Source organism: Halopseudomonas laoshanensis, from assembly GCF_008365385.1.
Taxonomy (GTDB): domain Bacteria; phylum Pseudomonadota; class Gammaproteobacteria; order Pseudomonadales; family Pseudomonadaceae; genus Halopseudomonas; species Halopseudomonas laoshanensis.
This window is the reverse complement of record NZ_QOVF01000008.1, coordinates 1-57,671: the sequence shown is the minus strand read 5'-3', so window position 1 is coordinate 57,671 and position 57,671 is coordinate 1. Positions and strand designations below refer to the sequence as shown.

46 protein-coding genes and 1 rRNA gene (1 of these 47 running past the window's edge) are annotated in these 57,671 nt (G+C 58.0%); 28 read left to right on the top strand and 19 right to left on the bottom strand.

All coding sequences use genetic code 11. The features are described 5' to 3' along the window. From DT594_RS17145 to DT594_RS17070, 16 genes are all read left to right on the top strand, one after another. Positions 1–565: the final stretch of an outer membrane beta-barrel protein gene (locus DT594_RS17145; protein WP_149334184.1), read on the top strand. 590 nt of this gene lie to the left of the window's left edge; only the last 565 of its 1,155 coding nucleotides appear in the window; the start codon falls outside the window, past its left edge; it ends in the stop codon at positions 563–565. Between the two features lie 93 nt (positions 566–658). After that, on the top strand, positions 659–1,189 hold the full coding sequence (locus DT594_RS17140; RefSeq protein ID WP_149334182.1) for a polysaccharide biosynthesis/export family protein: 531 nt from the start codon (positions 659–661) through the stop codon (positions 1,187–1,189). Positions 1,190–1,191: 2 nt separating this feature from the next. Then, positions 1,192–3,417 carry a GumC family protein gene (locus DT594_RS17135; RefSeq protein WP_149334180.1) on the top strand — a complete coding sequence of 742 codons (2,226 nt, stop codon included), beginning with the start codon at positions 1,192–1,194 and terminating at the stop codon, positions 3,415–3,417. A 43-nt stretch (positions 3,418–3,460) separates the two neighbouring features. Continuing rightward, a complete protein-coding gene (locus DT594_RS17130) occupies positions 3,461–4,186 on the top strand; it encodes a tyrosine-protein phosphatase (RefSeq protein ID WP_149334178.1) in 726 nt (241 codons plus the stop codon). A gap of 172 nt (positions 4,187–4,358) precedes the next feature. Continuing rightward, the gene (locus tag DT594_RS17125; RefSeq protein ID WP_149334177.1) at positions 4,359–5,753 is read left to right on the top strand and encodes an undecaprenyl-phosphate glucose phosphotransferase; all 1,395 of its coding nucleotides are present in this window, start codon (positions 4,359–4,361) and stop codon (positions 5,751–5,753) included. Positions 5,754–5,829: 76 nt separating this feature from the next. After that, entirely contained in the window at positions 5,830–7,176 is a 1,347-nt protein-coding gene (locus DT594_RS17120) for a UDP-glucose dehydrogenase family protein (RefSeq protein WP_149334175.1), read from the top strand. Beyond that, complete coding sequence (locus DT594_RS17115) at positions 7,145–8,554, top strand: lipopolysaccharide biosynthesis protein (RefSeq protein WP_246164676.1); 1,410 nt, start codon at positions 7,145–7,147, stop codon at positions 8,552–8,554. The genes DT594_RS17120 and DT594_RS17115 overlap by 32 nt, the downstream gene beginning before the upstream one ends. Before the next feature lie 57 nt (positions 8,555–8,611). After that, positions 8,612–9,769 carry a glycosyltransferase family protein gene (locus DT594_RS17110; RefSeq protein WP_149334171.1) on the top strand — a complete coding sequence of 386 codons (1,158 nt, stop codon included), beginning with the start codon at positions 8,612–8,614 and terminating at the stop codon, positions 9,767–9,769. A 59-nt stretch (positions 9,770–9,828) separates the two neighbouring features. Continuing rightward, the gene (gene gmd / locus DT594_RS17105; RefSeq protein WP_149334169.1) at positions 9,829–10,953 is read left to right on the top strand and encodes a GDP-mannose 4,6-dehydratase; all 1,125 of its coding nucleotides are present in this window, start codon (positions 9,829–9,831) and stop codon (positions 10,951–10,953) included. Positions 10,954–10,955: 2 nt separating this feature from the next. Continuing rightward, entirely contained in the window at positions 10,956–11,933 is a 978-nt protein-coding gene (gene fcl, locus DT594_RS17100) for a GDP-L-fucose synthase (protein WP_149334167.1), read from the top strand. Between the two features lie 2 nt (positions 11,934–11,935). Then, positions 11,936–12,412: a GDP-mannose mannosyl hydrolase gene (locus tag DT594_RS17095; protein ID WP_149334165.1), complete on the top strand. Its 477-nt coding sequence runs from the start codon at positions 11,936–11,938 to the stop codon at positions 12,410–12,412. A gap of 27 nt (positions 12,413–12,439) precedes the next feature. Next, a complete protein-coding gene (locus DT594_RS17090) occupies positions 12,440–13,726 on the top strand; it encodes a hypothetical protein (protein WP_149334163.1) in 1,287 nt (428 codons plus the stop codon). Next, entirely contained in the window at positions 13,698–14,471 is a 774-nt protein-coding gene (locus DT594_RS17085; RefSeq protein ID WP_149334161.1) for a glycosyltransferase, read from the top strand. Before DT594_RS17090 ends, DT594_RS17085 begins: the two co-directional genes overlap by 29 nt. A 50-nt stretch (positions 14,472–14,521) precedes the next feature. After that, complete coding sequence (locus DT594_RS17080) at positions 14,522–15,241, top strand: WecB/TagA/CpsF family glycosyltransferase (protein ID WP_149334159.1); 720 nt, start codon at positions 14,522–14,524, stop codon at positions 15,239–15,241. A gap of 34 nt (positions 15,242–15,275) precedes the next feature. After that, entirely contained in the window at positions 15,276–16,715 is a 1,440-nt protein-coding gene (locus DT594_RS17075) for a mannose-1-phosphate guanylyltransferase/mannose-6-phosphate isomerase (RefSeq protein ID WP_149334157.1), read from the top strand. A gap of 60 nt (positions 16,716–16,775) precedes the next feature. Then, positions 16,776–17,738: a phosphoribosyltransferase family protein gene (locus DT594_RS17070; RefSeq protein WP_149334155.1), complete on the top strand. Its 963-nt coding sequence runs from the start codon at positions 16,776–16,778 to the stop codon at positions 17,736–17,738. A gap of 22 nt (positions 17,739–17,760) precedes the next feature. On the opposite strand, the gene DT594_RS17065 is transcribed toward DT594_RS17070, so the two are convergent. Then, entirely contained in the window at positions 17,761–18,798 is a 1,038-nt protein-coding gene (locus DT594_RS17065; protein WP_149334153.1) for a glycoside hydrolase family 5 protein, read from the bottom strand. A 98-nt stretch (positions 18,799–18,896) separates the two neighbouring features. On the opposite strand from DT594_RS17065, the gene DT594_RS17060 reads away from it, so the two are divergent. The 4 genes from DT594_RS17060 to DT594_RS17045 all read left to right on the top strand — a co-directional run bounded on the left by DT594_RS17060 (position 18,897) and on the right by DT594_RS17045 (position 23,623). Next, entirely contained in the window at positions 18,897–19,853 is a 957-nt protein-coding gene (locus tag DT594_RS17060) for an arsenic resistance protein (protein ID WP_149334152.1), read from the top strand. Positions 19,854–19,934: 81 nt separating this feature from the next. Continuing rightward, positions 19,935–20,939, top strand: a complete 1,005-nt coding sequence (locus DT594_RS17055; RefSeq protein ID WP_149334150.1) for an MBL fold metallo-hydrolase — start codon at positions 19,935–19,937, stop codon at positions 20,937–20,939. Between the two features lie 48 nt (positions 20,940–20,987). After that, positions 20,988–22,904, top strand: coding sequence for a DUF294 nucleotidyltransferase-like domain-containing protein (locus DT594_RS17050; protein WP_149334148.1), 1,917 nt, complete (start codon positions 20,988–20,990; stop codon positions 22,902–22,904). Further along, positions 22,901–23,623 (top strand): 3'-5' exonuclease, encoded by a 723-nt coding sequence (locus tag DT594_RS17045; RefSeq protein WP_149334147.1) that lies wholly within the window; start codon positions 22,901–22,903, stop codon positions 23,621–23,623. Before DT594_RS17050 ends, DT594_RS17045 begins: the two co-directional genes overlap by 4 nt. Positions 23,624–23,690: 67 nt before the next feature. Here DT594_RS17045 and DT594_RS17040 read toward each other — a convergent pair whose 3' ends face one another. Next, on the bottom strand, positions 23,691–25,358 hold the full coding sequence (locus DT594_RS17040) for a BCCT family transporter (protein ID WP_149334145.1): 1,668 nt from the start codon (positions 25,356–25,358) through the stop codon (positions 23,691–23,693). Between the two features lie 223 nt (positions 25,359–25,581). Next, the gene (locus DT594_RS17035; RefSeq protein ID WP_149334143.1) at positions 25,582–25,770 is read right to left on the bottom strand and encodes a hypothetical protein; all 189 of its coding nucleotides are present in this window, start codon (positions 25,768–25,770) and stop codon (positions 25,582–25,584) included. Positions 25,771–25,868: 98 nt separating this feature from the next. Here DT594_RS17035 and ggt point away from each other — a divergent pair, with 98 nt between their 5' ends. The 3 genes from ggt (at position 25,869) to DT594_RS17020 (ending at position 29,394) form a co-directional block, all read left to right on the top strand. Continuing rightward, complete coding sequence (gene ggt, locus DT594_RS17030; RefSeq protein WP_149334141.1) at positions 25,869–27,620, top strand: gamma-glutamyltransferase; 1,752 nt, start codon at positions 25,869–25,871, stop codon at positions 27,618–27,620. A 101-nt stretch (positions 27,621–27,721) separates the two neighbouring features. Further along, entirely contained in the window at positions 27,722–28,720 is a 999-nt protein-coding gene (locus DT594_RS17025) for an amidoligase family protein (protein ID WP_149334139.1), read from the top strand. Positions 28,721–28,842: 122 nt separating this feature from the next. Then, complete coding sequence (locus DT594_RS17020; RefSeq protein ID WP_218574549.1) at positions 28,843–29,394, top strand: gamma-glutamyl-gamma-aminobutyrate hydrolase family protein; 552 nt, start codon at positions 28,843–28,845, stop codon at positions 29,392–29,394. Here the strand turns inward: DT594_RS17020 and recD are convergent, their stop codons facing one another. From recD to DT594_RS17000, 4 genes are all read right to left on the bottom strand, one after another. Beyond that, on the bottom strand, positions 29,395–31,440 hold the full coding sequence (gene recD, locus DT594_RS17015; RefSeq protein WP_149334135.1) for an exodeoxyribonuclease V subunit alpha: 2,046 nt from the start codon (positions 31,438–31,440) through the stop codon (positions 29,395–29,397). Continuing rightward, positions 31,430–35,110: an exodeoxyribonuclease V subunit beta gene (recB, locus tag DT594_RS17010; RefSeq protein ID WP_149334133.1), complete on the bottom strand. Its 3,681-nt coding sequence runs from the start codon at positions 35,108–35,110 to the stop codon at positions 31,430–31,432. The genes recD and recB overlap by 11 nt, the downstream gene beginning before the upstream one ends. Next, positions 35,107–38,583, bottom strand: coding sequence for an exodeoxyribonuclease V subunit gamma (recC, locus tag DT594_RS17005; RefSeq protein ID WP_149334131.1), 3,477 nt, complete (start codon positions 38,581–38,583; stop codon positions 35,107–35,109). Before recC ends, recB begins: the two co-directional genes overlap by 4 nt. Positions 38,584–38,711: 128 nt before the next feature. Further along, the gene (locus DT594_RS17000) at positions 38,712–40,061 is read right to left on the bottom strand and encodes a glutamine synthetase family protein (RefSeq protein ID WP_149334129.1); all 1,350 of its coding nucleotides are present in this window, start codon (positions 40,059–40,061) and stop codon (positions 38,712–38,714) included. A gap of 209 nt (positions 40,062–40,270) precedes the next feature. Between DT594_RS17000 and DT594_RS16995 the strand changes: the two genes are divergently transcribed. Beyond that, positions 40,271–41,197 (top strand): VOC family protein, encoded by a 927-nt coding sequence (locus DT594_RS16995; RefSeq protein WP_149334127.1) that lies wholly within the window; start codon positions 40,271–40,273, stop codon positions 41,195–41,197. Further along, a complete protein-coding gene (locus tag DT594_RS16990; RefSeq protein WP_149334126.1) occupies positions 41,198–41,968 on the top strand; it encodes a VOC family protein in 771 nt (256 codons plus the stop codon). It abuts the gene before it with no gap. A gap of 68 nt (positions 41,969–42,036) precedes the next feature. On the opposite strand, the gene DT594_RS16985 is transcribed toward DT594_RS16990, so the two are convergent. Further along, positions 42,037–43,275, bottom strand: coding sequence for a saccharopine dehydrogenase family protein (locus DT594_RS16985; RefSeq protein ID WP_149334124.1), 1,239 nt, complete (start codon positions 43,273–43,275; stop codon positions 42,037–42,039). 46 nt (positions 43,276–43,321) lie between these two features. Further along, positions 43,322–44,419: a carboxynorspermidine decarboxylase gene (gene nspC, locus DT594_RS16980; RefSeq protein WP_149334122.1), complete on the bottom strand. Its 1,098-nt coding sequence runs from the start codon at positions 44,417–44,419 to the stop codon at positions 43,322–43,324. Between the two features lie 315 nt (positions 44,420–44,734). Here nspC and DT594_RS16975 point away from each other — a divergent pair, with 315 nt between their 5' ends. Further along, positions 44,735–46,699: an alkyl/aryl-sulfatase gene (locus DT594_RS16975; RefSeq protein ID WP_149334120.1), complete on the top strand. Its 1,965-nt coding sequence runs from the start codon at positions 44,735–44,737 to the stop codon at positions 46,697–46,699. A 60-nt stretch (positions 46,700–46,759) separates the two neighbouring features. On the opposite strand, the gene DT594_RS16970 is transcribed toward DT594_RS16975, so the two are convergent. The 3 genes from DT594_RS16970 to glnT all read right to left on the bottom strand — a co-directional run bounded on the left by DT594_RS16970 (position 46,760) and on the right by glnT (position 49,975). Then, positions 46,760–47,371 (bottom strand): TetR family transcriptional regulator, encoded by a 612-nt coding sequence (locus DT594_RS16970; protein WP_149334118.1) that lies wholly within the window; start codon positions 47,369–47,371, stop codon positions 46,760–46,762. Positions 47,372–47,431: 60 nt separating this feature from the next. Next, complete coding sequence (locus DT594_RS16965) at positions 47,432–48,526, bottom strand: putative urea ABC transporter substrate-binding protein (protein WP_425460581.1); 1,095 nt, start codon at positions 48,524–48,526, stop codon at positions 47,432–47,434. Between the two features lie 87 nt (positions 48,527–48,613). Beyond that, on the bottom strand, positions 48,614–49,975 hold the full coding sequence (glnT, locus tag DT594_RS16960; RefSeq protein WP_149334116.1) for a type III glutamate--ammonia ligase: 1,362 nt from the start codon (positions 49,973–49,975) through the stop codon (positions 48,614–48,616). A gap of 153 nt (positions 49,976–50,128) precedes the next feature. Here glnT and DT594_RS16955 point away from each other — a divergent pair, with 153 nt between their 5' ends. After that, on the top strand, positions 50,129–51,151 hold the full coding sequence (locus DT594_RS16955; protein WP_149334115.1) for an alpha/beta fold hydrolase: 1,023 nt from the start codon (positions 50,129–50,131) through the stop codon (positions 51,149–51,151). Here the strand turns inward: DT594_RS16955 and DT594_RS16950 are convergent, their stop codons facing one another. Continuing rightward, complete coding sequence (locus tag DT594_RS16950; protein WP_149334113.1) at positions 51,152–51,427, bottom strand: DUF1127 domain-containing protein; 276 nt, start codon at positions 51,425–51,427, stop codon at positions 51,152–51,154. 107 nt (positions 51,428–51,534) lie between these two features. Here DT594_RS16950 and DT594_RS16945 point away from each other — a divergent pair, with 107 nt between their 5' ends. After that, positions 51,535–52,389 (top strand): LysR substrate-binding domain-containing protein, encoded by an 855-nt coding sequence (locus tag DT594_RS16945; RefSeq protein WP_149334111.1) that lies wholly within the window; start codon positions 51,535–51,537, stop codon positions 52,387–52,389. On the opposite strand, the gene DT594_RS16940 is transcribed toward DT594_RS16945, so the two are convergent. From DT594_RS16940 to rrf, 6 genes are all read right to left on the bottom strand, one after another. Beyond that, on the bottom strand, positions 52,386–53,012 hold the full coding sequence (locus DT594_RS16940) for a class I SAM-dependent methyltransferase (protein WP_149334109.1): 627 nt from the start codon (positions 53,010–53,012) through the stop codon (positions 52,386–52,388). The two genes, DT594_RS16945 and DT594_RS16940, sit on opposite strands and share 4 nt — an antisense overlap. 30 nt (positions 53,013–53,042) lie before the next feature. Continuing rightward, a complete protein-coding gene (locus DT594_RS16935) occupies positions 53,043–54,140 on the bottom strand; it encodes a sulfate/molybdate ABC transporter ATP-binding protein (RefSeq protein ID WP_149334107.1) in 1,098 nt (365 codons plus the stop codon). Beyond that, on the bottom strand, positions 54,140–55,006 hold the full coding sequence (gene cysW, locus DT594_RS16930) for a sulfate/thiosulfate ABC transporter permease CysW (RefSeq protein ID WP_149334105.1): 867 nt from the start codon (positions 55,004–55,006) through the stop codon (positions 54,140–54,142). The genes DT594_RS16935 and cysW overlap by 1 nt, the downstream gene beginning before the upstream one ends. A 5-nt stretch (positions 55,007–55,011) precedes the next feature. After that, complete coding sequence (cysT, locus tag DT594_RS16925) at positions 55,012–55,878, bottom strand: sulfate/thiosulfate ABC transporter permease CysT (protein WP_149334103.1); 867 nt, start codon at positions 55,876–55,878, stop codon at positions 55,012–55,014. Between the two features lie 12 nt (positions 55,879–55,890). Further along, positions 55,891–56,850: a thiosulfate ABC transporter substrate-binding protein CysP gene (gene cysP, locus DT594_RS16920; protein ID WP_149334261.1), complete on the bottom strand. Its 960-nt coding sequence runs from the start codon at positions 56,848–56,850 to the stop codon at positions 55,891–55,893. A gap of 516 nt (positions 56,851–57,366) precedes the next feature. Continuing rightward, positions 57,367–57,482 (bottom strand): 5S ribosomal RNA (rrf, locus tag DT594_RS16915). Positions 57,483–57,671: the final 189 nt, after the last annotated feature.

The window sequence follows — 57,671 nt, the reverse complement described above, 5'->3', positions numbered from 1 at the left end:
CCCAAAAACCCGCACACTTGGGGAACTGCGCTACACCGATCATGACTACACCACTGACCTGAATAACCGTAGCAGCGTCAATACGGCGGCCCTGGTCGGCGGCACCTGGGAGGCCACTGCGAAGACAACCGGTACATTGAGGGTTGGTGCCGAGAAAAAGAATTTCGACGATTCCAGTCGCACGGATTACACCAGCCCCATGTGGGACGTTGGCTTGACCTGGAACCCGCGCACCTATTCCACCTTCGGTATTACCACCCGCCGCGCCTTCGATGAAGGCGATGATGGCGCCAGCACCGTGCAGGACATAAACACGCTGCTCAGCTGGGATCACACCTGGAGCCCCTGGATTTCTACCGAGCTGGAATATCAGATTCTTGATCGCGAGTACAAGGCGATCGACAGAGAAGATGACCGGACCGCGTTCGGCGCTGCTGTGGTGTATTCATACGATCGTTGGGCTGATTTCAAACTCGGCTATCGCAGGGTCGACAACGACTCGACCAGCGCTGACAACGACTACAAACGCAACCTGTACCTGCTGATAGTCGAACTCAGTCTGTAAACCACTACCCCAAGGCCGATGATCATCGGCCCACTCTAATAAACCAGGACGATATCGCTGCAGAGCTGTTGCGCAGTCGTGGAGAGAACTTTTATGCCTATGCACATTTTGAAGTTAGCCGTCGTACTACTGCTTGGTTTCGCCTTTCAGGCGCAGGCGGAAACCCAATATCGCCTCAGCTCTGGCGATGTGGTCCGTATCAACGTTTATGGCGAGCCCGATCTGAGCTTCGAGGAAATCCGCTTGAACGATGCAGGCACCTTTTCATACCCCTTTATTGGCGAGGTTAATGCGCTGGACAAAACGCCTCGGGAAATCGAGGACATGATCGTCAAAGGGCTGCAGGACGGCTATATCGTCGACCCGCGTGTCTCCGTCAGTGTCATCAACTATCGCGAGTTCTACATCAGTGGCGAAGTGAATGACCCCGGCGGGTACCCATTTCAGCCAGGCCTGACTCTCGATCGTGCCATTGCGCTGGCGGGTGGCCTGACTGAACGAGCATCTAAGCGACGAATCACGGTGATCCGTGGTGGTGACGAAAGCCGAACTATTGAAAAAGCCGCTCTGGATACCATCGTCAAGCCAGGCGACACCATTACTATCGACCAGGGATTCTTCTAAGCATGAACAGCCCCCTTCGCCCGGAAAAACAATGGTATCCGCTGGCCCCATCAGATGATGATGCGGACTTTATCGACTTGAAAAAGAAATGGCATGCCATCTGGTCGGCAAAGTGGAGCATCTTTGCGCTGGTGGCTTTGGTGACCTTGCTAGCGGCGCTGGCTTTGTCGCAGGTGCAGCCGGTCTACCGCGCCAGCACTACAGTGATGATCGAGGCGAAGGGCAATCAGTTGGTAGCCTTCCAGCAGGTTTACGACTCTACCGGGCTACTCGGTGAGTACATGCAGACACAGCTGGGTTTGATTACCAGCCGTGACGTTGCGGAAAGGGTAGTAGAGAAGCTCAACCTGACCCAGCACCCGACCTTTGATCCGCGCCAACAGCCGCAACCGTTGATTAATATCAAGCCACTGATCAATCGCGCCAAAATTGCTGTTTTCGGGGAAGATCCCGACTCGATTGAACAAATCCTTACCGAAGAAGAGATCCTGGATTTCGCCACTAGCCGATTCATGGAGCGCACCTCCGTGAGTGTCGAGGGCAAGAGCCAACTGGTAAGGATCGCCTTTGACATGACCGATCGGTTCACTGCCGCGCTGGCAGCCAATGCCATTGCAGACAGTTACATCGAGAGTCAGCTCGAGGCGCAGATGGACATGTCGGTCAAAGCGACCACCTGGATGAACAGCCGTCTTGACGAGTTACGCGGCAGCCTCAAAGAGGCAGAGAATCGCCTGCAGGCGTATCGCGAACAGGAAGGTCTGGTAGACATCGACGGCGTCGCTACCATCAGCACCAATGAGTTGGGCATGATCGGCGACCGAATGATCGATGCTCGCAGTCAACGCGCCGAAGCGGAGAGTCAGTATCGCCAGGTGCAATCCATGAGTTCCCAGGGCTGGGAGCGTATGGCCAGTGTGCCCGCAGTGCTGGGGCATCCACTGATTCAGCAATTCAAAGCCGAGCAGGCTCGCGCCCAAGCCAAGGTTGATGAACTGTCAGGCCGCTACGGTGAACGCTTCCCGGCCATGCAGTCAGCGCGCTCGGATCTGAACGCCGCCACGGCCAGCCTGCGCAGTCAGGTTGAGCAGGTGGTTGCGGGCATTGAACGCAATTATCAATTGGCGCTGGCCAACGAGAACTCCTTGCGTGCCTCGTTCAATCAGAACAAGGAACAGATTCAGGACATTTCCGGCAAGGAGTTCAAGGTTCGGGAGTTGACCCGTGATGTAGAGAGCAACCGCGCCCTCTATGAAACCTTCATGACTCGCCTGCAGGAAACCACTGCCACCCAGGATCTGGCCAGCACCAATGCGCGCATTGTCGATCGGGCCATCCCGCCGGCGGAGCCCGCCGCTCCGAACAAGAAACTGCTGCTGATTATCGCAGTAGTGCTGTCGCTGATTGCCGGAGTCGTGATTGCCCTGATTTCCGAGGTCCTCAACAACACCTTCAAGGGCACCGAAGATGTCGAGGGTCAATTGAACCTCCCCGTGCTGGGCATCATGCCGCTGATGGCTAAAAAGCATCAGAAGCATATGCATCATCTGTTCGAGAGAAACGAAGAGCACCAGTTCTGCGAAGCGGTAAGAACCATTCGTACCGGGGTCATGCTCGCCGATATGACGCGCTCACAGAAAGTCATGGTGATCACCTCTTCGGTACCTGGCGAGGGCAAGAGCGCGCTGGCGTCGAACCTGGCGTTCTCTCTTAGTCAGTTGAAAACAGTACTGCTGATTGATGCTGACTTGCGCCGCCCGACTCTGGCGCGCAACTTCGACTTTCCCGTTGGTACTCCGGGGTTGGCGAACCTGATTTCCGGTACCGCCAAGGCTCAGGACTGCATCCAGAAGGTGTCTGAAAATCTGGACATGATGACCGCCGGTGCGGTGCCACCCAACCCACTGGAATTGCTGGCCTCCCCGCGCTTTGCAGAGCTGCTGGAGAAAGCCAAGGAACATTACGATCACATCATCATTGACTCACCGCCAACGCAGGCTGTCAGCGACCCGATTCTGACCTCCACACTGGCCACATCGGTGGTCTACGTGATCAAGTCCGAGAGCACCTCCATCCCCATGGCTCAGCGTGGCGTGGGTCAATTGCTGCAAAGCGGTGCCTCCATCGTCGGCGTAGTGCTGAATCAGGTAGACGTGAAGAAAGCCGCGAAGAAAGGTGATTACAGCGGCTACGTCGACCACTACGGCTACAGCGCTGGGAAGGCTTGATTAGCTACCCTGCGATTGCCGGATTGCTATCTGAGCAAACACCATGATTGATCTGCACTGTCACTTGTTACCGGGCATCGATGATGGCCCAGAGGACATGCAGACGGCACTGGAAATGGCCAGAACTGCCGAGTCTAGCGGCATTACTCACATGGTCTGTACGCCGCATATCCATCCCGGACGTTACGACAACAGCGCAGCCAATATCCGCAATGTCTGCCGCCAATTTGCCGCGGCGATTGCAGAGGCCGGCATCAAAGTTCGGGTCAGTTACGCCGCTGAAGTGCGTTTCGGCAGCGAACTGATGAGCATGATCAGCGAAGGCAGCATTCCCTTCGTGGGGCGCTGGAAGGGCCGCAGAGTCATGCTTCTGGAGTTTCCGCACGGCAGTATTCCGTTCGGTGCCGAGCAGATGACGCGTTGGCTGTTGAGCCGAGGGGTCATGCCCATGATCGTGCACCCGGAACGCAATAAAGGCTTTATGCAGCAGCCCGCGCGATTGCGACCTTTCATCCAGCAGGGCTGCTTGTTGCAGCTGACCGCCGGGTCGGTGGCCGGTTCATTTGGTGAACCTGCACAAGATCTGGCTTTGGACCTGATCAAGCAAGGCGTGGTGACCATTTTAGCCAGCGATGCGCACAACCTGGTGCACCGACCACCGGATATGCAACCTGGCCTTGAAGTGGCCATAGAGATTCTTGGTGAGAGAACTGCGCGGCGGCTGGTTGTTGATACGCCATGGCTGATTGCAGAACACCATTTCGTTTGACCTAGTGCGCCAGACCGGCGCCACTTTTAGGCGACGGCTGAGGACTTCCCAGCCCGGCCGTCAGCCGTAATTCCACATTTTGTAGTGATTGACTATTTGCGCCGCCGTATAAGCACGAAAGGCAGAGCACGGACCTCAGGCGACAGCAATTTACGTTTGAAGGAGCTTTATAATGATCGCGAAACGAAACAACCCGGCTGTCAACCGACACGGTCTGACTTTCTGGGTGCAGTGGTTTTGTGCTGTTTCACTGGTCAGCATTTTACTTTGCTATCTGGCCATCGATCAGTTCGGCATGGTTTCCACCCAGTACCGCATGTTGATCGTCGTTACGGTATTTGCTTCAGTCCCGGCCTATATGCTGGCGCATGTCTATCACAAGCGGCATGGCTATTTTGCCGGGCTCGGCCACCTGCTGATTGGCTGGGCGACCTTGCTGATCGGGCTGTTTGTGATCGCCCACCTCAGTAACAGCAGCAATTTATTCTCGCCGAGTATCCTGCTTAAGTGGGCGACGCTGGGCTTTGTCGTGCAAGCGGTGGCCTACCTGCCTATGCGCTACTTCGCCAATCTGCATTCCAGCAAACTGCGCGTGGGCCGCACGTCGGCAATCCTCGGCACGGGTGCTACCGCCTATGATCTGGCCAAGCGACTCGCCGCTTCTGGCCGGGTACCGCTACTGGGCATGTTGTCTTCCCAACCTGATACCGAAAGCGCAGACCCGCGATTCCCTGTGTTGGGCGACTTGAGCACACTGCGCGAGCAGGTCGAAAAACATAACATCAAGCGCGTTTACATCGCACTAAGCCTGAACGAAGTCCCGTCGATCGAAGCCCTTTACCTGACCCTGCTTGATCTGAGCGTGGACGTTGTATGGATCCCCGATTTTGGCGGCATGCCGCTCCTCAATCAGTCGATTTCAGAGATCGAGCAACTTCCGGCGATTTATCTGAATGAAACGCCTTTCAGCTCGCACCCTGCAGCGGTGTTCACCAAGGACGTGATGGACCGGGCGATAGCCATGCTCGCCATTCTGGCGCTAAGCCCGGTTTTTCTCGCCGCAGCCATTGCCGTGAAACGTTCATCGCCGGGGCCTGTTCTGTTCCTGCAGCCGCGCCACGGCTGGAATGGCGAGGTTATCCACGTAATGAAATTCCGCTCCATGCGTATGCATGAGGATGACACCGTGGTTAAGCAGGCCACCCGCGAAGATCCCCGCGTGACGCCAGCAGGACGGATTTTGCGTAAAACCTCGATCGACGAACTGCCGCAGCTGTTCAACGTGCTACGCGGTGAAATGTCGCTGGTCGGCCCCCGCCCCCACGCGGTCACGCATAACGATTACTACAGCGACAAGATCCTTGCCTATATGGCGCGCCACCGTATCAAGCCCGGCATTACCGGCTTGGCTCAGGTGAATGGCCACCGCGGCGAAACGGAAACCATCGAAAAGATGCAACAGCGGGTAGAGCAGGACCTGGCCTATATCAATAGCTGGTCGCTCTGGCTGGACATCAAGATCCTGTTTCGCACGCCCTTCGCGTTGTTTTCACGAGACGTGTACTAACTATTGAGATGCACGGGTAGCGCTGCGCCGACCCCGTGATCTGCAAATGCTTTTCCCTTCAGACAAGGATTAATTCATGGACATTACTGTCATTGGAACCGGCTATGTAGGGCTGGTTACCGGGGCCTGTATCGCCGAAATGGGTAACACTGTTTACTGCGTCGATACCGACCCGACAAAGATCGAGAACCTCAAGAAAGGCATCCTGCCGATCTATGAGCCGGAGCTCGATACCCTGGTGACAGAGAACCATGCAGCCGACAGGTTGCATTTCACCACGGCGCTGAAAGACAGCATTGAGCATTCCAACGTGTTCTTCATCGCAGTCGGCACCCCGCCCGGCGAAGACGGCTCGGCGGATCTGCAGTATGTGGTGGAAGTGGCCAGACAGATCGGCAGCCTGATCACCCGGCCATCGGTTGTGATCAACAAGTCCACGGTGCCGGTAGGTACCGCGGACCTGGTACAGGCCACTATCAGTGAGCAGCTCAAGCAGCGCGGTCTTGACCTGAGTTTTGACGTGGTATCCAACCCCGAATTTCTCAAGGAAGGCTCTGCGGTCAATGATTTCATGCATCCGGATCGCATCATTGTCGGTACTGAAAGCGAGAACGCTCGCCAGGTGATGACCGAGCTCTATGCGCCCTTCATTCGCAACCGGCCACGGATGATGTTCATGGGCGTGCGCGATGCGGAAATGACCAAGTACGCAGCCAACGCCATGCTCGCCACCAAGATTTCCTTCATGAATGAAATCGCTGGCCTGTGTGAGCGCCTGGACGTAGACATTGAACACGTCCGCCTGGGTATTGGTTCGGACCAGCGCATCGGCTACCACTTCATCTACGCCGGCTGTGGCTATGGTGGCTCGTGCTTTCCCAAGGATGTGAAAGCGCTGATCAGTATCGCCCACCAAAATGATTACGAACCCAAGCTGCTGCAAGCGGTTGAAGACCGCAATGCCGTGCAAAAGCAGTCACTCTACAACAAGCTGATGACGCATTTTGACGGCGAGTTGAGCGGCAAGACCTTCGCCGTCTGGGGCCTGGCCTTCAAACCGGGTACAGACGATATGCGTGAGGCGCCCAGCGTGGTGCTGATCAACAGCCTGATCAATGCCGGTGCACACGTAAAAGCCTACGACCCGATCGCCGCTGAATCCGCGCGCCGAGAGTTTCCCGAGCAATGGTTCAATGAACAGAAACTCACTATTGTCGAAGGCCAGTATGAAGCGGCCATCGACGCCGATGCGCTTGTGCTGGTTACAGAATGGAAGCCTTTCCGCCGGCCTGATTTCAAAGCCTTGAAGAAGCTGCTCAACCATCCCTTGATCGTCGATGGGCGCAATCAGTACGATCCGGTCCAGATCAAGCGTGAAGGCTTTACCTATTATGGAATTGGCCGTATGCCGATCCATGCCTGATCCAACCACCTCCGCTAGCGCTGTAGCCTCGCAATCTGGTGAAGATGATCATCTGCGCAGCAGCAGGGTGAGCATGGGTATTCGCGAGCTCACAAAAAGCAAGTTGCTGCGCAATATACTCACGGTGGTGTCCGGCACCGCCGGGGCACAGATGGTCGCGATGGCCTTTATGCCCATCATCACGCGTCTGTATGGGCCGGAAAACTATGGTGTTTTGGGCGTGTTTCTCGGGTTGGTGGCGATGACCGTGCCGGTCGCGGCTCTCACCTATCCGGTGTCTATCGTGCTACCCAGCCGCGATGATGAAGGGCGCAACCTGGTCAAGCTGTCGATTATCCTGGCGATCGGCGTAGCCGCGTTGAGCGCGGTACAACTGCATTTCTTCGGTGGGCAACTGGTTGCACTGATGGGCGTAGAAGCCATTACGCCCTTCCTGATGTTGCTACCGCTGGCGATGTTCTGTGGCGCGGCTCTGGAAACTGCCCAGCAATGGTTGATCCGCAAACAGCGGTTCAAGGTCACTGCCCGGGTCGCCGTCGCCCACTCCATCATTCACAACATAGGCCGCAGCACAGCCGGCCTGATACACGCTTCCGCCGCCATGCTGGTGATCACTACGGCGCTTGGCCCCTTGTTGCATGCAGGCATGTTGTTTTTCGGCATTCGCCGCGACAAGGCAATCGGTCGCAAGCATCCCGAGGATCAGCCTATTGAAGTATCCACGATTCTTAGCGTAGCTAGCCGCTACAGCGACTTCCCGGTTTACCGGGCACCGCAGATGTTGATCAATGCCGTCTCGCAGAATCTGCCGACTCTGGTTCTGGCCGCCTATTTTGGTGCTTCAGCTGCTGGGTTTTTCGCTATTTGCAAGCAAACCCTGAGCATGCCCACCCATCTGATCGGCAAATCGGTGGCCGATGTTTACTACCCCAAGCTGGCGAAAGCCATCCAGGCAGAACAGCCGATTACCGGCATGCTGCTCAAAGCCTTTGTCGGCCTGGCTGCGGTAGGTCTGGTGCCTTTCGCCACCGTGTTCTTCTTCGGCCCATGGCTGTTCTCTTTCGTCTTCGGCAGCGAGTGGGCGATGGCCGGCGAGTTGGCGCGGTGGCTGGCGCTGTCTGAATATGCGGTGTTCATCAGCCGGCCCTGCACTGTTGCAGCACCGGCTCTGCGCCTGCAACGGCGTTACCTGGTGATCGAGGTTATCAGTACTGTCCTGCGCGTCAGCTCGCTGTTTATCGGTGCGCTCTGGATACAGGACGCATTAGGTACCGTTATCGCGTTCGCGATGGCCAGCATCTTCATTTACACCAGCCTGATTTTTATCGTGCTCTACGAAGCTCGCAAATGGCACAAGCGCCTGACGCCTCGGAGCTGATATGACGTCCACTTTCGCGCCACCCGTTTTCTTGCCCTCTTTCGGTTTATTTATTTCATGACGCCATCCTTACCCACGATCATTGTGATCGGCTATAACCGCCCAGCCAGTCTTTCGCGACTGCTGGGCTCCCTGCGCAATGCGCACTTTCCGGCAGGCAATGTACGTTTGATCATCAGCCTGGATAATTCCGGCATGCTCGAGCCTCTGGAGGTGGCAAAAGCCTTTGAATGGCCGCACGGCGACAAACGTATCATCGCGCATGAAACCCGGTTGGGGCTGCGCAATCATGTATTGAGCTGTGGCGACCTGACTGAAGAATACGGCGATGTACTGGTGCTGGAAGATGATCTGTTCGTATCACCGTTCTTCTATGAATACACCAGCGCGGCACTGGATTTTTATGCTGAAGACCCGGCCATTGCCGGTATCAGCCTGTACAGCCAGCAATTCAATCAAACCGCCAACCTGCCGTTTATGCCGGTGGACAACGGCGACGCCGATGTCTATTTCATGCAGCTGGCTGCTTCCTGGGGCCAGGCCTGGTCACGCCGGCAGTGGCTCGGCTTCCGGCAGTGGATGCAGGAGCATGGAACGGACATTACTAACATTGCGAATATTCCAGCAGACATTCTCAGTTGGCCGGACTCCTCCTGGTTGAAGCTTTACAACGCCTACATCATCTCGCGGAACAAGTTTTTCGTGTATCCGTACCGGTCATTGACGACCAATTTCGGCGATCCTGGCCAGCACTTCAATATCGCCTCATCACGCTTCCAGGTGCCGGTCCAACAGCGCAGCATGACCCACCAGTTTGTGCCGCTGGGCGCCAGCCTGGCCATCTATGACGCCTTCTGCGAAATCTCACCGGAAAGCATCAAGATGCAGAATCCCCTGTTGGCCAAGTATGACTTCACCGTCAATCTGTATGGCTGCAAGCACCACAATGACGGGCTGCAGTTAGCTCGCAGCAACAGGCAAGGCTTGCACAACTTCAGCTTGTCCATGAAACCCATGGAGCTAAGCGTGATGCACAACGTCGAGGGCGAGGGTATCAGCCTGATTGAGCCATCAAGCGCTACCAGTTACGCCTCGTCTGCTGAAGCCGAATACGGCATGTACCGATTTTTCTACAAATTCCCCTCCCCGCGGATCATTTTGTCCGGCCTGTTGGAACGGGTTCAATTAATCGTCAGCCGCTCGGGATCCCGCTGATTATCTGCGGCTGTCAGGTATCAACTCTTTCAAATCGATATTCGGAGTACAGAAATTCAATGGAACGCAAAAAAGCACTTATCACAGGCATCACCGGGCAAGACGGTTCCTATCTGGCGGAACTGCTGCTGGAAAAGGGCTATGAGGTGCATGGCATCAAGCGTCGTGCGTCCTTGTTCAATACGCAACGCGTGGATCACATTTACCAGGACCCGCATGTCGAGAATCAGAATTTTGTGCTGCATTACGGCGACCTGAGCGACTCCTCCAACCTGACGCGCATCATTCAGCAGGTACAGCCTGATGAGGTGTACAACCTGGGAGCCCAGTCCCACGTTGCAGTCAGCTTCGAATCGCCGGAATACACCGCCGACGTGGACGCCATGGGTACGCTGCGTATCCTTGAGGCCATCCGCCTGCTCGGCCTGGAAAAGAAAACCCGCTTCTATCAGGCCTCCACTTCCGAGTTGTATGGCCTGGTCCAGGAAAGCCCGCAGAAGGAAACCACGCCTTTCTACCCGCGCTCGCCCTACGCCGTCGCCAAGCTCTACGCCTACTGGATTACGGTGAACTACCGCGAGGCCTACGGCATGTATGCCTGCAACGGCATTCTGTTCAACCATGAGTCGCCGCGCCGCGGTGAGACCTTCGTCACGCGCAAGATAACCCGTGGTCTGGCCAATATTGCCCAAGGGCTGGAGACATGTTTGTACATGGGTAATATCGACTCCCTGCGTGACTGGGGCCATGCGAAAGACTATGTGCGCATGCAGTGGATGATGATGCAGCAGGAGCAGCCTGAAGACTTCGTCATCGCTACCGGCGTGCAGTACTCGGTTCGCGAGTTCATTAGCTGGTCCGCCGCCGAGCTGGGCATCACGCTGCGTTTTGAAGGCAGCGGCGTGGAAGAAAAAGGCATCGTCGACAAGGTCGATGGCGACCTGGCTCCCGCGGTCAAGGTGGGTGACGTGTTGATTCAGGTCGACCCGCGTTACTTCCGCCCTGCCGAGGTAGAAACCCTGCTCGGTGACCCCTCCAAGGCCAAGTCGAAATTGGGCTGGGTGCCCGAAGTCACCGTGCAGGAGATGTGCGCTGAAATGGTCCGTGAAGATCTCAAGGTTGCCAAGCGCCACGCTCTGCTGAAAGAGCATGGTCACGACGTTCCCTTGACCGTGGAGAGCTGAGCATGACCGAGGAGGCACGCCATCAGCGCGTTTTCGTCGCTGGCCATCGGGGCATGGTCGGCTCAGCCATTGTCAGACGTCTGACTTCGTTGGGCTATGACAACATCATTGTCCGCGACCGCCAGGCTCTGAACCTGCTGGATCAGGCCGAAGTGAACGCGTTCTTCGCCGAGCAGGCGATCGACCAGGTATATCTGGCTGCCGCCAAAGTCGGCGGCATTCATGCCAATAACGTTTACCCGGCAGAGTTCATCTATCAGAACCTGATGATCCAGGCCAATATCATCCAGGCCGCGCATGCCAACGATGTGCAGAAGCTGCTGTTTCTCGGCTCCTCGTGCATTTACCCCAAGCTGGCGGAGCAGCCGATGCGAGAAGAGGCCCTACTGACCGGTACTCTGGAGCCCACCAATGAGCCTTATGCGCTGGCGAAAATTGCCGGCATCAAGCTGTGTGAGAGTTATAACCGCCAGTACCAGCGCGACTATCGAAGCGTGATGCCAACCAATTTGTATGGTCCTGGCGATAACTACCATCCGGAAAACAGCCACGTGATTCCCGCATTGCTGCGGCGCTTCCATGAGGCCACGTTGCGCGGTGATCAAGAAGTCATCATCTGGGGTAGCGGCAAACCCATGCGCGAATTTCTGCATGTCGACGACATGGCCGCAGCCAGCGTGCATGTGATGAACCTGGATACGCCTACCTATCAGGAGCATACCCAGCCCATGCTGTCGCATATCAACGTCGGTACCGGCGAGGATTGCACCATTGCCGAGCTGGCCCAGACCATCGCCAAAGTGACCGGCTTCGAAGGCTGGCTAGGCTTTGATCCGAGCAAACCCGATGGCGCGCCACGCAAGCTGATGGATGTATCGCGTCTGGCGTCATTGGGCTGGAGCGCCAGTATCGGGTTGGAAGACGGGCTCCGCGATGCCTACAGCTGGTTTGTAGAGCACATGAACGAAGCCCGGAGCTAGCCGTGTTCCTTGACGCCGACAGCTTCAAAACCGTGGTGGCCAGCACTCCGCTGGTATCGATCGACTTGCTGGTGAGCAACCGCGATGGCGACATCCTGCTCGGACAACGCCTCAATCGTCCGGCACAAGGCACCTGGTTTGTGCCGGGCGGGCGTATCTACAAGAACGAAAGCCTGGACCAGGCCTTCCAACGCATTACCGAAGGCGAGCTGGGCCGTGTATTTGTTCGGCAGCAAGCCAGCATGCTGGGCGTTTATGAGCATTTTTATCATGACAGCGTATTCGGTCAGGGTGGCGATGCGCCCAGCACGCACTACGTTGTGATCGCCTATCAGCTCACGCTGAGTGCCGAAGATACACTCAGCCCGCCGCCTGATCAGCACAGGCTGTACAGCTGGTGGCAGAGAAACGACATGGCAATCTCCGATCAGGTTCATTTGAATTCAAAGGTCTATCTCGACGCTTGCACGTCGATCTGAACAATCCGCTAGAGGGGAACGATTGCCTTGTTCAAACAACTGCTCGCTTACAGGAACCTGCTTTTTATCCTGATTCTGCTGAACTCGGGTATTTTCTTCCTGACAGATGACAAGAAGGCCGGACTCCCGTTCATGCGGGAGTTGTACCTGTTCGGCATGGTAATAGCGGCGGGGATGCTGCTGTTCATGTGGAAACGCGTTTACCAGTCCAAGTCCAGTTTGTGGATACTGTTTTTAGGCGGGGTATTGCCGTTGGCATCAGCCATTCTGGCCAATCTCAATTATGGCCAGCCGATCATCTACGGCTTGCTGGAAGAACGCCGCAGCCTGCTTTATCTGTCGTTCTTCCCCACGCTGTATCTGCTGATCAAGACCGCTCCGACTCAGAAGCACCTGGAAAACTTCTTTTTGTATTCTGCCGTACTCTGTGGCGTGGTGGGCTTTCTGTATTACTTTGGCATCATTCCGGAAAACACCAATATTTCTTTTCACGTAGATGAGAAGGACTTCGTCGAAACGCTGAGACCCAACCGTTTCATGATTGGCTCAAGCTATGTATCGATTGCCGTGTTCATGCTCCTATACAGCATGCGGGACCGAGTCTCTGTCGCGCGGGTGGGCCTGTTATTATTCTTCGCTGCCTACCTCTGGCTCGTTATCCAGACCCGTCAGACCATGGTCATCTGGTCGCTGGCAGCGTTGTGGATTTTCCGCAACCGCATTGGTTCACTGCTCAAACTAGGCTCTCTGGCATCGGCGGTGCTGGTTTTTTCCTTTTTCCTCGTGCCCGAGTTCTATGTGGAGCAGTACGAGCGGTTCAATGCGCTGCTGTTTGAAGCTACCAGTGGCCCGGGTGTACGTGAGAATACCGTGGCGGTCATCTTGCAAGCCGTGCGGGACAATTACTACGTCGGCCTGGGTGCACTGTCGTTGCAATGGAACGGTGGATTTTCCGGCATGTACGGGCCGCATTTCTACCTGTCTGACGTGGGCATCGTCGGCGTGTATCACCGCTTCGGATTCCTGACGCCGCTAATCGCGTTGATTTTCTATGGCGGCTACCTGTGGATCATGCGCCAGTGCAAACACAAGGGGCCCCTGCTACTCGCCTTTCAGCTGACCTTCTGGTTCGGCATGCTCAATATGCTGCTCTCCAATGCTCTCATGTACGGCGGCGCCACCCTGGGTATTGCCGCCGCCTGTTTTGTCTATTTCGCCAAGGTAAGAAACCCTGCTCGCGAGCAAGGTCGTACCCCTATATCGCCACCAATCAACTGGGCTCACCATGACCAACTTCAGCGTCGTAACTATTAACTGGAACAATCTGGCGGGTTTGCAGAAAACCTACGAGAGCATCGTTCGTCAAAAGTACCGGAATTTTCGCTGGATCGTGATGGACGGTGCCTCCACTGACGGCAGTGCGCAATGGCTTGCCGAGCTGAACGAGCCGTTGGCCGAGATCACTTCGGAAGCCGATAAAGGCATTTACGACGCCATGAACAAAGGTTTGATCAAGGCGACAGAAACCCCCGGCTATACGCTGTTCATGAACAGCGGCGACCAGTTTTACGATGAGAACTCGCTGGAGAAGGTGGCGCTGGCCGCGGAGCGGGCGAGCGTTGCGCCGAAGTATATTTACGGCGATTACTACCTGGAGAACGCCGAAGGCAAGCTGACTGCGGCCTATGGCAAGCCTATCAACAAGATCTTTCTCGGCATGCCGTCCTGCCACCAGGCCATGTACTTCGAAAATACGCATTTGAGCAAGATCCGCTTCCGCCAGAATTACAAGCTGTCGGCCGACTATTGCATGATCATCGAGTTCGTGAAGGGGCTGGATAAAAACACCGAAATACTGCACTTGCGCACACCGCTGTGCATCTTTGATACCACGGGCGTCTCCCAGCGTCGGCGCTTTGCAGCGCTGAAAGAAGATGTGGATATCCGCATGCAATACCTGAAGCTCAATGCCCCAAAAGCATACGGACTTTATGGCCTACACTTTCTTCATACGCACAGCAAAATTCTCCGGGCCGCTCTGGAGAAACGCTTTGCCTAAATTCAACACAAAGCCCAAATCAGGCATACCAGCTGTTCACGGGGATTGTTATGAAGGCTTTTGATATCGATTTCTACACCGGTTCCAAGGAGGAGCTGCTACGTCAGATATTTCCGGCCTGCCAACAGCCGTTCAGCTATATCGTCACGCCAAACGTCAACCACATAGTCCAGTTGGAACACGACCAGAAGCTGACCGAAGCCTATGCCATGGCCAGCCACCGCATCTGCGACAGCCGCGTGTTGTTGCCCATACTCGGACTTTTTGGGGTCAAGCCGGTGGAAGCCATACCCGGCAGCACGCTGACGGCTGATCTGATGGAAGTAGCCGCTGAACAACAGTGGACTGTGACCGTAGTAGGTTGCGAAGCAGACAACATGGCCTTGCTGCGGGAAAAATACCCCGGCATCACCTTCCACCATACCTACCCGCCCATGGGCTTTATCAAGGATGAAGCCGCGATAGGACGCTGCCTGGACTTCGTTGTCGCCCACCCGGGCCAGCTTGTCGTTCTTGCCCTGGGCTGCCCGACCCAGGAAATCATCGCCGCCCGGATATTTGAAACGGGCGAGGCAAGAGGCGTTGGTCTCTGTGTGGGTGGCTCGCTCAATTTCTTGGCAGGCAGCGTCAAACGCGCGCCGGAATGGGTGCAGAACCTGAGCCTGGAGTGGCTGCATCGCATCTGTGCCGAACCCCAGCGCCTACTCGGCCGCTACGCGCACGATGCGCGACGTTTTATTCCCATACTCATAAGACATCTCAGAACCTAGCCTGCAACCGATTCGCTTTTCACGGAGTACACACATGATCCCCATTATTATGTCGGGTGGCACTGGGTCCAGGCTCTGGCCGCTGTCACGCCAACTCAACCCCAAGCAGTTTCTGCCCCTGGCCGACCCCAGTATGTCCATGCTGCAATCGACCATCGCTCGACTGAGCGGCCTGGACACGGATCTGCCACGGCTGATCTGTAACGAAGAGCACCGCTTCCTTGCCGCAGAACAACTGCGCAAATTGGGCATGGAAGGAGCCCAGATTCTGCTCGAACCGGCTGGGCGCAATACCGCACCGGCTGTTGCTCTGGCGGCACTGCAGGCCTGCGAAGGCGGTAATGATCCAGTTCTGTTGATTCTCGCTGCCGACCATCTGGTCGAAGATCAGGCGGCTTTTCATCACAGCATCAACAGTGCCTTGCCCTATGCCGAAGCGGGCAAGCTGGTTAATTTTGGCGTAGTGCCCACGCACCCTGAAACCGGTTACGGGTATATCCAGAAGGGCGCACCCGACGGTGAGAGCGGTGGGTACCAGGTCAAGCGCTTTGTAGAAAAGCCGGACCTGGAAACCGCCAAGGACTACATAAACTCGGGGGATTTCTTCTGGAACAGTGGCATGTTCATGTTTCGCGCCAGCCGCTACCTGGAAGAGCTGGGCAAATTTCGCCCGGACATTCTTGAAGCCTGTCGCACCGCCGTCGCCCATTGTGAACAGGATATGCATTTTATCCGGGTAGATGAGGCTGCCTTTATGGCGTGCCCCTCCGACTCGATCGACTACGCGGTAATGGAACGCACGACCGATGCCATTATGGTGCCGCTGGATGCCGGCTGGAGCGACATCGGTTCCTGGTCGGCGCTGTGGGACGTGAGCGAGAAGGACGGCAGCGGTAACGTGCTCAAGGGTGATGTCATCAGCCACGACTCACGAAATAACTATGTCCACGCCGATCATCGACTGGTAGCCACTGTTGGGCTGGAAGATCTGGTGATTGTGGAAACCAAGGACGCAGTGCTCGTCGCCCATCGCAGCCAGGCCCAGGAGGTCAAACGCATCGTCGACAAGTTGAAACTCGACGGCCGTGGCGAGCACCTCAATCACCGGGAAGTCTACCGTCCATGGGGTGTGTATGACTCCATCGACAATGGTCAGCGGTATCAGGTCAAACGTATTACCGTGAAGCCTGGAGCCAAACTCTCTGTGCAGATGCACCACCACCGCGCCGAGCATTGGATTGTGGTCAGCGGCACGGCGCGCGTCACCAATGGCGAAGAAACTTATATGGTCACCGAGAACCAATCTACCTACATTCCCATTGGTCAGGTTCATTCGCTTGAGAACCCCGGCATCATTCCGTTGGAGTTGATCGAAGTTCAATCCGGCTCCTATCTCGGCGAGGACGACATCGTCCGTTTCGCTGACAACTATGGTCGAGTGTCCACCAGCGAGCAAAAGGCCTCCGTAGCCTAACTCCCACCATCAGGGGCGCCAGAGCCCCTGCACCGCCTGAGCAGCAAGGAGTGTGCTCCCATGAACTATCGAAGCGTTGGCGATCTATCGGCGTTGATCAGCAAACACGCCAGCAAGCTTCCCCAGGATGTGGATCTGATCGTGGGTATCCCGCGCAGCGGTATGCTGGTGGCCAGTCTTATTTCATTAAAACTGAACCTGCCACTGACCGACCTGTACGCGTTCCTGCGCAACGACGACCTGAAACACGGCAGCACCCGCACCTACAAACATGACGCGCTGGAAAAACCGCAGAACGCCAAGCAGATACTCCTGGTAGATGACAGTATCGCCACCGGCAACTCCATGCGCGAAGCGGTGACCAAAGTGAAAGAGGTGTATCCCGGCGCTGTAGTGACCATGGTCGCCTTCGCTCAGCAGCACAATACCGGGGAGGTAGACGTCTATCTGGATACCGTCGAGCAGCCGCGCGTATTCGAATGGAATATCATGCACCACCACTACATCACTCGTGCTTGTCTGGATATCGATGGGGTACTGTGCGTAGATCCGACGCCGGATGAGAACGATGACGGGGTGCGCTACCGGGAGTTTCTGACCTCCGCCAGACCCCTTTACCTGCCTTCAGTGCAAGTGGCGCATCTGGTTACCAGCCGGTTGGAGAAATACCGTCCGGAAACCGAAGCCTGGCTGAAAAGACATGGTGTTTCCTACGGCACGCTGCATATGTTGGACCTGCCATCTGCTGCGGAGCGCCGCCGATTGAACATGCATCACACCTTCAAGGCGCGAATTTATCAGGAGCAGCTGCAGGCGATACTCTTTATCGAAAGCGAGGAGCATCAGGCACGGGAGATCATGCGCCTGTCGAACAAACCGGTGTACTGCACCGCCACCAACGAAATGTATGTCCCTGGCTTCAGTGTGTCGGCTTTGAAATACGTCACCCTGCGCAAGGGTCAGTCGCTGAAACGAAAAATAAGAGAACAGCTGCGCCGGGTTTTCGCCAGGCTGCCTGCCTAGCAAGACCACCCGGCGCTAGACCTTAGCCTGGACCGTATTCCGAGCAGTTACCCTGCCCCAGGTATTTTTCCAACACGGCCCACTGCGGTTGGTCCACGCCCTTGCGCGGTTCAACCGAGAGCCGATACTTGCCCCAGGAGGGGCCGGCTGCCCAATAGGTGATGGGTATGCAATTGTCCTGCAGATGGGCGAGAAGCTTATCCATAGCGTCCAGCCAGCGCGGGTCATCTCCTGGCACGCCAAACTCCCCGATATGCCCCCGCTTTCCATGCTCTTTTAACCAGCCAATAAACGGCTCGGCTCGCTTGACCCCCACCATCGGATCAAAATTATCCCCCGGAGCTGCTTTATAACTACCGCTGGCATCACTGTCGATATACAGGTGCGCGGAAAAAATGATGTTGTCCGCCGGATCTTCCAGCTCTAACAGTGCGTCGGCGTAGCGCGGCCAGCGAGCAGCACTGGACCATGAGGTACCCTCGATCAGCAGTGGCCGCTGCATGTCATGCTTGCGGATGCCATCAATACCCGCCTGCGCTGTCGGCGGCCATTTGTCGTCCGCGCCATAGGGTTCGTTCATGATGTCGTAGGCGTAGAGCGCTGGATGCTTGTGCCAGCGTTCGGCGATACGGGACATCAGATCATGGTACGCACTGATCGGCGTTTCCTCGGTACCAATCACCTTGCCGCGATATCGCGCGTAGTTATGCACATCGAGAATGATGCGGATGTCGTTCTCGGCGGCCTGGTCGAGCATCTTGTCCACCAGCCCACTGTACACCGGGTCCAGTTCGGCATTCAGGCTGGCCTGCAGACGCTCCCATTTCAACGGGAAACGCACCATTGTTATGCCTTTTTTACGCCACTCGGCAAAGTAACCCTTGGGCGGAAAGAAGTAGTGCGTGCCATGCTTGCCCGGCAGCTGATTGCCGGTGAATTCCGCCCCCGCCACATTCAAGCCCACCAGTTCGATACTGTCTTCCTGCGCTTGAGCACTGGACCAACAAACCACCATCAGGCAACCCAGTCCGGCAAGTAAGCGTTTTGCGCCTTTGTGCATAATCATCTCCTCAGGACAATAAACCAAAGCGGGCAAGCAACTGCTCCCTACCTACTACTGATACAGTAGCATCCCCTGCCGCTACCTACTGCAATCCGATGCTAGACCGTTCGAGCCTGGAAAAGAACCAGTTACGCCTGTACCTAGGCGCAGTCGCTATGGGTCTGCTGCTAGGCAGCCTGCTACCTGGCATAAAGCCCTGGCTGGAGATCCTGCTGTGGCCGATGCTGGGCTTACTTCTATACGCGACCTTTGTTCAGGTGCCATTGCTGCACCTGCGCCAGGCCCTGGTTGATCGCCGCTTTATAGCAGCGGTGCTGGTGGGCAACTTTTTGTTTTTACCGCTGGCAGCATGGGTCTTGATCCAGTGGCTGCCGGACGATCCCGCCCTACGCCTGGGCGTATTAGTGGTGCTACTTGTCCCCTGCACCGACTGGTTCATTACCTTTACCCATCTAGGGGGTGGCAGTACCAGCCGCGCCATCTCCATTACGCCGGTTAACCTGCTTGTGCAGCTACTGCTGCTACCCATGTATTTATGGCTGATGCTCCCCGACAGCAGTCTGCAAGTGACCATCGACGCGCCGCTGTTAAACGCTGCGCTGGGACTGCTGGCTGTGCCCATGTTGATGTCGGCGATAACCCAGCGGTGGATGCAGGCCGTTCCCGCACGCGCCCGCGTGGGCGACGGCCTGGCCTGGTTACCGGTGCCGCTTCTGGCGCTGGTATTAATGATGACCTGTGCCGCCAACGGTCAGGTACTGGAAGAGTCCGGCGTCCTTTTACTGACCGCATTGCCTGTGTTTATCCTGTTTCTACTGATTGCCGGGCTTCTGGCTCATGGCCTGTCACGCGCTCTCAAGCTCGATACCCGGGCCGGACGCACATTGGCTTTCAGTTTCGGCACGCGCAATTCCTTCGTAATGCTACCCTTGGTTCTGGCTCTGCCTGCCGGCTGGGAAATTGCTGTCGCGGTAGTGGTCTTCCAGTCTCTGGTGGAATTGACCGGAATGCTGGCCTATTTATGGTGGGTACCCCGCCAGCTATTTCGCTGACCCCATGGGTAGCAACACGCTTGTACCTAGACGAAGCACAATGGACTCTTTCAGATTTGAACCTGCACTCGGAGAATAATAATGACGTACGCATCACCGTTTTCCTGCCATAAGCTGATCTGCGCACTGGCCACCCTTTGCATTGGCATCGCTGCCAGCCTACCCATCAGCCAGGCCGTTGCGGCTCCGGTGGGGAAACAGAACACTCAGGTGCCCGGCTACTACCGTATGGCCGTCGGCGACTTCGAAGTCACCGCACTGTACGACGGCTTTATTGACCTGGATCCGGCGCTGCTGAAAAGCATCGACGCCGAGGACATGCAAAGCCTCTTGGCAAAAATGTTCGTCGAGTCTGAGCGTGGCATCCAGACCGCTGTTAACGCTTACCTGGTCAATACCGGCAGCAATCTGATTCTGGTTGATGTGGGCGCCGCCCAGTGCTTCGGGCCGACGCTGGGGGTAATAAAAACCAACCTGGAAGCCTCGGGCTATAGCGTTGAGCAGGTGGACACCGTATTGCTCACCCATTTGCACGCCGATCATGCCTGCGGCTTGCGTAACGCTGACGGCACGGCCACTTACCCCAACGCTACCGTGCACGTCCCTCGTGCCGAGGCGCAGTTCTGGCTTAGCAAAGAAGTAGCAGCCAGCATGCCCGAAGCCATGCAGCCGTTTTTTCAAATGGCGCAAGCGTCGGTCGAACCTTATGTGGCGAAAAAGCGCCTTCAACAATATGGCCGCGATGCCGAGCTGATGCTGGGCCTCAGCACCATACCTACAGGCGGTCACACGCCTGGCCATAGTGCCTACATGTTCCGCTCGGAAGGCCAGAGCCTGATGATCTGGGGCGATCTGGTACACAGTCATGCCGTACAGTTCGCCCGGCCCGAGGTCACTATCGAGTTCGACGTGGATAGCGCCAAGGCGCTGCAAACCCGCAAACGCGTGTTCAACGACGCGGCGGACGACAGCTTCTGGGTTGCGGGTGCACACTTGCCCTTCCCCGGCCTAGGCCACGTGCGCCGTGAAGGCGAGGCCTTTGCCTGGGTACCGGTCGAGTTCGGCCCATTGCGCAGCGACCGTTGAGCCGCGCTCCCCGGTCGCTCATGCACTTGTTGATCAGGATGCGCACTTATGGATATTGAGATCATCGAAATACGTGATCACCTGAGCCGCTTTCCGCCATTCGATGGCTTGCCGGAAGAGGTCCTCAGCGAGGTGGCGCGCCAGGTTGAGATCAGCTATTTCAAGGCGGGTACCGACATTCTGCTGTTCGATCAGGATATTCAGTTCCTGCATTACGTGCGTAGCGGTGCGGTGGATGTGTTCCGGCGCAATGGCGAGCTCTATAACCGTCTGACCGAAGGCGATATTTTTGGTCACTTTGGTTTGCTGCGCAATCACAAGGTGCGCTTTCCAGCACGGGCGATCGAAGACAGTCTGATCTACTTCATTCCGTCCAGTCTGTTTGACCGTCTCTGCGAGGAACACGAAACCTTTGCCGACTTTGTCGAGGCCGAGGGCCAGTCGCGCCTGAAGTCGGCTGTGGACAGCCAAAGCAAAGCCGGCGAGCTGATGCAGATCAAAGTGCGCAAACTGATCAGCCGGCTGCCGATCATGGTGCCGGCGCATACCTCGGTCAAAGACGCTGCGAGCGTCATGACCGCGGAGAATGTCTCGTCGCTGGTGATTGTCGACAGCATGGCTGCCGTGGATGGCACCGGCACTCTCCCCGCTGCGGGCCCTGGCTCGGGCATCATGGTCGGCATCGTCACCGACCGTGATTTCCGTACCCGGGTGGTGGCCGAGGGTCTGGCGCCAGATACACCAATCAGTCAGGTCATGTCGCCCAATCCGATCACCGTGCAGGCCGAGGACTCGGTGTTCGACACCATGCTGTGCATGCTGCGCAACAATATTCACCACCTGCCGGTGATTCAGCGCAAAAGGCCAATCGGCCTGATCAACCTGACCGATATCATCCGCTTTGAATCGCAGAGCAGCCTGTATCTGGTCAGCAATATTTTTAACAAGCAGGACGTAGCCGGCTTGCAGAGCTTGCTACCGGATATTCGCGCGACCTTTGTGCGCATGGCCAATGATGAAGCCACCGCGCATATGATCGGCAGCACCATGGCAGGTATCGGCAGAGGCTTCAGCCAGCGTTTGCTGGAGTTGGCCGAGGCCGAGCTGGGCCCGCCGCCAGTGCCATATTGCTACCTGGCGCTCGGATCCATGGCCCGCGACGAGCAACTGGTAGTGACCGACCAGGACAATGCGCTGATTCTGGATGACAGCTTTGATCCCGAACTGCACGACGCGTATTTTCTCAAGTTGGCGACCTTCGTCAGCGATGGGCTGGCGGCTTGCGGTTATACCTACTGCAAGGGTGGCATCATGGCGACCAACCCGAAATGGCGCCAGCCGCTGAAAGTATGGAAACAGTACTTCACCCAATGGATAGACCGACCCAACCCTGAGACCTTGCTCAACAGCTCGATTTTCTTTGATCTGGACAGCGTCTATGGCGAAGCCGACCTGGCCGAAACACTGAAGGATCTGCTCGCCTCCAAAGCCAGCACCAGTGAGCCGTTCCTGGCGGCCCTGGCACGCAACGCGCTCAATCGTACGCCGCCACTGGGCTTTTTCCGTACCTTTGTGATGGAACAGGATGGCGAGCACAAGAACATCATCAACCTCAAGGGCCGCGGCACAGCGCCCCTAACCGACCTGATCCGCGTACACAGCCTGGCCTGCGGCTCCAAGGCGCAAAACTCCTTCGAGCGGCTGGACGCTGTGGCCACCACGCGGCTGATGCCGCCTGAAGCAATTACTCGGCTACGCTATGCCCTGGAATTCCTGTCGATGGTGCGTATCCGTCATCAGGCGCGGGAGATCGAACAGGGCCGCGAACCCAATAATTATATTCAGCCTGAAACCATCCCCGCAGCGGATCGACATAACCTCAAGGAAGCCTTTCAAGTTCTCAGCAATGCGCAGAAGTTCTTGCGCTACCGTTATCCTTCGCTGCAGTCCATGCGCACCCTATGAGCAAAGCAGCCGCCCTCGCAAACAGCCCTGACTGGCAGAGCATTTTCAATAACCTGGCCAATACCGCGAAGGATGAGCGCTTGGTGCGCTTTTATCGGGCCGGCGCCGTTGCCGCTGACACGCCCCTGAGCGAGGTCGAGCTGATCGCCATGGATATCGAGACCACCGGCCTGGACCCACACCGCGACGCTATCGTCAGTATCGGCCTGGCGCCTTTCAGCCTTGATCGCATTCGCTGCGCGCAGACCAGCTACCACGTGGTCAAACCGATTGCCGAACTGACCAGCAAATCGGTCACCCTGCACCGCATCACCCACAGCGAAATCAGCGAAGCTCCGGGGCTGGACGAGCTGTTAGGTACCTTGTTGGAAAGCCTGGCAGGCAAAGTCGTGGTGGTGCATTACCGCAATATCGAGCGCGGCTTTCTCAGTGAAGCGGTGCGCTACTTTATTGGCGAGCAGCTGCATTTTCCGGTGATTGATACCATGGAACTGGAAGCGCGGCTGTACCGCGGCGCGAACCAGCCTGGCTGGTTTGCCCGGCTGCGCGGTATTAAGCCGACTTCCATCCGCCTGGCTGACAGCCGCCTGCGCTACGGTCTACCGCATTATCAGGCGCATCATGCCTTGGTCGATGCGCTGGCCACCGCCGAGCTGCTGCAAGCGCAAGTTGCCACTCACTACCATCCCGCCATCGCCGTTCGCGATCTGTGGAACTGAGTCAGTAGAATACAAAAAGGCGCGACCCTCACAGGTCGCGCCTTTTGTTGCAGCTCTAAAACAAAGGCTAACGGGGTTCGGACATCAACCCTTTAACAATCGAGATACAGCCGACCAGCAGCACCAGAGTAAACGGCAAGCCGGTCGATACCGCCATGGCCTGCAATGCCACCAGACCACCACCGAGCAGCAGCGCAATAGCGATCACGCCTTCGATGATCACCCAGAACACCCGCTGTGGTACTGGCGCATTGACCTTTCCGCCGGCCGTAATGGTGTCGATCACCAGCGAGCCGGAATCCGACGAGGTGATAAAGAACACGATCACCAGAATGATACCGATGAACGAGGTGATTTCCGCCAAAGGCAGCTCACCAAGCATGGCAAACAGCTGCAACTCCAACGCCGCATCCTGCACCCCGGTAAATCCGTCGTTGACGAACTGACCTATGCCGGTACCGCCAAAGGCTGTCATCCACAACACTGACACCAGCGAAGGCACCAGCAGAACCGCAATCAGAAACTCGCGTACGGTACGGCCACGGCTGACGCGGGCGATAAACATGCCGACGAAGGGTGACCAGCTGATCCACCAGGCCCAATAAAACGCGGTCCAGCCCTGGCTGAAGTTGGCATCTTCACGGCCAATCGGGTTGGACAGCGCCGGCAGATGCTGGAGATACGAGCCCAGGTTGGTGAAGAAGCCGGTCAGAATCGCCAGCGTCGGGCCGACCACAATGACAAAGCCCAGCAACAGGATCGCCAGAACCATGTTCAGCTGCGACAGCCGCTTAACGCCCTTATCCAACCCGGCCAGCACAGACATCAAGGCAATCGCCGTGATGCCGATAATCAGCAGCACCTTGGACATGTCCGTAGCGGCAATACCGAACAGATAGTCGATGCCGCCTGCGGCTTGTTCCGCGCCAATACCCAGGGAGGTGGCCAGACCAAACAGGGTGGCGAACACCGCAAGAATATCGATCACATGCCCAGGCCAGCCCCAGACCCGCTCACCCAGAATCGGGTAAAAGATCGACCGTATGCTCAGCGGCAGACCCTTGTTGAAGGAGAACAGCGCCAGCGCCAACGCCACAATCGCGTAGATGGCCCAAGGGTGCAGACCCCAATGGAAAATCGTCGCGGCCATCCCCAAACTGGCAGCGGCTTGTGCATCACCGGCAGCACCAGCCAACGGCGCCCAGTCAGTACGCAAACCCTCTTCGCCTACAGCAACACCACCCATGGACGCGGAAAAATGCGACATCGGCTCGGAGACACCGTAGAACATTAGGCCAATACCCATGCCGGCGGCAAACAGCATACTGAACCAGCCCATATAGGAGTGATCCGGCTTGGCGTCCATACCACCCAGGCGTACTTTGCCCAATGGCGAGACGATAAGCACCAGGCAAAGAATTACGAAAATATTGGCGGCGCCCAAGAAGAACCAGGCAAGATTACCGGTCAGCCAATCACGGATAGCGCTGAAAATCGGCTCCACGTCATTCTGTAGTGCCAACGTGAGAATCACGAACGCAATAATGGTCAGTGCCGAAATGCTGAACACCTTGCCGTGGATATCCAGCGCAAAGGAAAACTGTCCTTTGATATTATCCTGGCCAATGACGTAATCGGTATCGATCAGCGTTGATTCGCCCGAAGGTGCCGGGATGGCGTCCAGGGCGGGATCTTCCGGCTCAATGCCGGTATTTGAAGAGGGATCTTTATCCATCGCGGTTCTTGCTCCTGAGTGAAGGCAGCCGGCTACACAGGCACCAGAGCAGGACAAGTCAACGGTTTCTTGGCCAGCCTGGTGTGCAACTCAACCATGCTTGACGGAAAACCGGTACGCGCTACCGATCAACAGCCATTCGGCGACATTCGTCACCAATAAGCCACCATGATAGCGATTTTGGGAACATTATGGAAACGCAGCTGTCTTTCGCGAGATGGAATTACTCGGCCGACTGTAAAATGGCCAGCGCTTGCCGGGCCGAATAACCGTAGCTTTTCATCAACGCTTTCAACTCATCACTGAACGCCAATTCCCGCTGCAGACCGGCGTCCTGCTTCATGTTTTCCAGTTGGGCCAGCTGCTGCGCAAGCTTACGCTCCGCGGCCCGAAACTCCGCTAAATTGGTCATTTAATGCCTTCAAGGGTCAAAAGAAATAACGCCTGTAATAATACCTCAAAAATGCCAAACGTTAGACGGCGGCTTTGGCACAGGTTAGCCTGCCGACTATGTCGATAATCTTACCGCCATCCCGTCTCATCGCTCTGACCCGCTGGGCGGGCATAAGTTTGCTGGTATTGCTGAGCGCTTGCAGCGGCAGCGATCCGGCGACCGCCGTGCGCACCGTTCAACCGGTAGCGGAACGTCAGGCGGCACAGATGATGATCTCCGCGGCGCATCCCTTAGCGGTGGAAGCCGGACTGGATATATTGCGTCAAGGTGGCCATGCAGTAGATGCCGCCATCGCAGTGCAAATGGTACTCGGGCTGATCGAATCACCCGAGACCGGCATCGGCGGCGGTGGGTTTCTGCTTCTGCATCAAGCGGGAAGCGCACAGCCGGTGGTTTACGATGGCCGCGAAACCGCACCCGCTGCCGCCAAACCTGACCGCTTCCAGTTTCTTGGCACCTCGCTGCCGCTGGCGCTGGCTATTCCCAGCGGCTCGTCGGTCGGTGTGCCTGGGCTGGTTTCGATGCTGGCCCTGGCCCACCAGGAACACGGCCGTTTACCCTGGGCGACGCTACTGGCTCCAGCCATCGCGCTGGCAGAGTCGGGCCTGCCGATGCCACTCCGTTTACAGCGACAGATAGAGGCCGATTGGTCACTGCGCCTGTTCGCGGATACACGCCAGTATTACCGGCGCCAGGCCGGCGTCGAGCCGCCCGTATTACGCAACCCGGCCCTAGCCAGAACCTTGCAGCAGCTTGCGGATCAGGGCCCCCAGGCTTTCTACCGAGGCCCCATCGCACAACAGTTTGTCCAGCGCACCAACAATGCGCGCTGGGGAGCCGACGATATCAGCCTGGAAGATCTGGCCGGCTATACCGCACTGAAGCGCGATGCGGTCTGCGCGCCCTACCGCGAATGGACGTTGTGCGGCGCGCCTCCGCCCTCCTCCGGCGGCATCAGCGTATTGCAGATCATGGGCATGCTTGAACACTTTGACATGAGTGCGTTGGCGCCAGGTAGTCCGGCCAGCCTGCATCTAATTACCGAAGCCAGTCGCCTGGCGTTTGCCGATCGCAACACTTATATCGGCGATCCGGATTTTGTCCGGGTACCAGTCGATGGGTTACTCGATGCCGAATACCTGCGCCAGCGCGCCATGTTGATCAAGCCCGAGCAGGCACTGACTCAGGTGCATCCCGGCGAGCCCGGCAAACGCGTGGAGAGACGCGATATCGAGCTGGCGCCTGATGCGGATGAGCGCGGCACATCGCACTTCAGTATCGTCGATGCACAAGGGAACCTGTTGGCGCTGACCAGCTCGAATGAAGCGCCCTTCGGTAGCCGAATGCTCAGCCAGGGGTTCGTGTTGAATAACCAATTGACCGACTTCAGCTTCGATCCACAGTTGGGCGATCTCGCTCACCCCAATGCCGTGGCCGGCGGCAAGCGCCCGCGCAGTTCAATGGCTCCGATTGTAGTCCTGGATGCCGATGGAGAGCCCAGACTGGTCATTGGCTCGCGCGGCGGCAGCCGGATCATCGGTTATGTTGTTAAAGCCCTGGTTGGCGTACTGGATTGGAATATGGATGTGCAGCAAGCCATCGCGCTGCCCAATCACCTGGACCGCGGCCTGGGGCTGGAACTGGAAGCCGGTACTGCGCTGAACCAGCAGGTATCCGCACTTCAAGCGCTGGGCCATGAGGTGAGCCTCGTGTCTATGACCAGCGGGTTGCACGGCATCGAATGGGTCGATGGGCAATGGCGCGGTGGTGCCGACCCACGACTGGATGGCGTAGCCTTGGGTGAGTGACCCTGGCCCATGAGTGCCCGATAGGTTACACACCATTACCTGTCATCAATACACCCTTGCCCCCGTGTTAGAGTGGCTTGGCATCTTTAAAGGAGCGAGGCATGACCCAGAATCCGTTTCCAATGCCGCCGCGGCAGAAAACCCAAAAGGGTGAGCTGCGCCGCGTGGGCGTAGAACTGGAAATGAATGGCCTGACCCTGGACGCCCTGGCCCAATTGGCCGCGCAGTTTCTTGGCTGCGAGGTTGAACAGACCAGCCGCTACGAACGCACGCTCACTGGCGATGCTGCAGGCCCCTGGATCGTCGAGCTGGATTTCCGATTGCTGAAAAAACTGGGCCGGGAGAAACGTCAGAAAGATGATTTTGGCGATGACCTGAAAACCTCTGCCGAAGAAATGCTCAAGTGGCTGACTGACAATCTGGTCCCACACGAGCTGGTCAGCCCGCCGCTGCCTTTGAACCGCCTGCACGAGGTCGATGCGCTGATCGAGCACCTGCGCCACGCTGGCGCCAAAGGCACCGGCGACCGCATGACCAATGCCTTTGGTATGCAATTCAACCCTGAAGTGCCGGACACCGAAGCCGACACCATCTGCGCCTATCTGAAAGCCTTCATATGCCTGTATGACTGGCTGCTGCAACGCGCCAATATCAATATGACGCGGCGACTGACCAGTTATGTCGATCCGTTTCCCAGCGTGTATGTCCGGCAGGTGATCAACCAGGCGTATTGGCCTGAGATGCCTCAACTGATCAGCGACTATCTGCGCGACAATCCGACCCGCAACCGGGCGCTGGACATGCTCCCGCTGTTCAAGCATATCGACGAGGCCCGGGTGTTGTCGGTCACCGGCGACGCGCTGATCAAATCGCGGCCGACCTTTCATTACCGTTTGCCCGACTGCCTCATCGATCAACCCGGATGGGGTTTGCACCTGGCCTGGGCTGATTGGATTGAGGTAGAGCGCCTGGCTGGTGATCGTCCGCGCCTGGACGCCTGCTGCGACGCCTATCGCCAACATCTGGATAGTGGTTTGAGTCGTTTGCTGACCGATTGGGCAGAACAGGTAGACAAAAACTGGCTCGGCGCTCAGGCATGACTCAGCGGGTAATAGTCGCAGTTACAGGGCCCCGCCGTGGTGCGTTCGGGCCACGCTTTCTGGTCGGCTGTGCGCTGCGCTGGTACGGCGCTCATGCCTTACAGGTCAGGCCCGGCGATGACTTGAGCCAACTACACTATGATGCCGTGGTGGTGACCGGTGGGCATGACATAGACCCGGTGATCTATGCCGCCGAACCTGAAGTTCATCCAAAGTACGACGCTGAACGCGATGCTCTGGAATTGGCAGTGATCGACGACGCGCTGGCCCGTAATCTGCCGCTGCTGGGCATATGCCGCGGTGCGCAGCTACTCAACGCACGGCGTGGAGGCAACCTGTTCCAGGAACTGAAATCACACCGCAAGATGACCTCCAACCGCTGGACCATACTGCCGCTGAAAACGCTCAACATTGAGCCGAGCAGCCGCCTATGGCGACTGTTGATGTCCGATAACTGCCGGATCAACAGCCTGCACAACCAGGCGATAGACAAGGTTGGCGAAGGGCTGATCGTCAGCGGCCGCGATCTGGACGGTATCGTTCAGGCAGTGGAAGATCCGCGCAAGCCGTTCCTGCTTGGCGTGCAATGGCACCCGGAATTCCTGTTGTTTTACCGCCGCCAGCGCCTGTTGTTTCAGGCGCTGATTCAGGCGGTCAGACGCGCCGCTGACTGATCAGAACGCCAGGCCGCTGATCCGCCTTACCGGGGTCTGTACTGCCTGCTCGAATACCCCGTCGCGGCTTTCCACCAAGCTGAAATGCGCGCTGGCGCGGGTGATCGCGGTGTACACCAGTTCTTTGGTCAGCACCGGATTACCCGCCTCCGGCAGCACCAGAGCCACGTGTTCGAACTCGGAGCCCTGGGATTTGTGCACCGTCATCGCAAACACCGATTCGACTTCCGGTAAGCGACTGGGTAATACAAACCGAATACCGCCGCTGCCATCGTTACGCGGGAATGCCACGCGCAGCGCTTCCTTTTCTGGCTCGCCGGGCTGCAAAGCCGGCTCGCGAATACGCAGGGCGATACCGATATCCCCGTTCATCAGGCCCAGCGCATAATCATTGCGGGTGACCAGCACCGGGCGGCCTTCGTACCAGCCCTGATCACTGCGCAGCAGACCGCGACGTTGCAACAACGCCGCCACTCGTTGATTGACTGCCTCCACACCCCAGTCGCCACGACGCACTGCGCACAATAGCTGGAAGCGATCAAACGCGTGCAGCACCTTGCGCGCCCAGCCTTCCCAGACCGGATCTGCGCCGCTGACGCCCTGTCCCGGACGAGTATCCTGCAACACCTGCAAGTAGCCAGCGTATCCCGGCAGACCCTCGTTACCACCCAGCACCAGGGTGGCGAACGCTGGATCGCCAGGTGCACTCAACCGTTGCCGGTGAATATCGCTGAAGCCGCCGCTTACCAGTAATCGCCTTGCCCCGGCGCTATCACAGCGGTTAACCGCCCGAGCGAGTTCGCCGATGCCGCTGTGGCTGCCGAAGCGGTGGGAGTAGCGCAACATGGCAGTCTGCTGCGCCAACGGATGCGTAACCTGCTCACCTATTTGCAAACCGGCAGCTGTCAGTGACTGACCACTGACCTGCTCCAGCCAGGCGCGGGTTTCTTCGCTATACCAGCCGCCATCCGCGTACCGGCAGAGATCACCGAGCACGGCGCCGGCCTCGACCGATGCCAGTTGATCCTTGTCGCCAAGCAGCACCAGCCGTGCACCGGGCGGCAGCGCGGCCAGTACGCAGGCCATCATTTCCAGATCGATCATCGATGCCTCATCCACTACCAGCACATCCAGCGCCAGCGGATTGCCCGCATGATGGCGGAAGTGGCGGCTGTCCGGCAGGCTGCCTAGCAAACGATGCAAGGTAGTGACTTCCTTGGGGATAGCCTCACTCACGCTGGCATCCACCGGCAGCGCACCGACCTGTTTGCCAATGGATTCGGTCAGACGCGCAGCTGCCTTGCCCGTAGGCGCCGCCAGACGGATGCGCAATGGTTGGCCGACTGCCACTGCCGGGGTCTGCAGCAGCGCCAGCAGACGCACTACGGTAGTGGTCTTGCCGGTACCGGGCCCACCAGTAATGATGCTGAAACGACCACGCGCTGCCAGTGCGCAAGCCAGCCGCTGCCAATCCGGGTTCTGCTGGCTGCCGGCAAACAGCGCTTGCAAGCGCGCCGGCAAATCGGCCGGCACGGCCAGCGGCTGACCAAGGCGCTGCAATAAGCTATCAACCACCTGGCGTTCATACTGCCAATAGCGGCGCAGATACAGACGCCGCCCTACCAGCACCAAAGGCCGGCTGCCGTGTTCGGGCCGCTCGCTGTCGACCACTGCGCTTGCCACCAGTTGTTGCTGCCAGTCCGTTACGCGCCAACCCGCGAGTAATTGCGACGGCAGCAAAGCCGCCTCTATGGCTTCGCCTTCGGGCGGCAGTGACAAGGCAAAGTCCGGCTCGGCCAGGGTTGCCTGCAGATCCAGACACACATGGCCATGCCCCAATTGGTGACTGACCAGCGCCGCAGCCAGTAATACGCTGGCCGGACAGTCGGGCACCTGTTCATAGAGAAAACCTGCGAGCGCACGGTCCAGGGTGCGCAACCAGCCATTGGCCTGCCACTGGTCAAGCAGCGCCAGCAGACGCTGGCTGTCATGCAATTCCACTGCGAGGCCGGGTCCGGCGAGCAGATCCAATTGATCACCCTGCATGGCTAGTCTCCTGAGGCTCACCGGCAAACAGCCGGTCGAGCGCCTCAATCAGCGTACGTGGCGGCCGGTCGAGCCAGAGCCCGCCGTTATCTGCCTCTACGCCGCGCACAAACCAATAGAGTGCGCCGCCAATGTGCTGATCGTAGTCGTAATCCGGCAGGCGCGCGCGCAGCTGGCGGTGCAGCGCCAGCAGATAGAGGACGTACTGCAGATCATAGCGATGCTCCAGGATCATGCGCTGCATCCCCGCCTCGGTGTAATCCGTTGACCCCTGGCCCAGCCAGTTGGACTTGTAATCGACCACGTAATAGCGGCCATCATGTTCGAATACCAGATCGATAAAGCCCTTGAACAGACCATTGAGCTGATCACGCTGCAAGGCCGGCCGCGGCTGCTGGTCAAGGGTTGCGGCGCAGACCAGTTGGTCGATCTGCTGCACATCCACGCGGCTGGCGCTGAATAAAAATTCCAGTTCACTTTGGTACTGGCCCGGTTGCAAATCGGCGAGCGCCAGAGAGCTGCCGGGGACCAATCCCGGACGCGTCAGAAGTTGCACCAGCCAGTCACTCAGGCACTGACTCCACTCGCCCCAGCCCCGCCGTTGGCAGCGCGGCACCAGCCAACTCAGACACTGCTGCGGCTCGCTCAGACTGGCGAAGCCCTCGTTGCCCGCGAGCTCGAGCAAACCATGGATAAAGGTGCCTGGCTGCGGCCCGCGCGGGAAGCGATGAATGGTCGGCGTTTCACCGGGCCGCAGGGCGATAAAACGCGCCTTGCGGTCATCATCGGTAATCTTCTCCGCCAGCGCGGTTTCAGCCGCCAGCGGCGCTTCACTGCTCACCGTCAGCGCACTGTAGGAACCAATCCACCAGGATTCGAAACGCGCGTGTGATGGCACGCGTTCACGTAGACTCAGGACTGCATCCTGTTGCGGCTGGTAGACCTGCTCAAGTGGCTCGGGCGCGGGTTGCACAGCGATGCAGCCGTCCACGTGACTCCAAGCCTCAAGCCAGGAGAGCAGCGCCGGGGATGAAGCGAGTGGCTGCCCGCCAGCCAGCAGCCAGGCGATGGCACTGTGATGCAGGACCGACTGTTTGCTATTGCCGGATTTCAAATCTACCAGGCCTAGCCAGCAGGCATGCCGGGCCCGGGTGAGCGCCACGTACAGCAGCCGCAGGTCTTCGCCGAGCCGCTCCCGGTCAGCCTGCGCCAGTACCTCGTCATTGGGGTCCAGATGCAACTGCGAGCGCTGGCCGTCATACACGCGCACCGGCTCGCCTTTTTTCACCGGTCGGCTATGGCTGATAAAAGGCAGAAACACCAAGGGATATTCCAGGCCTTTGGATTTGTGGATGGTCACGACCTTGACCAGTTCCGCATCGCTTTCCAGCCGCAACACCTGCTCTTCTGCGCTACCGCTGCCGGCCTGGCGAATCAGTTCGCCGAGGTGACGAATAAGCGCCTGCTCGCCATCCAGTTCCCGCGCGGCACTTTGCAGCAACTCCGCCAGGTGCAGCAGATTGGTTAGCCGCCGCTCGCCATCACGCTGGGCGAGCAGCCGCGCAGGCAACTGGAATTGATGCAGCAGCCGATGCAACATCGGCAGCACGCCCTGGCGCTGCCATAGCCTGCGGTAATCGCGAAACTCATCGACCCGCCGCTCCCACAGACGCTCATCTTCATTCAACTGTTCCAGTTCCGCCCAACTCAGGTTCAGAGTGGGGGCGGCCAAGGCCGCGCGCAGCAAACGGTCATTGCCGGGTTCTGCGCAGGCACGCAACCAGCGCAACAGATCCTGTGCTTCCAGGGTAGTGAGCACCGAATCCTTGTCCGACAGGTAAACGCTACGCACGCCACGTTCAGCCAATGCCTGACGAATCGCCTGGGCTTCGCGCCCAGTACGCACCAGTACCGCCATATCCGCCGGCCGCACCGGCTCAAGCGGTTTGTCCGGCTCGGCAAAGCCGGCCTCACCCTGTTGACCGGCCTGCAGCAGCTCGACCATTGCGGTGGCGCAACGCTCGGCCATCTGCCAACGATAGTCATCACCGCTTACTGGCTCGTCGCTGGGCAAATACCAGGCGGTCAGCGCGGGCGCCGGCTGACCGCGCACGCTCCAGACCGCGTCACGACCCTGGGCAGTGACCGACAGAAACGGCAGCGGGTTGTGCTCGCCCCGGCGGAACAGAAAGGCCCCGCGGTCAAATTGCTGTTCGGCCTGTTCAAACACGTGATTGACTGAAGTGACCATCGCAGCACTGGAGCGGAAGTTGGTGTCCAGGCTCTCGTGCCGGCCTAGCGTGGCGGCGCGCGCACGCAGATAGGTAAAAATGTCCGCTCCGCGGAAGGCGTAGATCGCCTGTTTCGGGTCGCCGATCAGCAGCAGTGCGGTGTCCTGATCATTGGCTTCTACCCGGTAGATCCGGTCGAAAATCCGGTACTGCAGTGGGTCGGTATCCTGGAACTCATCGATCAGTGCGACCGGGAACTGAGTACGGATCACCTCGGCCAGACGGTCACCGTTGGGCCCCTGCAAGGCGGCATCCAGACGGGTGAGCATATCGTCGAAGCCCATCTGCGCACGGCGGCGCTTCTCCGCTTCGAAGCGTTGCGCAATCCAGGCTGCAGCGTGGCGCAATGCCGCTTGCTCCGGCCCTTTGATCCGCTGCAGATCCGCCTTCAAATCGCGCATGGCGTCCAGCGCCGGATGATCCGGCGGGATGCCGTTCTTCCATACCTCAGCCAGCCCCTCGGGGGTCAGCCGGGAAAACCCAGCGCCTATGTCCAATAGCCGCTGCTGCGGGTCGCCGGCCCAGCTGCGGAGTCTGTCCAGCCAGTTGCCCAGATTGCGGCTGTTCATCTTCTGACCGTTGTAGGCCTTGGCCTCGCGGGCCTGCTCCAGCAGCAAGGCCAGCTCGTCAACCCAATCCAGCCAGGGTGCTTTCAGTGCCGCCATTTGCTCTTCAGCCTGCTGCAGGCCGGCATCAATCAACTGCTGCAGATTCTGCTCATGCGCGTCCGCCGGTGCCTGGTCAAGCAGAATGCGCGCCTTGCCGAGCAGCAGATCCGGCTGCTGCCAGATGTGATCCACCCAGCCCAGTGCTGCGCCCTGCAAGTGGTAACAATGCAGGCGCCAGTAATCGCGAGCGACCTCAGCGAGCAACTCACGCTGATCGGTTTCCAGCGTCTGCACAAACAGGCTGCCACTGTCGAAGGCATGTTCGCGCAGCATGCGCTGGCACCAGCTGTGGATGGTCGACACGGCGGCCTGATCCATCCACTGCGCGGCGATCTCCAGTTTGCGCGCGCTGGCCGACCACAGATCGGGGTCGATATCTTCCCGCAGCGCGGCAATGATCGGATCCGGCTTCTCGTCCTCGCCACGCAGGGCCCTGGCCGCATCGACCAGGCGCGCACGAATCCGGTCGCGCAGCTCCTGGGTGGCCGCTTCGGTAAAGGTCACTACCAGAATTTCTGGCGGCAGCAATTCGCGAGCGAAGGCGGCGTCGCCGCCATGCCCCAGCACCAGGCGCAGGTAGAGTGCGGAGATGGTGAAGGTTTTGCCGGTACCGGCGCTGGCTTCGATCAAGCGGCTGCCGCGTAGCGGGCAGCGCAGCGCCAGGGGTAATGAGTGAGCCAGGCTCTCATCCGGGTTGCGGTGGTGGTTCATGCCTCGCCCTCCCCGGCCGCGCTGATGGTGATCCATCCGCCCTCCAGACCATCAACCAACGGCTGGTAAAGCGCTTCAGCCCAGCCCTGAAACTCCTCGTTGGCCAGCAGACTGGCAAAATCCGGATAACTGCGCTGCAGGGCCACGCTTTTACTCACCTCACCGGTCAAAAAACTGGAGCCGTCGTAACAGCTCGCGGCCTTGAACAGCTGCTGTTCGGGCTTTTTCTCCGTCAGCAAGGCAAAGGCCGTTTCCGCTGCGACCGGCAGCGGCCGCTTCAAACCTTCCAGCCAACCGAGCAACCAGTCATGCATGATCTGTTGCGCCTGCCCCTGCTCGAGCGGCAATAACTCCACGCTGGCGTCCGCACTGATCAACCTGCTGGTCAACAGGTGACCGCTGGCTGAGGCCAGAACATGCAGGCAGAGGTCGTTGAGCAGTTTGCGCCAGCGCGGCGCCTTGCCTTTTTTATCCAGCAGGCTTCCGGTGACCAGATGCAGGCGCAGCAGGCCATGGTTCTGTTCTGACTGACGCACGCCGGCAAGCCAACTGCGCAGCTCGATACCGGGTGCGCTGGCGAACAGCGGCAGTGGGTGCTCAATGACCTGCGGCCAGACCGGCAACTGCTCACGGTAACGGCTTAACTGATCCTCAAGCGGGCTGATCAATTGATCCCGCGTCAGCCCGCCAAACCCGGCCAGCGGCAGACTACCGCGCTGCATCAGGCGCCCTGCCTGCGTGGTCAGTTCAGCGTGCCAGTCGGCATCGGTATCCAGATCCTTCACCTGCTCGAGTAGCCACTGGCTAAGCTGATGGCGCTGCAGGCCGTCCAGCGCAAAAGGCTCATCATCCTCTGTGACCGTATCCTGCTCCTGCAGCCAGACTTTCAACCGGGTGGCAAAGAAATGCTCCACCGGATTGCGCAGAAAGCGCTGCAACGCCGGTAGCTCGATCGCGGTCTCCAGGGTCATCGCGGGCAGCGGCGCGTCGACCTGGAGCTGTAATGGTAGATCGTGCAATCCACGCCAGTCCCCGGCATAGCTGAACAGCGCCGGATCATCGCCGCTAAAATAGGCACGGCTGAAGGGCTGCAGTGGGTGATCGGTGGTCAGGGATTCGAGTAGGTCGGCCCCATCTTCACGGCGCCAGCCACTGGACAAATGATCACGTAGCTGGCCGATCAAGACAGAAGGCGGACGCTCGCTATTGTCGCGAATGCTTCTGCCGACCCAGCTGATGTAAAGGCTGTCACGGGTCGAGAGCAGCGCCTCCAGCAGCAGGTAGCGGTCATCCTCACGCCGTGAGCGGTCGCCCGGCCGGTAATCGCGGCCCATCAGGTCAAAATCCAGCGGCGGCTGCGCGCGCGGGTAATCGCCATCATTCATGCCCAGCAGGCAGATGCGCTTGAACGGAATCGCGCGCATCGGCATCAGTGTGCAGACGTTCACCGCGCCAGCAAGAAAACGCTGGCTCAGTTGCGTCTGACCGATGCCCTCCAGCCAGGCTTCGGCTACCACATTCAGCGGCAGCGGCTCATCCAGCGCCACCGACTCACAAAGCTCCAGCCAGTTGGCGAGCCCCTCCTGCAGTTGCGCCAGCAGCAACTGATCACGATCACTTTCGGCGTTGAAAAACGCCTCCAGCAAGCCACGTAAACGTTCGCCCCACACAGCCGGGCTTGCCGGCTGGGCGAGTTGTTGTTCGTATTTGTCCAGCGCCTGCAGCAAGCTGCTCAGCGGGCCGATCAGCGTGGCGTCCAGCCCGCCGACTTCATCATAGGGCTCGATATCGGCCCAGGCGCTGCCCTGCCCGGAGGCATAACCGAGCAGCATACGGCGCAGACCGAATCGCCAGCTATTGGCGTCAAGCCCGGCGGGCAGGCCAAGGCTTTCACGCCGCCGCTGATCCAGGCCCCAGCGGATGCCGGCGCCCTCGATCCAGCGGTGCAGGGTCGGTAAATCGGTTTCGCTCAGTCCGAAGCGCGAGCGCAGGGCAGGCACATCCAGCAGATCGAGTATCTCACTGACAGGCAAGCGGCTGTCTGGCAGGCGCAGCAAGTGCTCCAGCGCAATCAATAACGGCTCCTGACCGCGCTGCCCCTGATCGGCCAGGGTATAGGGGATATAGCGCGCCGCGTCAGTCGCATGCTGTCCGAACACCGCCTGAATATGCGGTGCGTAGGTATTCACGTCGGGCACCATGACGATGATGTCGCGTGGTTTCAGGCTCGGGTCGGCGTCGAAGGCGGCCAGGAGCTGGTCATGCAGAATTTCTACTTCGCGCTGGGGGCTATGGGCGATATGAAAGCGTATCGACTCATCCGCACGGCCCACCAGCGCCGGCCAACGCACACGGCTTTCCGCCAACGGGCTGAGCTCCAGAATATCGCGCTGCAACTGTTCCAGTAAGGTTGCGCCTTCCGGCTCCTCGAACAGATCGACGCGGCCACCGTTGATCGAAGCGAAACGCGCTTCGTAAGCGCCGCGCTCGTCGTGCTGATCCAGCAGGTTGATATAGTCGCGGCCCTGTTTTCCCCAGGCCGCCAGCAACGGATGCGCGTGCTGATGAACAATCTGCTCATCCAGGGTGGCGGGCATTCCGGGGCGGCGCTGCTGGCGTTTGTATTGATGCCGCAGCAGATCCTGATCGGCGACGATATCGCCCCAGTGATACTGGCAGGGATTTAGCACGCCAAGCAGGACCTGACTGAAGCGCCCGATCACCGCCAGTGCTTCCAATGTCTGCGCCGGCAGCGAGGAAATGCCGAACACGATGACCCGGCGCGGCAACCCCGGCGGGCGTTCTGCAACCTGCAACAGATGCTCGACAAAGCGCGGATGAATACCGGCACGGCTATCGCTCAGACGTTCGACGCCGACATCCTGCAACACCGCGCGCCAGAGTGCCGGCTGCCACAGCTCCTCGGCTCCCAGGGGCTGATGACCCTGCCGCGCCAAACCGATGCGATCACGGCCTTCGGCCCAGTCATTCAACCAGTCCGCACGGTAGACCTGATACTGATCGAACAGATCGGCCAGCCGCTCGGCCAGCTGATAGCGTTTGCGGCAATCGACGTCGTCTTGCAGAAACCGCTTGAGGGGGGCAAAGGCCGGTTGTTCCAGCAGCATCGGCAACAGGCGCATCAGCCGCCAGGTGAGTGGCTGTTTGTCCAGCGGCGAGGTTTCCGGCACCGCTTCACGACCCAGCACACCGCGATAGCTGTCCCAGAGAAACCGCGCCGGCAATTGCACATCCAGCGCCGCCGCGATGCCACTACCGCCGTGTTGCGCATCGGCCGCCAGCGCCATCTGCAGCCATTGGGCGATGCCGTTGCTCTGTACCAGGATGACTTCATTTTCCAGCGGCGCCAGCGGGTGCGCGCGCATCCAATCCACCACCAGCTCGCGCAGACTTTCCAGACGATTACCGTGAATAATCATCAGGCCAGGATTAAGGTCGTCAGCGTCCTGCATCATTGCTCCGCGCGTGCCAAGGGAATGCCTGCAGGTTAAGGAATAGCAGCGCTGGCGTCCATGGTCGATTTGTACCCAGGGCGCTTTTCGCCGCCGCCTTGACGGCTCACAGCTATTCGCTCGGTTATTTAAACGAAGGCGCCGAGATAGCGCCGCTCCCAGGGAGTTATTTCGTTCATGAAGTCATCCAGCTCCAAGGTTTTGGTGGCTATATAACCATCAATAAATTCAGCGCAGAACAGCTCTTTGGCCAACGGGCTGCGGCGCAGGCGCTGCAGAGCTTCCTGCAGAGTACTAGGCAGCGTCAACTCATCCGGCGCATCGAACTCGCCCTGGGACACGGCCGTGGGTTCGACCTCGTTTTCAATGCCATAAAGCCCGGCGGCCAGGCTGACCGCGATCGCCAGATAGGGGTTGGCATCGGCACCGGGCAATCGGTTCTCGACGCGCCGGTCCATCGGCCCGCTGGCCGGGACGCGCAAGCCGGCACTGCGGTTGTCATGCGACCAGCACAGATTGTTGGGTGAGGCGTAAGTATGACAAAAGCGCTGATAGGAATTGATATACGGCGCCATCAGCAAGGTCATATCACCCAGGCAATGTTGCAGCCCGCCGATGTAGTGCCCAAAGCTGAAGGTCGGCTCGTCGTTACGCGGGTCGGTAAAGATATTTCGCCCGTGCGCCTTCTCCACCACGCTTTGATGAATATGCATCGAGCAGCCCGGCACCCGCGCCAGCGGTTTGGCCATGCACACGGCGATCAGGCCGTGCTTGAGCGCGACCTCGTGCAGCATGTGCTTGAACATAAAGGTCTGGTCGGCGATCAGCAGCGGATCCCCATGGACGAAATTGATCTCGAACTGGCTGACACCCATCTCATGCATGAAAGTATCGCGCGGAATACCCAGCGCCGCCATGCATGCCTTGAGCTCTTCAAAGAACGGCCGCAGACCGCTATTGGAGGTGACACTGAAGGCGGCGTTGCCCGCATCGCGGCGCCCGTCCAGCCCGACCGGCGGCTGGAACGGCTGGTTTACATCGGCATGCGGCTCAAACAGAAAGAATTCCAGTTCGGTCGCCACAATCGGTTGCCAGTTGCGTGCGGCATAACGCTCAACCACCTCCTGCAACAAGCTGCGGCTCGATAACCCGGAGAGCTGTCCATCCAGCTCCACCGCGTCACAAATGGCCAATGCGCGGGGCGTCTCGGCCCAGGGCAGAACATGCACCTGCTCAGGCACGGCACGCAGCACCAGATCGCCGTCTTCGTTACCGTAAAAGCGCGCTTCCGGGTAACCGCCCATCACCGCTTGCAGCAACACGCCGCGTGCCATCTGCAAGCGCCGACCCTGTAAAAACCCATCCACGGTCATCACCTTACCCCGGGGTATACCGTTCAGATCGGGGGTCACGCATTCAATGTCCGGCACGCCAGCCAGACGCATTTCCAGGGAGACGGCAGATAGCGGCGAGGACATGCTGGGTACCTTTCGAGGTCGAGTTGCGCAGCCGGCGTGCAAGGCCAGCGCCAGTGATCGGGAAACCAATCCGGGAATCATAGCCTGATGAGGTGGCAACGTCACCGCGATGCTGGCTGGCAGCCCATGTAAAGATGGAGTATCTTAATATTTATGAACGAACGTTCATTCAAATTGATGCCTCTACAATTAAAACAAAGGACCACGCCATGCCGGCTGCCATCTGCCTCAAAACCTTGCTGCTGGGTTTGCTCATTCTTCTGCTCAATGGCTGCCTCGGCGGAGGGGGTGGCGGGTCTGACGACAATGCCAGCACACCACCTCCGCCACCTCCGGCTAACGAACCCGCCAATCTGACGTTCATGAGCGCTGCAGGGATAGGCGTGAGCGATCTGGACGCCGCGGTGACGCTCTACACTCAGGGTATGGGCATGCGCGTGGTGGACCGCCTGACGCGCGACAATCGCACCGAGGTGGTCCTGGAATCCGCCGACGCCCGTGGCTCCAAGGTGATCCTGATGGACTTCACCGATGGCATCGGCCGCAACTTCCAGCAGAACCCTGGAAAACTGGTGTTCTACGCCAAGGACCCCAATCAGTTCGCGAGCAACTTCAGCGCCGCCGGTGGTCGCATCACGGTACCCCCCGCTGCTCAGCCTTCGGTCGGCAATGTGGTAGTCGGCTTCGGCCGCGACCTGGATAACAACCTGATCGAGATCGTCGGTGAACCGACCGCCACAGAGTCGTTTTTTGGCGCCTTTGGCATCGGCGTCAGCAACCTGGACGCTGCCCGGGATTTCTACGTTGAAGTGCTCGGCTTTGAGGAAAGTCAGTTTCTGCAAATTCCAGGGCAATATGACGAATACATCCTGACCTCACCGGTGCCCGGCAGCTCGGCCGTGGTACTGATGAACTGGACCAACGGCAGCGTGCGCAATTACACCGACAATCCGGTAAAGCTGCAGCTGGATGTGGCCTACCCCGATAACCTTGCTGCAGCCATCAGCGAATCAGGCGGCGATGTCAGCCGCGGTCCCGCCGCTTCCGAAGAGGCAGACCTGGAGGGCGCGCTGCTGGGTTACGCCAGCGATGCCGACGGCACGCTGCTGGAGATACGCCAAGGCATCCGCGGCTAATTGGGCGCAGCCGGTATCGGTGTGGAGGACCTGGAAGCATCCGTCGGTTTCTACCGCGCCGGATTGGGCATGCAGGAAGTCACACGCCGCAGCCGTGAGGACCGCGAAGAGGTGGTTATGCGTTCAGCCGACGGTCGTGGCTCAGAGTTGGTGCTGATGGGCTTTACCGACGGCGTCAGCCGCAACTATCAACAGAATCCCGGCAAACTGGTGTTCTATGTAAACGACCCCGATCAATACGCGCTGGATATCCTCGCCGCAGGCGGACGAGTTACCGTGCCGCCAGCGTTTCAGGCCGGGCTGGGCGTGACGGTTGGCTTTGGCCGGGATCTGGATAATAACCTGATCGAGTTTGTCGGCAGTGCCGATGCGCTGCAATCCTACTTCGGCGCCTTCGGCATCGGCGTAAGTGATCTCCAGGCCGCCCGCGATTTTTATGTCGACGACCTGGGCTTTCGCGAGCTGATCTATTTGCCTATCCCCTTCCAGTACAATGAGTACATCCTGCAAGGCCAGGGTGGCTCCGCACTGGTCTTGATGAATTGGACGCATGGCGCACCGCGCAATTACACCGACAACCCGGTGAAGCTGGAGCTGCGCAGCATGTCGCCAGAAGGTTTCGCGCAGGCCCTCAGCGATGCCGGCGAGCGGGTCACAGAGACGCCGGCCGCCGCTACTGAAAGCGACAGAGAGGGCGAGACCGTTGGCTACGCCAAGGATGCCGATGGCACGCTGATTGAAATTCTGCGTGCGCCCTGGCAGAAAAAATAGCCGGCCAATGCCACCAAAAAAGGCCAGCCCGATCACTCGGGCTGGCCTTTTCCATTGCCGCGATATGATCAGAAATTCAACGGGCGATCGCCGTCTTCATCACGGATACGCGTGGGCAGACCCATCTCGTTCATCAGTTTGAGAAAGGGTTTGGGCGGCAGCTCTTCGACGTTAGCCATCTTCTGCACATCCCACTCACCGCTGGCGATCAACAGCGCAGCCGCCACCGGCGGCACACCGGCGGTATAGGAAATCCCCTGGCTGCCTACTTCCTGATAAGCCTCGGCGTGGTCGGCGACGTTGTAGATAAAGATCTCGCGGTCCTCACCATCCTTCTTGCCCTTGATCAGATCTCCGATACAGGTTTTACCCTGGTAATCCGGCGCCAGCGACGACGGATCAGGCAATACCGCCTTGACCACTTTCAACGGCACCACTTCCAGCCCTTCGGCGGTGGTCACCGGCTGTTCCGAGAGCAGGCCCAGGCTGTTGAGCACGGTGAACACATTGATGTAATGCTCGCCAAAGCCCATCCAGAAGCGCACGTTCGGCACCTTGAGATTCTGCGACAGCGAATGCACTTCATCATGGCCAGTCATGTAGCTGGTGTGGGCGCCGACCACTGGCAAATCGTCAGTGCGCTTGACCTCGAACATCTTGTTACTGACCCACTGGCTGTTCTGCCAGGACCAGACGGTACCGGTGAACTCGCGAAAGTTGATCTCCGGGTCAAAGTTGGTAGCGAAGTACTTGCCGTGGCTGCCCGCGTTGATATCGATGATGTCGATATCGCTGACGCTGTCGAAATAGTCGCTGACTGCCAGTGCCGCGTAGGCATTGACCACGCCCGGATCAAAGCCGATCCCCAGAATGGCGGTAATGCCGTTGGCTTCGCAGAGCTCGCGGCGCTTCCACTCGTAGTTGGCGTACCAGGGTGGGGTCTCACAGATCCTGCTCGGATCCTCATGGATTGCCGTATCCAGATAGGCTGCGCCGGTTTCGATACAGGCTTGCAGCACGGACATATTGACGAAAGCCGATCCGACATTGATGACGATTTGCGACCGTGTCTTGGCAATCAGCGCTTTGGTCGCCTCGACATCGAGAGCATCCAGCGCATGCGCTTGCAATTCACCGGCAACCTTGAGGCTGCCCTTTTCCCGTACGCTGTCGACCAGCTGTTGGCATTTTTCCACCGTACGTGAAGCAATATGAATATTACCCAGCACATCGTTATGCTGCGCGCACTTGTGCACGACAACCTGAGCAACACCACCGGCACCAATAATCAGAACGTTTTTCTTCATGTCTCTTCCTCGAAACGCCTCCTTGGACAAGGCTGGATTAAAGGCCTCAGGAGAGGCCGTTGACAAAGTCTTCGAATCCGAACTCGCGGACCAGTTCAATCTCGCCGTCCAGCTGACGCACGGCAATGGACGGCATTTTCACCCCGTTGAACCAGTTCTTCTTGACCATGGTGTAACCGGCCGCATCGATAAACGACAGGCGATCACCAATCTTCAGCGGTTTGTTGAACTTGAACTCACCGAAAATATCGCCCGCCAGGCAGGACTTGCCGCACACCATGTACTCATGTTCGCCCTCGCAGGGCTCCATCTTCGCTGGCTGGCGATAGATCAGCAGATCAAGCATGTGCGCCTCGATCGAGCTGTCGACCACTGCCAGTTGCTTGCCGTTATACAGGGTATCGAGCACCGATACTTCCAGCGAAGTACTCATGGTGATCGCCGCCTCGCCTGGCTCCAGGTACACCTGCACGCCGTAGCGCTCGGCAAACTGCTTGAGTCGTGCACAGAAGGCGTCCAGCGGATAACCTTCGCCAGTAAAATGAATGCCGCCACCCAGACTGACCCATTCGACCTGCTCCAGCAACTCGCCAAAACGCTCTTCAATCTGGCTGAGCATCTGGTCGAACAGGCCGAAGTCACTGTTCTCGCAGTTATTGTGAATCATGAAGCCGGAGACCTGATCGATCACGTCAGCGATCTTCTCGGCATCCCACTCGCCCAGACGGCTGAAGGGACGCGAAGGGTCGGCGATCAGAAATTCCGAACTGCTGACGCCTGGGTTCAGGCGCAGCCCGCGCACATGCAGATCGGAGGCATCGGCAAAGCGCTCAAGCTGACTGATCGAGTTGAAGATGATCTTGTCCGAATTCGCCAGCACTTCCTCGATCTCATCATCGCCATAGGCGACGCTATAGGCATGCGTCTCGCCGCCGAACTTAAGACGGCCGAGCTTTACCTCATACAGCGACGAAGAAGTGGTGCCGTCCATATATTGCTGCATCAGATCGAATACCGACCAGGTGGCAAAACACTTCAGCGCCAGCAATGCCTTGGCCCCGGAGTGTTCGCGTACATAGGCAATCTTTTCCAGATTGCGCAGCAGCTTGCTCTTGTCGATCAGGTAATACGGCGTCTTGATCACTGAGTCATACCCCTCTGGTCGGTGCCGAACATCCGGGCAGGGCCCGGCGTCGAGAAAGCGCGCGATTATAGTTTAAAGGGCCCCAGGCTTCGAGGAAAAATGCACCCCGGTCCAGTCTCATCGGCCGCCAAGCATAGCGAGTTAGTGTGGCAATTTGGCTGCACGATCTAAAAATAATATTCATCAAATTGCATCAATGCGTATTGCGCATCAAAAACGCACTAAAAATGCATTGGATATATAAGACTCCGCACTTCTATAGTCTTTACTACTGAAGGTTACTGCCGATAAAAACAACGCTGGAGTTTATCCACCATGCGCTACCGCCCGTTGCTGTTAACCAGCATCCTCACCGCAAGCTGCACCCTTAATGCTTTCGCTGAACCCAAGCCCGCAGAATCCTACACCGCTGAGCGCAACAAGGCGGTTCTAGACGACCTGCCCTTTGCCAATACCCAGGCGTTCGATGATGCCAAGCGCGGCTTTATTGCCGAATGGCCGGAAGGCAAGGTCACCGACAGCGAGGGCAAACTGGCCTGGAATATGGCGGCCTACGCGTTTTTGAATGGCAAAGCTGCGCCAGATACGGTCAACCCCAGCCTCTGGCGTCAGGCGCAATTGAATGCGATCCACGGCTTGTTCCAAGTCACCGAAGGCATGTACCAGATTCGTGGCATGGATCTGGCCAACATGACCATTATTGAAGGCAAGACCGGACTAATCATTATTGATCCCCTGCTGACCCCGGCCACCGCCAAGACGGGCTTGGATCTGTACTACCAGAACCGTCCACAAAAGCCGGTGGTTGCCGTGCTCTATACCCATAACCATGCCGATCATTTTGGTGGCGTCAAAGGTGTGATCAATGAGGCGGATGTGCGCGCGGGTAAGGTCAAGGTGTACGCACCCTACGGCTTTATGCAGCACGCGGTTTCCGAGAACGTGATTGCCGGTAATGCCATGGCGCGCCGCGCCACCTACCAGTTCGGTGCGCAGGTGCCTCCGGGTGAGCGCGGCCATGTGGATACCGGCCTGGGCAAGGCGTTGGCCAGCGGCCCGCTGACGCTGATCGCCCCGACTGACACAGTGCCTGATGATGCGACGCTGACCATTGACGGCATCGAGATCGAATTCCAGATGGCGCATGGCACCGAAGCCGAGTCGGAAATGATGATGTATTTCCCGCAGTTCAAAGTGCTCAATACCGCGGAAATCACCAGCCAGCATCTGCACAACATCTACACCATTCGCGGCGCAGCCATTCGCGATGCCAGCGCCTGGTCGCACTATATCGACAAGGCACTCGAGCGCTTTGGCGACCGCGCTGACATTCTTATCGCCCAGCACCATTGGCCGATATGGGAGCAGAAACAGGCCCAGCATTTTCTTGGTGTGCAACGCGATCTTTACAAGTTCATTCATGACCAATCGGTACGGATGATGAACAAAGGCCATCTTGCTGGCGATATTGCCGAGAACATCAAGCTGCCGAAAAGCCTGGATCAGGAATGGTACGCCCGCGGCTATTACGGCACGCTGAAGCACAATGCCCGGGCCATCTATCAACGCTATATGGGCTGGTACGACGCCAACCCGGCCAATCTCGACCCGCTGCCACCGCAGCAGAATGCGGCCAAGACCATCAGCTATATGGGCGGCATGGACAGGGTGCTGGAACAGGCCCGTGCGGATTTTGCTAAGGGTGAATACCGCTGGGTAGCCTGGGTCATGAGTCAGGCCGTATTTGCCGAACCGCAGAACAAAGCTGCACGCGAGCTCGGCGCCGATGCGCTGGAGCAGTTGGGTTATCAGGCCGAAGCGGGCACCTGGCGCGGAGCCTACCTGACCGGCGCCCAGGAATTACGCCAGGGAGCGCCAGAAGCGCGACGCGGTAATGGCCTGTCAGCGGATCTGTTGCAGGCACTGGAAGCGGGCATGTTCTTCGACCTGTTGGCGGTACGTCTGAACGCGGAAAAAGCCGAAGGCCGACACCTGGTGATCAACTGGAGCCTGACCGATATCGACGAGCAGTACCGCCTGAACCTGCAGAACTCAACCCTGACCTATCGCGCCGGCAGCCTGGCGGAGAATGCCGATGCCAGCGTCAGTATGACACGCGGCACCCTGGATCGTATTCTGTTGCGCCAACTGACCTTCCCCGACGCGGTCAAGGCGGGCGACATCAGCGTGGAGGGCAACCCCAAGGCGTTCTTCGGCTTGCTGCAACTGATTGAGGAACCGCCTGCCAACTTCGCGATTATCGAGCCGGTCGCGCAATAACTCTCACCCCAGAAACAACAAAGCCGGAGCGCGTGCCCCGGCTTTGTTGTTCATACCCATTTAATTCAGCATCAGCATACCGTGCAGCCGCTGCACAAAGAATTCCTCCTCCTGCTTGAGACAGAACAATTCAGGCGCAAATAGCCAGCTCTGGGTCACGCCCATCAAATAGGTGTAAACCAGCAGCCCGAGTTTGCCCGCTGGCTGCGTGGCAGGTATCTGCTGCAATTGCTGCGCCTGGGCGACTAGCTGTGACAAGGTATCGACAATATGCCGCGTCAGCTCTCTCTCGCGTTTGAGCGAGGGCGCCACCGCTTCGGTCAATTCGGTTTTGTTCAATAGAATTTCGAACGACTGCCGAAACCAGACATCTTCAGCGAGCAGGACCAGCCACTGCCTGGCAAAGGTATCAATTGCGGCAACCGGGTTGGCCGTCTCGCGAGCGGCATTGTCGATCAATTGCTCAAGCGGCTCCTGCGAGCAGGCCAGAACGGCCTGGTAGAGATCATCCTTGTTCTTGAAATGCCAGTAGATGGGCCCGCGGCTGTAGCCAGCTTCGGTGCCGATCATCGCCAGGGTGGTATTCGAGAAACCATTGCGGCTGAACAGCACCAGCGCGGCTTCGATGATTTTCAGGCGGGTTTTTTCCGCGTCTTCTTTGGTACGGCGCATGGGTGTTCCAATCGCATCACCCACCTCGACCGATCAGGCCGAGGCAGGTGGAGGGCTTTATCAGAGTGCGTCGTCAGCCGCCATTTGCATGTAGGAGGGATCGAAGCGCAGCTTGATATTATCGGTATCGCCCAGCGTTTTGCCACCGGGGAAGCTAATGCCAACAAAATCGGCAGAAGGCGCACCCTCGCCCAGCAGACCTTTCTCGAAGGAGAAGTCACGAACGCTGTCCATTGCCTCGACCGCTTCGTCGCTGGAAATGAATGCGACTGCGTCGGCCGGCTTCCAGAACATTTTCATGCCTGCCAGTTGTGCTTCATAACCGGCCTGGTCCGTACCAGAGGCTTCGCCCAAAGCTGCACGAGCTTCCTGACCTGCTTCACTATCGGTACCCATCTCAGCCATCAACTCGAACCAGGCGCCGACCAGTGCTTTGCCCAGTTTGGGGTTGTCTGCCAGGGTCTGAGTGTTAACCACGGTCAGATCCTTGATGTGACCGGGGATCTGGCTGGAATCGAACACGCGATTGGCACCCGGCATCTTCGCCACGTCATCCAGCAACGGGTTCCAGGTCACTACGTTTTTCACGCCAGGCGTGCTGAAGGCAGCCACAATATCCGCGTCCCCGGTGTTGACCACGGTCACGTCACGCTCGCTCATGCCGACGCTGTCCAGCGCTCGGGCCAGCAGATAATGCGAAACAGACAGCTCAACCAGATTGATTTCCTGACCTTTGAGGTCCTTGATATCGCTGCTGTCTTTCATCACCAGGCCGTCATTGCCATTGGAATAATCGCCAACGATCAACGCCGTGGTATCCACACCCCCGGCGGAGGGAATCGACAATGCATCCATGCTGGTCGCGACTACGCCGTCAAACTCTCCGGCGGTGTACTGGTTGATGGATTCGATATAGTCGTTGATCTGCACGATCTCGACTTCGATACCGTACTTGTCGGCCCACTTTTTCATGATCCCGGATTCATCAACGTATTTCCACGGAATCCAGCCGGCGTAAATGCTCCAGGCGATCTTGAAGCTGTCACGTTCCTGGGCGTAAGCGGCGGGCACCATGATGGCCGAAGCGGCCATGGCCAGAACTGCGCCTTTGAGTAAGCCGCTGAGGCGACGGGTAAAGGGAAGAGGCTTTTGCATGTTTCAACTCCTGGGGGATATGAGGCTGTTGCCTGTTATGGGTAAAGCACAGCAAAAGGCGCGCCAGCTTTTGCTGGCGCAATGAAATCAGAAGAATTTCAGATAACGCTGAATTTCCCACTCGGATACGTGGGTGTGATAGCTGGTCCACTCTTCGCGCTTGAACTGCACGAAGCTGTCGAACATCGCCTGACCAAAAACCTGCTTGGACAGTGGGTCCGCTTCAAAGGCGTCGACGGCTTCGCCTAGGTTTTGCGGCAGCATTTCGATACCCATCTCGCGCACTTCCTTGTCGCTGTAGTTGTACATGTTCTCGCGGTGCGGTTGACCCGGATCCATGGCCTCGCGGATGCCCTCCAGACCTGCAGCCAGAATCATCGCCGCGCCCAGATACGGATTACAGGCGATGTCCGCCGCGCGGCATTCCACCCGGCCACCCTGCGATGGAATACGCAACATATTGGTGCGATTATTATTGCCGTAGCAGACAAACACCGGTGCCCAGGTCGAGCCGGACATCGCGCCCTTGCGCACCAGACGTTTGTAGCTGTTGACCGTCGGCGCAATCACCGCGCTGATAGCCCCGGCGTGTTTCATGATGCCGGCAATAAAGTGATAGGCCATCTCGGTGACGCCACAGCCGTGAGTGTCTTCGCCATTGGCCGGATCGAACAGGTTCTTGCCGGTCTCGCGGTCAGCCAAAGACATGTTGTAGTGCGCGCCGCTGCCGGTGCGGTTGGCCGAGGGCTTGGGCATAAAGCTGGCAAAGGCGCCGTGCTTGCGGGCAATTTCGTTGGCCATCAGGCGAAAGAACACCAACCGGTCGGCCATGCCTAGCGCGTCGGTATAGGTGAAATCGGTCTCGAACTGGCCGTTGGCGTCTTCATGATCGAAGGAATAGACATCCCAGCCCATGCTGTTCATCGCCTCTACCAGTTCACCGACGATATGCATGTTATCGCCCAGGGTGCGCGGGTCGTAGCAGGGCTTGGCCAGAATATCGCGGCCGCTAATAGGTTCAAAGCCACCATCGGCACTGTCCTTGAACAGGAAGAACTCGGTTTCAATGCCCAGATTGAAGGTGAAGCCCATATCCGCGGCGGCCGCAACCTGGCGCTTGAGAATGCTCCGCGAGCAGGCTTCGAAAGGCGCGCCCTCCAGGTGCAGGTCGCTGGCGAACCAGGCAAGTTCGGGGTTCCACGGGCAGACGGTCATGGTTGCAACGTCGGGCATCGCCGCCACTTCGTTATCCGCGATATCCTGCGGTACACCATCCAGCGCTGCTCCGGTGAAGAGTTCCGAGCCCTTGAGCATGCGGCCGATATGCGAGATGGGTACAAACTTTCCCTTGATGATGCCGTGAATATCCACATAACCGGCCAGAGCGTATTTCACGCCCTTGTCTTGCAGGGTTTGCTTAAGGTTTTCGGGTGATGGCTGAACGGTCATGACTGCACTCCAGAATGATAAAAGCGCCGACAACGGCGAGCTTGGTATGATTCTTCCATTCAACATACATGCCAGCATGCATGTATAAATACGTACGACGCTGTTCCGCGTTGCTTTCATGGGCATCTACATATCGAGAGAGGAGTTGCAGTAATGTCGGTATATCAAGGACTTGAGCAAATCATTCAGTTGGGGAATATGCCTCTGCAGAGCGGCGATATATTGCGCGACGCCTGGCTCAGCTATGTCCAGATCGGGGAACTGAATGCGGCGGGCGACAACCTGATTCTGATCCCGACGTACTATGGTGGAACACACGAAGGCGTTTTGCCCCTTATTGGTGCACAGGGCCCGCTTGATCCAGACAGGTACTGCATTGTCATTCCCAACCTGATCGGCAACGGGCGCTCGATCTCACCGAGTAATGCACCCAACAATCAGGCGCGCGGTCATTTTCCGCACGTCAGTCTTTACGACAATGTCATAGCGCAGAAGCGTTTGCTGGAAAGCCGCTTTGCCGATGCCTCACCCGCGCTGGTCATGGGCTGGTCCATGGGCGGTATGCAGGCGTTGCAATGGGGCTGCCTGTATCCACAACAGGTCAAACGCGTGATGAGCATCTGCGCCACCGCACGCTGTTGGCCGCACAACCAGGTATTTCTCGAAGGGGTGAAGGCAGCGTTGACCTGCGATCCGGCTTGGCATGACGGCTTTTATCATCACCAACCAACGGCCGGGTTAAAAGCCTTTGCTCGCGTTTATGCCGGCTGGGCCTATAGCCAAGCGTTCTTCCGGGATGAGCTTTATCACCAACTCGGGTTTGAAAGTATTCCGGCGTTATTGAAGTACTGGGAGGATGACCATCTGGCCCAGGATGCCAACAATCTGCTGACCGTACTGGAAAGCTGGAAGGCCGCCGATATCAGCCTCAATGACAGCTTTAATGGGGATATTGCCGCGGCCCTCGGAGCCATCACAGCAAAGACGCTGATCATGCCCTGCTCCACGGACCTGTACTTCACAGACCAGGATGCCGCCTGGGAAGCCACAAAGATGCCCAATGCCGAGTGTATGCCTATCGTTTCCGACTGGGGTCATTGTGCGGGCGCGCCAGGGCGCAATCCGCCGGATACTGCAAAGATTCTGGCGGCCTGCGCCAAGCTTCTCGAGCACTGATCACATCTCGCGCCGCTGCTCATCCGTCCCGACGTCGTCCCAGAACGGCCTGGCACTTTCTCGCTGCGCTTCAGCCCGGGTGATACCAATATCCCGAAGCTGATGCTGGTCCAGCGAGCCGAGTAAGCGCCGCTCATAGGCCAGTCGCTGCCAACGTTGTACGCGACGCACCATTGCCAGCACCAGGGTCTTTGCGTGGCCTGGGAAACGGCGCAGAGCCCGCCCGTGATCCTGACTATACTGTTCTACCACAACCTGCTTTCTTGCTACTTTCATCGCCATATCCTCCATATACCCTCCATAGGGTATGGCGCTAGTCTTGCGCTGGAGCTAACATCAATCCAACGAATGTTTATGATGCTTGCCATCTCAGGAATTGATCTATGGCCAACTTCCCCACGATCGACAGCGAGTTGTTACGCACCTTCGTCGCCATCGCCGACCAAGGCGGTTTTACCCGCGCAGCCGAAGTCCTGAACCGGACCCAATCAGCGGTCAGCATGCAGATGAAGCGTCTGGAAGAGGACGTACTGCAGCGTGCGCTGTTTCTCAAAGAGGGTCGGCAACTCGGCCTGACCGCAGAAGGTCAACTGCTGCTGGGCTACGCACGGCGCATTCTGAAACTGCAGAGCGAAGTCATGAGCAGCCTGCGTGAACCGCATATGGTTGGCAGCGTACGCGTGGGTACGCCGGATGATTATGTCATGCGCTTTATGCCCAGCATTCTCGCCCGCTTTGCGCAGACCTATCCGATGGTCCAGGTAGAGCTGCATTGCGAGCCCTCCTTTCATCTGTTGCAACGCAAGGATCTGGATCTGACCATCGTGACGCGGGAGCCGGGCAAGGAAATCGGCCAGTTACTGCGCCAGGAACAGATCGTCTGGGCGCAGGCAGCCGGCTTCGACCTGAACGAACAATCAAGCCTGCCGCTGGCGATGTTCAACGCCGAATGCTTCTGTCGCGATTGGGCCTGCAACGCGCTGGATACCATGGGTCGGGATTATCGCGTGGCTTATACCAGCCCCAGCCTGTCGGCGATCATGGCGGTGGTCAGCGCCGGGTTGGCAATCACCGCGCAATTACAAAGTCTGATCCCGGCTGACATGCGTATTCTCGGCGTTGACGATGGCCTGCCGAGCATGCCTAGCGCGAGTATCGTACTGCTGCGCAATGCGCAGACGCGGTCGCCGGTGAGCGAGTGTCTGGCAGACTATATCGCCGATGGTTTCAGACTTTAGGCCAGCGCTTCCTGCTGCGCCCATCCACTGTAGATATAGGTCATTGGCCGCGGGCCTGGCAGATATTCGGTCGCTATTTCGCCAATATTGAACCCGGCATCCCGCAGCAGCTGTGGGATGTCGCGATTGAGATGGCAACCGCCAGCGATTGGTTTCCATATCGGGGTCAACCGGTGCTGCCAGCGTCTGACCGACGCATCTGGAGCCAGCCCGTGCTCGCAGAACAACAAGCGCCCGCCGGGCTTGAGCACCCGCAACATTTCGCGCAGGGCTGGTAGCGGATCGGCAATCGAGCACAGGGTGAAGGTCATGACGATGGTATCGAATCGGTCGTCCGCCGCATGGATGCCTTGCACATCCACCGCGATCATTTCCACCGGAATGCCACACGCGGCTGCACGCCGCAGGGCCAACGTCTGCATCTGCGCGGCCGGGTCCACCCCGACAATAGAGGTTACCTGGTCAGGACGATAGAACTGCAGGTTGAGCCCGGTGCCTATACCGATTTCCAGTACCTCGCCCATCGCCTGCGGAACGATGCGTGAGCGCGCTTTCATCACGTCGCCCATGCCACAGGCAATGTCGATCATCCGCGGCAATACATAGCGCTCGTATGGATTCATCGGACCTCCCGTTGCGGGCGGGCGGCGGCGTCAGTCTTTAATCCAACTGAGCGTTTGCGGTTGCCCCTGATGTGCGTCAAACAGATGCCCAACGTCCGGAACAGCATAGCATCGGTCGCCGCGCTGTGGCTGCCAACGGTTGAACTCCACATGACTGATACCCACCTCCCAGGGCTCTTCCGACTGCCAGCCACAGGGCAAGAGCTCCAGCCGTACCTCAGCGCCGATCAAACTGATTGACTCAATACGCAAGGGCAAATTGGCGTGCTCTGCGGGTTTGTCCTGCAAGCGCACTTCATGTGGGCGCAAATACAGCTGCACAGCTTCATCGGTTATCGGTGCGGGCATATCCACCCAGCCCTCGCCCTGAGCCAAACGTTGGCCCTGCAGGGTACCGTTGAACACGTTCACATGCCCAAGAAAGTCGAAGACAAAACGGCTCTCCGGCTGAGCGTACAGGGCCTGGGGATTATCGACCTGCTCAATCTTGCCGGCGCTCATCACCACTACCCGATCAGATAGCTCCAGCGCCTCTTCCTGATCGTGGGTGACGAACACACTGGTAAAGTGCAATTCGTCATGCAGCGCACGCAACCAGCGGCGCAGATCTTTGCGAACCTTGGCATCCAGCGCGCCAAATGGTTCGTCCAGCAACAGGATCTGCGGCTTCATCGCCAGCGCGCGGGCCAGGGCAATGCGCTGTTTCTGTCCGCCGGACAGCTGCGAAGGAAAGCGATCAGCCAAATGACTCAGCTGCACCATTTCCAGCAGCTCACCAACCTGCTTGCGAATATCCGCGGTGCCAGGGCGCTCCTTGCGTGGGAGCACCTCCAGACCAAAGGCAATGTTCTGCGCGACGGTCATATGCCGGAACAACGCATAGTGCTGGAACACAAAGCCAACGCGTCGCTCGCGCACATGCAGCGACGTGACATCTTTGCCATGAAATAGAATGCGGCCCTGCTCTGCCGTCTCCAGGCCGGCGATGATGCGCAGCAAGGTGGTCTTGCCCGAACCCGAAGGCCCTAGCAACCCGGTCAGCTCACCATCTGGGATCTCCAAAGAGATATCCTTGAGGGCCTGGAATTGGCCAAAATACTTGTTGATACCGTCTAGGGTAATACTCATCAGCGACTGTCCGATTGGTCAGATAACGGGGCGCGCTGGCGGGACTGGCGCCACTCGACAAAACCTTTTACCAGCAGGGTCAGCAGCGCAATTCCCGCAAGCAGCGACGCACTGGTGAAAGCCCCAACCGCGTTGTAATCCTGATATAGCAGCTCGACATGCAGCGGCAGCGTATTGGTTTCACCGCGAATATTGCCGGACACCACCGATACGGCACCGAACTCACCCACAGCCCGGGCATTGGTCAATATCACGCCGTACAGCAGCGCCCACTGGATATTCGGTAGTGTCACCTTGCGGAATAGTTTCCACCCTGAAGCGCCTAGTACCACACCGGCCTCTTCTTCCTCGCGGCCTTGCTGCTGCATCAAAGGAATCAGCTCGCGGGCAACAAAGGGGCAAGTGACGAACACAGTCACCAGCACAATGCCTGGCCAGGCGAACATCAGTTGCACGTCCTGATCCATCAGCCAGCTGCCGAGCCAGCCGTTACTGCCGTACAGCAACAGATAGAGCAAGCCCGCCACAACTGGCGATACGGCGAAGGGGATGTCGATCAAGGTAATCAGCACCTTGCGTCCCGGAAATTCGAAGCGGGTTACCAGCCAGGCGAGAAACACGCCGAAAACCAGGTTGATGGGTACCGTTAGTGCCGCTACAAACAGCGTCAACCCGATAGCACTCAGCGTGTAGGTATCGGTGAGATTGTTCCAAAAGGTTTGCGCGCCTTCGGAAAAGGCCTCAACGAAGATCAGCACCAGCGGAATGACCAGTAACAGTATGGTCACGCTCAGCGCCAGGGTAATCAGCCCCCATTTGACCCAGGGTTGATCACCGATACGCAAAGTAGATTTTGACCGGCTCATGGCGCTTACCGTCCATGCAGGCGGCGTAAGTAACGCGCCTGCCATAAGTTGATAGCCAACAGCAGGACCAGCGAGGCCATCAGCACCACCGACGCAATCGCGCTTGCTGCAGCGTAATCGAACTCCTGCAGGCGGATGAAGATCATCAAACTGGTGATCTCGCTAACGTAAGGCATATTGCCGGCGATAAAGATCACCGCACCGAACTCGCCCAGGCTGCGAGTGAACGACAGCGCAATACCGGTCATCAAGGCTGGCCACAGGGAGGGGAATAGAATGCGCCTGAACACCGTCCAATCCGAAGCGCCCATACTCACCGCCGCTTCTTCATCTTCCGGCGCCAGATCCTCCAGTACCGGCTGCACCGTGCGCACCACAAAGGGCAGACTTGTAAAAGCCATTGCGACCACAATGCCCAGTGGCGTAAAGGCAACCTCTATACCTAGCGCAGCCAGATACTCGCCATACCAGCCGCCCTCGGAGAACAGCGCCGCCAGGGTAATACCCGCGACCGCTGTCGGCAGCGCAAAGGGCAGATCCATCAAGGCATCAACGATGCGCTTGCCCCAAAACTCGTAACGCACCAGTACCCACGCGAGCAAAAGCCCAACCACGCCGTTAAACAGCGATGCGATTGCTGCTGCCCATAAGGTCACCTTGTAGGAAGCGACGACGCGCTCATCACTGATCACCGCCCAATAATCAGCCATGCTCATACCGGAGGTCTGAACGATAAGACCGGTTATCGGCAGAATCAGTATCAAGCTGATAAAGAGAAGGGAGACACCCAGACTCAAAGCAAAACCCGGCAAGACGCGCTTGCCGGGTTTGTTCCTACTCGCCGACGATAAGCCGGCCACGGTTGTACTCATGGAAAGATTCGATTACCTGCGCTGAAGTTGATCCAGTTTACCACCACTGGCAAAGTGAACCTTCATCGCGTTCTCCCAATCGCCAGCAATCTCTTCGATAGGCACAAGCTCCACCTCTGGAAATTTATCAGCAAATTCTTCGCTGACGGTTTCGTTGTGCACGCGGTAGAAGAAACCAGCAATCAGTCGTTGTGCTTCTTCGCTGTAGAGGTATTCAAGGTAAGCTTTGGAAACCGCCTCAGTGCCGTTACGTTCAATATTGCGGTCGATCCAGGTCACCGGCATTTCCGCCAGGAAGCTCACTTTAGGTACTACGACTTCGTAGCCACCGTCCGGGTACTGCGCAACGATGTTATTCACCTCCGATTCGAAGGTCAGCAGGACATCACCGATCTCCCGCTCAACGAAGGTCGTGGTAGCGCCGCGGCCGCCGGTGTCGAAGACGGCAACATTGCTCAGCACCGTTTTCAGAAACTCATCAATCTTTGCCTCATCACCTTCAAAAGTCTTTTGCGCGTAACCCAGTGCCGCGAGATAAGTGTAACGGCCATTACCAGAGGTTTTTGGATTTGGCAGTACAGAGGTGACGCCTTCGCGAGCGAGGTCATCCCAGTTCTTGATGTTTTTCGGATTGCCCTTACGAACCAGGAAAGCCATGGTTGAATAATAGGGCGAGCTGGCATTCGGCAACCGCTCGCGCCAATTTTCCGGAATCAGATTGCCGCGTTCGTGGAGGATGTCTACATCAGTCACCTGGTTGTAGGTAACCACGTCGGCACGCAAACCTTGAATGATAGCCTGCGCCTGCTTGGATGAACCGCCATGCGACTGCTTGATTTCAATCGTCTTGCCGCTCTCTTCCTGCCAGTGTTTACTGAAGAGTTCGTTATAGTCAGAGAAGAGTTCGCGCGCGATGTCGTAGGAGGAGTTGAGTATCTCTTGATCTGCGGCATGGGCTGGCGTCATCACCATACCGGCGCTCACAGCCAATACGCCAGCCGCGCCTTTTAAGCGTCCCAATACTGATAATCCACCAACCATATAAACCTCCACAGGCATATCAAGATATGCAGTTCCGTTTGAACAGGAAACACAGCCTACAGAATGCTCGGACATAGAACAATATTGGCTTTAGACGGATTTGCTTATTACTTAAACCACTAAAGCATAAGGAATATTTGAAGCTGGAAGAGGGTCCAGGGGCGTGATGAGCGCGTCAATGACATTTGTGCTGGTAATGGGTGATCCGTCTATCGTCTGTGCCCTTTGTCTCCGTCGCTACACCCCTGCACCCTCAACCCCACGTAGAGCCACCCCGTCATTCCCGCCTGCGCGGGAATGACGGGGTGGGCCAGGCATGACCAAGTAAAGGTCGGCCAATGAGGATGATTTGCGGGTGTCGGTGTTGTGCGCGGTCTGCTGTGTGAGTTTTCCTGCGCGCAAAGTAAAACCCCGGACATCTTTCGATATCCGGGGTTTTGGTATAGCGCTTGACGATGACCTACTCTCACATGAGGAAACCTCACACTACCATCGGCGATGCATCGTTTCACTTCTGAGTTCGGGATGGGATCAGGTGGTTCCAATGCTCTATGGTCGTCAAGCAATTCGTTGCTGTGCAGTTTTTAGTCTACACGGCGTAAAGGGGTGGTTCGGTGATAGAAATGTTTTTTTCATAGCGGTAACTGCAATCCCAATCCAAGTTCGGATTGTCGTTCATCGGTGTCATGACCACACCAAATTGCTTGGGTGTTATATGGTCAAGCCACACGGGCAATTAGTACTGGTTAGCT

What these genes read in the sequence shown, in the direction of transcription:
- DT594_RS17045 (WP_149334147.1), top strand. Translation starts at nt 22,901, where the DNA reads ATGAGCAAAGCAGCCGCCCTCGCAAACAGCCCTGACTGGCAGAGCATT.
- DT594_RS17140 (WP_149334182.1), top strand. Translation starts at nt 659, where the DNA reads ATGCCTATGCACATTTTGAAGTTAGCCGTCGTACTACTGCTTGGTTTC.
- DT594_RS17055 (WP_149334150.1), top strand. Translation starts at nt 19,935, where the DNA reads ATGACGTACGCATCACCGTTTTCCTGCCATAAGCTGATCTGCGCACTG.
- DT594_RS16950 (WP_149334113.1), bottom strand. Translation starts at nt 51,427, where the DNA reads ATGAAAGTAGCAAGAAAGCAGGTTGTGGTAGAACAGTATAGTCAGGAT.
- DT594_RS16955 (WP_149334115.1), top strand. Translation starts at nt 50,129, where the DNA reads ATGTCGGTATATCAAGGACTTGAGCAAATCATTCAGTTGGGGAATATG.
- DT594_RS17080 (WP_149334159.1), top strand. Translation starts at nt 14,522, where the DNA reads ATGAAGGCTTTTGATATCGATTTCTACACCGGTTCCAAGGAGGAGCTG.
- cysW (WP_149334105.1), bottom strand. Translation starts at nt 55,006, where the DNA reads ATGAGCCGGTCAAAATCTACTTTGCGTATCGGTGATCAACCCTGGGTC.
- fcl (WP_149334167.1), top strand. Translation starts at nt 10,956, where the DNA reads ATGACCGAGGAGGCACGCCATCAGCGCGTTTTCGTCGCTGGCCATCGG.
- gmd (WP_149334169.1), top strand. Translation starts at nt 9,829, where the DNA reads ATGGAACGCAAAAAAGCACTTATCACAGGCATCACCGGGCAAGACGGT.
- ggt (WP_149334141.1), top strand. Translation starts at nt 25,869, where the DNA reads ATGTCGATAATCTTACCGCCATCCCGTCTCATCGCTCTGACCCGCTGG.
- DT594_RS17000 (WP_149334129.1), bottom strand. Translation starts at nt 40,061, where the DNA reads ATGTCCTCGCCGCTATCTGCCGTCTCCCTGGAAATGCGTCTGGCTGGC.
- DT594_RS16995 (WP_149334127.1), top strand. Translation starts at nt 40,271, where the DNA reads ATGCCGGCTGCCATCTGCCTCAAAACCTTGCTGCTGGGTTTGCTCATT.
- DT594_RS16965 (WP_425460581.1), bottom strand. Translation starts at nt 48,526, where the DNA reads ATGCAAAAGCCTCTTCCCTTTACCCGTCGCCTCAGCGGCTTACTCAAA.
- DT594_RS17035 (WP_149334143.1), bottom strand. Translation starts at nt 25,770, where the DNA reads ATGACCAATTTAGCGGAGTTTCGGGCCGCGGAGCGTAAGCTTGCGCAG.
- DT594_RS17070 (WP_149334155.1), top strand. Translation starts at nt 16,776, where the DNA reads ATGAACTATCGAAGCGTTGGCGATCTATCGGCGTTGATCAGCAAACAC.
- DT594_RS16975 (WP_149334120.1), top strand. Translation starts at nt 44,735, where the DNA reads ATGCGCTACCGCCCGTTGCTGTTAACCAGCATCCTCACCGCAAGCTGC.
- DT594_RS16985 (WP_149334124.1), bottom strand. Translation starts at nt 43,275, where the DNA reads ATGAAGAAAAACGTTCTGATTATTGGTGCCGGTGGTGTTGCTCAGGTT.
- cysT (WP_149334103.1), bottom strand. Translation starts at nt 55,878, where the DNA reads ATGAGTACAACCGTGGCCGGCTTATCGTCGGCGAGTAGGAACAAACCC.
- recC (WP_149334131.1), bottom strand. Translation starts at nt 38,583, where the DNA reads ATGCAGGACGCTGACGACCTTAATCCTGGCCTGATGATTATTCACGGT.
- glnT (WP_149334116.1), bottom strand. Translation starts at nt 49,975, where the DNA reads ATGACCGTTCAGCCATCACCCGAAAACCTTAAGCAAACCCTGCAAGAC.
- DT594_RS17115 (WP_246164676.1), top strand. Translation starts at nt 7,145, where the DNA reads ATGGAATTGGCCGTATGCCGATCCATGCCTGATCCAACCACCTCCGCT.
- DT594_RS16935 (WP_149334107.1), bottom strand. Translation starts at nt 54,140, where the DNA reads ATGAGTATTACCCTAGACGGTATCAACAAGTATTTTGGCCAATTCCAG.
- recD (WP_149334135.1), bottom strand. Translation starts at nt 31,440, where the DNA reads ATGCAGGGTGATCAATTGGATCTGCTCGCCGGACCCGGCCTCGCAGTG.
- cysP (WP_149334261.1), bottom strand. Translation starts at nt 56,850, where the DNA reads ATGGTGATGACGCCAGCCCATGCCGCAGATCAAGAGATACTCAACTCC.
- DT594_RS17040 (WP_149334145.1), bottom strand. Translation starts at nt 25,358, where the DNA reads ATGGATAAAGATCCCTCTTCAAATACCGGCATTGAGCCGGAAGATCCC.
- DT594_RS17130 (WP_149334178.1), top strand. Translation starts at nt 3,461, where the DNA reads ATGATTGATCTGCACTGTCACTTGTTACCGGGCATCGATGATGGCCCA.
- DT594_RS17125 (WP_149334177.1), top strand. Translation starts at nt 4,359, where the DNA reads ATGATCGCGAAACGAAACAACCCGGCTGTCAACCGACACGGTCTGACT.
- DT594_RS16945 (WP_149334111.1), top strand. Translation starts at nt 51,535, where the DNA reads ATGGCCAACTTCCCCACGATCGACAGCGAGTTGTTACGCACCTTCGTC.
- DT594_RS17065 (WP_149334153.1), bottom strand. Translation starts at nt 18,798, where the DNA reads ATGCACAAAGGCGCAAAACGCTTACTTGCCGGACTGGGTTGCCTGATG.
- DT594_RS16970 (WP_149334118.1), bottom strand. Translation starts at nt 47,371, where the DNA reads ATGCGCCGTACCAAAGAAGACGCGGAAAAAACCCGCCTGAAAATCATC.
- DT594_RS17050 (WP_149334148.1), top strand. Translation starts at nt 20,988, where the DNA reads ATGGATATTGAGATCATCGAAATACGTGATCACCTGAGCCGCTTTCCG.
- DT594_RS17075 (WP_149334157.1), top strand. Translation starts at nt 15,276, where the DNA reads ATGATCCCCATTATTATGTCGGGTGGCACTGGGTCCAGGCTCTGGCCG.
- recB (WP_149334133.1), bottom strand. Translation starts at nt 35,110, where the DNA reads ATGAACCACCACCGCAACCCGGATGAGAGCCTGGCTCACTCATTACCC.
- DT594_RS17135 (WP_149334180.1), top strand. Translation starts at nt 1,192, where the DNA reads ATGAACAGCCCCCTTCGCCCGGAAAAACAATGGTATCCGCTGGCCCCA.
- DT594_RS17085 (WP_149334161.1), top strand. Translation starts at nt 13,698, where the DNA reads ATGACCAACTTCAGCGTCGTAACTATTAACTGGAACAATCTGGCGGGT.
- DT594_RS16940 (WP_149334109.1), bottom strand. Translation starts at nt 53,012, where the DNA reads ATGAATCCATACGAGCGCTATGTATTGCCGCGGATGATCGACATTGCC.
- DT594_RS17060 (WP_149334152.1), top strand. Translation starts at nt 18,897, where the DNA reads ATGCTAGACCGTTCGAGCCTGGAAAAGAACCAGTTACGCCTGTACCTA.
- DT594_RS17120 (WP_149334175.1), top strand. Translation starts at nt 5,830, where the DNA reads ATGGACATTACTGTCATTGGAACCGGCTATGTAGGGCTGGTTACCGGG.
- DT594_RS17110 (WP_149334171.1), top strand. Translation starts at nt 8,612, where the DNA reads ATGACGCCATCCTTACCCACGATCATTGTGATCGGCTATAACCGCCCA.
- DT594_RS17025 (WP_149334139.1), top strand. Translation starts at nt 27,722, where the DNA reads ATGACCCAGAATCCGTTTCCAATGCCGCCGCGGCAGAAAACCCAAAAG.